Source organism: Enterococcus canintestini (genome assembly GCF_001885735.1).
Lineage (GTDB): Bacteria > Bacillota > Bacilli > Lactobacillales > Enterococcaceae > Enterococcus_C > Enterococcus_C canintestini.
This window is the reverse complement of the sequence record NZ_JXKG01000004.1, coordinates 1-57,443: the sequence shown is the minus strand read 5'-3', so window position 1 is coordinate 57,443 and position 57,443 is coordinate 1. Positions and strand designations below refer to the sequence as shown.

Annotated in this window: 65 protein-coding genes (1 of these 65 running past the window's edge); 6 read left to right on the top strand and 59 right to left on the bottom strand. The window is 38.9% G+C overall.

Annotated features, from left to right (window positions below; translation table 11 throughout):
• Positions 1–405: the 3' portion of a triphosphoribosyl-dephospho-CoA synthase CitG gene (citG, locus tag RU96_RS04025; protein WP_071864250.1), read on the top strand. The gene continues 453 nt to the left of window position 1, outside the view; 405 of the gene's 858 nt are visible here — the last part of the coding sequence; its start codon lies beyond the left edge, outside the window; the stop codon is at positions 403–405.
• On the opposite strand, the gene RU96_RS04020 is transcribed toward citG, so the two are convergent.
• Positions 406–1,116, bottom strand: a complete 711-nt coding sequence (locus RU96_RS04020; protein ID WP_071864249.1) for a response regulator transcription factor — start codon at positions 1,114–1,116, stop codon at positions 406–408.
• A 38-nt stretch (positions 1,117–1,154) separates the two neighbouring features.
• On the opposite strand from RU96_RS04020, the gene RU96_RS04015 reads away from it, so the two are divergent.
• Positions 1,155–2,966 (top strand): sensor histidine kinase, encoded by a 1,812-nt coding sequence (locus tag RU96_RS04015; RefSeq protein ID WP_071864248.1) that lies wholly within the window; start codon positions 1,155–1,157, stop codon positions 2,964–2,966.
• A gap of 107 nt (positions 2,967–3,073) precedes the next feature.
• Here the strand turns inward: RU96_RS04015 and RU96_RS04010 are convergent, their stop codons facing one another.
• The 15 genes from RU96_RS04010 to RU96_RS03940 all read right to left on the bottom strand — a co-directional run bounded on the left by RU96_RS04010 (position 3,074) and on the right by RU96_RS03940 (position 22,851).
• Positions 3,074–3,730, bottom strand: coding sequence for a CPBP family intramembrane glutamic endopeptidase (locus RU96_RS04010; RefSeq protein ID WP_071864247.1), 657 nt, complete (start codon positions 3,728–3,730; stop codon positions 3,074–3,076).
• Between the two features lie 147 nt (positions 3,731–3,877).
• Positions 3,878–5,368, bottom strand: a complete 1,491-nt coding sequence (gene ftsY, locus RU96_RS04005; protein WP_071864246.1) for a signal recognition particle-docking protein FtsY — start codon at positions 5,366–5,368, stop codon at positions 3,878–3,880.
• Positions 5,369–5,400: 32 nt separating this feature from the next.
• Positions 5,401–6,210 carry a Cof-type HAD-IIB family hydrolase gene (locus RU96_RS04000; protein WP_071864245.1) on the bottom strand — a complete coding sequence of 270 codons (810 nt, stop codon included), beginning with the start codon at positions 6,208–6,210 and terminating at the stop codon, positions 5,401–5,403.
• Positions 6,211–6,243: 33 nt separating this feature from the next.
• Entirely contained in the window at positions 6,244–9,825 is a 3,582-nt protein-coding gene (gene smc, locus RU96_RS03995; protein WP_071864244.1) for a chromosome segregation protein SMC, read from the bottom strand.
• A gap of 26 nt (positions 9,826–9,851) precedes the next feature.
• The gene (gene rnc / locus RU96_RS03990) at positions 9,852–10,544 is read right to left on the bottom strand and encodes a ribonuclease III (RefSeq protein WP_071864243.1); all 693 of its coding nucleotides are present in this window, start codon (positions 10,542–10,544) and stop codon (positions 9,852–9,854) included.
• A gap of 212 nt (positions 10,545–10,756) precedes the next feature.
• Positions 10,757–12,544: an oligopeptide ABC transporter substrate-binding protein gene (locus RU96_RS03985; protein ID WP_071864242.1), complete on the bottom strand. Its 1,788-nt coding sequence runs from the start codon at positions 12,542–12,544 to the stop codon at positions 10,757–10,759.
• A gap of 74 nt (positions 12,545–12,618) precedes the next feature.
• A complete protein-coding gene (locus RU96_RS03980) occupies positions 12,619–13,548 on the bottom strand; it encodes an ABC transporter permease (protein ID WP_071864241.1) in 930 nt (309 codons plus the stop codon).
• A 16-nt stretch (positions 13,549–13,564) separates the two neighbouring features.
• Positions 13,565–14,527 carry an oligopeptide ABC transporter permease gene (gene opp4B / locus RU96_RS03975; RefSeq protein ID WP_071864240.1) on the bottom strand — a complete coding sequence of 321 codons (963 nt, stop codon included), beginning with the start codon at positions 14,525–14,527 and terminating at the stop codon, positions 13,565–13,567.
• A gap of 1 nt (position 14,528) precedes the next feature.
• Complete coding sequence (locus tag RU96_RS03970) at positions 14,529–15,473, bottom strand: ABC transporter ATP-binding protein (RefSeq protein WP_071864239.1); 945 nt, start codon at positions 15,471–15,473, stop codon at positions 14,529–14,531.
• On the bottom strand, positions 15,474–16,478 hold the full coding sequence (locus RU96_RS03965) for an ABC transporter ATP-binding protein (RefSeq protein ID WP_071864238.1): 1,005 nt from the start codon (positions 16,476–16,478) through the stop codon (positions 15,474–15,476).
• A 668-nt stretch (positions 16,479–17,146) separates the two neighbouring features.
• Positions 17,147–17,389 carry an acyl carrier protein gene (gene acpP, locus RU96_RS03960; protein ID WP_071864237.1) on the bottom strand — a complete coding sequence of 81 codons (243 nt, stop codon included), beginning with the start codon at positions 17,387–17,389 and terminating at the stop codon, positions 17,147–17,149.
• 113 nt (positions 17,390–17,502) lie between these two features.
• Positions 17,503–18,513, bottom strand: a complete 1,011-nt coding sequence (gene plsX, locus RU96_RS03955) for a phosphate acyltransferase PlsX (protein WP_071864341.1) — start codon at positions 18,511–18,513, stop codon at positions 17,503–17,505.
• 83 nt (positions 18,514–18,596) lie between these two features.
• Complete coding sequence (gene recG, locus RU96_RS03950; RefSeq protein WP_071864236.1) at positions 18,597–20,633, bottom strand: ATP-dependent DNA helicase RecG; 2,037 nt, start codon at positions 20,631–20,633, stop codon at positions 18,597–18,599.
• A 121-nt stretch (positions 20,634–20,754) separates the two neighbouring features.
• Entirely contained in the window at positions 20,755–22,443 is a 1,689-nt protein-coding gene (locus RU96_RS03945; protein ID WP_071864235.1) for a DAK2 domain-containing protein, read from the bottom strand.
• 45 nt (positions 22,444–22,488) lie between these two features.
• Positions 22,489–22,851: an Asp23/Gls24 family envelope stress response protein gene (locus RU96_RS03940; protein ID WP_016173550.1), complete on the bottom strand. Its 363-nt coding sequence runs from the start codon at positions 22,849–22,851 to the stop codon at positions 22,489–22,491.
• A 324-nt stretch (positions 22,852–23,175) separates the two neighbouring features.
• Between RU96_RS03940 and rpmB the strand changes: the two genes are divergently transcribed.
• Both rpmB and RU96_RS03930 read left to right on the top strand, forming a co-directional pair.
• Positions 23,176–23,364: a 50S ribosomal protein L28 gene (gene rpmB / locus RU96_RS03935; protein WP_016173549.1), complete on the top strand. Its 189-nt coding sequence runs from the start codon at positions 23,176–23,178 to the stop codon at positions 23,362–23,364.
• A 495-nt stretch (positions 23,365–23,859) separates the two neighbouring features.
• The gene (locus RU96_RS03930; protein WP_071864234.1) at positions 23,860–26,466 is read left to right on the top strand and encodes a YfhO family protein; all 2,607 of its coding nucleotides are present in this window, start codon (positions 23,860–23,862) and stop codon (positions 26,464–26,466) included.
• A gap of 49 nt (positions 26,467–26,515) precedes the next feature.
• Here RU96_RS03930 and truA read toward each other — a convergent pair whose 3' ends face one another.
• From truA to thiD, 39 genes are all read right to left on the bottom strand, one after another.
• Positions 26,516–27,259, bottom strand: a complete 744-nt coding sequence (gene truA, locus RU96_RS03925) for a tRNA pseudouridine(38-40) synthase TruA (RefSeq protein WP_071864233.1) — start codon at positions 27,257–27,259, stop codon at positions 26,516–26,518.
• 10 nt (positions 27,260–27,269) lie between these two features.
• Complete coding sequence (locus tag RU96_RS03920; RefSeq protein ID WP_071864232.1) at positions 27,270–28,067, bottom strand: energy-coupling factor transporter transmembrane component T family protein; 798 nt, start codon at positions 28,065–28,067, stop codon at positions 27,270–27,272.
• Positions 28,064–28,921, bottom strand: coding sequence for an energy-coupling factor ABC transporter ATP-binding protein (locus RU96_RS03915; RefSeq protein WP_071864231.1), 858 nt, complete (start codon positions 28,919–28,921; stop codon positions 28,064–28,066). The genes RU96_RS03920 and RU96_RS03915 overlap by 4 nt, the downstream gene beginning before the upstream one ends.
• The gene (locus tag RU96_RS03910; RefSeq protein ID WP_071864230.1) at positions 28,897–29,736 is read right to left on the bottom strand and encodes an energy-coupling factor ABC transporter ATP-binding protein; all 840 of its coding nucleotides are present in this window, start codon (positions 29,734–29,736) and stop codon (positions 28,897–28,899) included. Before RU96_RS03910 ends, RU96_RS03915 begins: the two co-directional genes overlap by 25 nt.
• A gap of 353 nt (positions 29,737–30,089) precedes the next feature.
• Positions 30,090–30,470, bottom strand: a complete 381-nt coding sequence (gene rplQ, locus RU96_RS03905; protein WP_071864229.1) for a 50S ribosomal protein L17 — start codon at positions 30,468–30,470, stop codon at positions 30,090–30,092.
• Between the two features lie 32 nt (positions 30,471–30,502).
• Positions 30,503–31,441, bottom strand: coding sequence for a DNA-directed RNA polymerase subunit alpha (locus RU96_RS03900; protein ID WP_071864228.1), 939 nt, complete (start codon positions 31,439–31,441; stop codon positions 30,503–30,505).
• Between the two features lie 82 nt (positions 31,442–31,523).
• Complete coding sequence (gene rpsK / locus RU96_RS03895) at positions 31,524–31,913, bottom strand: 30S ribosomal protein S11 (RefSeq protein WP_016173541.1); 390 nt, start codon at positions 31,911–31,913, stop codon at positions 31,524–31,526.
• 27 nt (positions 31,914–31,940) lie between these two features.
• Positions 31,941–32,306: a 30S ribosomal protein S13 gene (gene rpsM, locus RU96_RS03890; protein ID WP_016173540.1), complete on the bottom strand. Its 366-nt coding sequence runs from the start codon at positions 32,304–32,306 to the stop codon at positions 31,941–31,943.
• A gap of 18 nt (positions 32,307–32,324) precedes the next feature.
• A complete protein-coding gene (gene rpmJ, locus RU96_RS03885; RefSeq protein WP_002288710.1) occupies positions 32,325–32,441 on the bottom strand; it encodes a 50S ribosomal protein L36 in 117 nt (38 codons plus the stop codon).
• A gap of 32 nt (positions 32,442–32,473) precedes the next feature.
• Positions 32,474–32,692: a translation initiation factor IF-1 gene (gene infA / locus RU96_RS03880; RefSeq protein WP_010754744.1), complete on the bottom strand. Its 219-nt coding sequence runs from the start codon at positions 32,690–32,692 to the stop codon at positions 32,474–32,476.
• A gap of 182 nt (positions 32,693–32,874) precedes the next feature.
• Positions 32,875–33,519: an adenylate kinase gene (locus tag RU96_RS03875; protein ID WP_071864227.1), complete on the bottom strand. Its 645-nt coding sequence runs from the start codon at positions 33,517–33,519 to the stop codon at positions 32,875–32,877.
• Positions 33,520–33,584: 65 nt separating this feature from the next.
• Positions 33,585–34,880 carry a preprotein translocase subunit SecY gene (gene secY / locus RU96_RS03870; protein ID WP_071864226.1) on the bottom strand — a complete coding sequence of 432 codons (1,296 nt, stop codon included), beginning with the start codon at positions 34,878–34,880 and terminating at the stop codon, positions 33,585–33,587.
• Positions 34,880–35,320: a 50S ribosomal protein L15 gene (gene rplO / locus RU96_RS03865; RefSeq protein ID WP_071864225.1), complete on the bottom strand. Its 441-nt coding sequence runs from the start codon at positions 35,318–35,320 to the stop codon at positions 34,880–34,882. Before rplO ends, secY begins: the two co-directional genes overlap by 1 nt.
• 38 nt (positions 35,321–35,358) lie before the next feature.
• Entirely contained in the window at positions 35,359–35,538 is a 180-nt protein-coding gene (gene rpmD, locus RU96_RS03860) for a 50S ribosomal protein L30 (RefSeq protein ID WP_071864224.1), read from the bottom strand.
• Between the two features lie 14 nt (positions 35,539–35,552).
• The gene (rpsE, locus tag RU96_RS03855; RefSeq protein WP_016173535.1) at positions 35,553–36,053 is read right to left on the bottom strand and encodes a 30S ribosomal protein S5; all 501 of its coding nucleotides are present in this window, start codon (positions 36,051–36,053) and stop codon (positions 35,553–35,555) included.
• A 20-nt stretch (positions 36,054–36,073) separates the two neighbouring features.
• On the bottom strand, positions 36,074–36,430 hold the full coding sequence (rplR, locus tag RU96_RS03850; protein ID WP_071864223.1) for a 50S ribosomal protein L18: 357 nt from the start codon (positions 36,428–36,430) through the stop codon (positions 36,074–36,076).
• 111 nt (positions 36,431–36,541) lie between these two features.
• Positions 36,542–37,078: a 50S ribosomal protein L6 gene (gene rplF / locus RU96_RS03845; RefSeq protein ID WP_071864222.1), complete on the bottom strand. Its 537-nt coding sequence runs from the start codon at positions 37,076–37,078 to the stop codon at positions 36,542–36,544.
• A gap of 29 nt (positions 37,079–37,107) precedes the next feature.
• Positions 37,108–37,506 (bottom strand): 30S ribosomal protein S8, encoded by a 399-nt coding sequence (gene rpsH, locus RU96_RS03840; RefSeq protein WP_071864221.1) that lies wholly within the window; start codon positions 37,504–37,506, stop codon positions 37,108–37,110.
• 32 nt (positions 37,507–37,538) lie between these two features.
• Entirely contained in the window at positions 37,539–37,724 is a 186-nt protein-coding gene (locus RU96_RS03835) for a type Z 30S ribosomal protein S14 (RefSeq protein WP_016173531.1), read from the bottom strand.
• A gap of 18 nt (positions 37,725–37,742) precedes the next feature.
• Positions 37,743–38,282 carry a 50S ribosomal protein L5 gene (gene rplE, locus RU96_RS03830; RefSeq protein WP_016173530.1) on the bottom strand — a complete coding sequence of 180 codons (540 nt, stop codon included), beginning with the start codon at positions 38,280–38,282 and terminating at the stop codon, positions 37,743–37,745.
• Between the two features lie 23 nt (positions 38,283–38,305).
• A complete protein-coding gene (rplX, locus tag RU96_RS03825; protein ID WP_016173529.1) occupies positions 38,306–38,617 on the bottom strand; it encodes a 50S ribosomal protein L24 in 312 nt (103 codons plus the stop codon).
• Between the two features lie 34 nt (positions 38,618–38,651).
• The gene (gene rplN / locus RU96_RS03820) at positions 38,652–39,020 is read right to left on the bottom strand and encodes a 50S ribosomal protein L14 (RefSeq protein WP_071864220.1); all 369 of its coding nucleotides are present in this window, start codon (positions 39,018–39,020) and stop codon (positions 38,652–38,654) included.
• Positions 39,021–39,071: 51 nt separating this feature from the next.
• Positions 39,072–39,335: a 30S ribosomal protein S17 gene (gene rpsQ / locus RU96_RS03815; protein ID WP_016173527.1), complete on the bottom strand. Its 264-nt coding sequence runs from the start codon at positions 39,333–39,335 to the stop codon at positions 39,072–39,074.
• A gap of 24 nt (positions 39,336–39,359) precedes the next feature.
• The gene (gene rpmC, locus RU96_RS03810) at positions 39,360–39,548 is read right to left on the bottom strand and encodes a 50S ribosomal protein L29 (RefSeq protein ID WP_002288664.1); all 189 of its coding nucleotides are present in this window, start codon (positions 39,546–39,548) and stop codon (positions 39,360–39,362) included.
• The gene (rplP, locus tag RU96_RS03805) at positions 39,538–39,972 is read right to left on the bottom strand and encodes a 50S ribosomal protein L16 (RefSeq protein WP_071864219.1); all 435 of its coding nucleotides are present in this window, start codon (positions 39,970–39,972) and stop codon (positions 39,538–39,540) included. The genes rpmC and rplP overlap by 11 nt, the downstream gene beginning before the upstream one ends.
• Before the next feature lie 2 nt (positions 39,973–39,974).
• On the bottom strand, positions 39,975–40,640 hold the full coding sequence (rpsC, locus tag RU96_RS03800; RefSeq protein ID WP_016173525.1) for a 30S ribosomal protein S3: 666 nt from the start codon (positions 40,638–40,640) through the stop codon (positions 39,975–39,977).
• A 13-nt stretch (positions 40,641–40,653) separates the two neighbouring features.
• Positions 40,654–41,001, bottom strand: coding sequence for a 50S ribosomal protein L22 (rplV, locus tag RU96_RS03795; protein WP_071864218.1), 348 nt, complete (start codon positions 40,999–41,001; stop codon positions 40,654–40,656).
• Between the two features lie 22 nt (positions 41,002–41,023).
• The gene (gene rpsS / locus RU96_RS03790; RefSeq protein WP_071864217.1) at positions 41,024–41,302 is read right to left on the bottom strand and encodes a 30S ribosomal protein S19; all 279 of its coding nucleotides are present in this window, start codon (positions 41,300–41,302) and stop codon (positions 41,024–41,026) included.
• Between the two features lie 42 nt (positions 41,303–41,344).
• Entirely contained in the window at positions 41,345–42,178 is an 834-nt protein-coding gene (rplB, locus tag RU96_RS03785; RefSeq protein WP_071864216.1) for a 50S ribosomal protein L2, read from the bottom strand.
• Between the two features lie 37 nt (positions 42,179–42,215).
• Positions 42,216–42,506: a 50S ribosomal protein L23 gene (locus RU96_RS03780; protein ID WP_016173521.1), complete on the bottom strand. Its 291-nt coding sequence runs from the start codon at positions 42,504–42,506 to the stop codon at positions 42,216–42,218.
• Complete coding sequence (gene rplD, locus RU96_RS03775; RefSeq protein ID WP_071864215.1) at positions 42,506–43,129, bottom strand: 50S ribosomal protein L4; 624 nt, start codon at positions 43,127–43,129, stop codon at positions 42,506–42,508. The genes RU96_RS03780 and rplD overlap by 1 nt, the downstream gene beginning before the upstream one ends.
• A gap of 28 nt (positions 43,130–43,157) precedes the next feature.
• Complete coding sequence (gene rplC, locus RU96_RS03770; RefSeq protein ID WP_016173519.1) at positions 43,158–43,787, bottom strand: 50S ribosomal protein L3; 630 nt, start codon at positions 43,785–43,787, stop codon at positions 43,158–43,160.
• 28 nt (positions 43,788–43,815) lie between these two features.
• Complete coding sequence (gene rpsJ / locus RU96_RS03765; protein ID WP_002290443.1) at positions 43,816–44,124, bottom strand: 30S ribosomal protein S10; 309 nt, start codon at positions 44,122–44,124, stop codon at positions 43,816–43,818.
• 346 nt (positions 44,125–44,470) lie between these two features.
• On the bottom strand, positions 44,471–45,280 hold the full coding sequence (gene phnE / locus RU96_RS03755) for a phosphonate ABC transporter, permease protein PhnE (RefSeq protein WP_071864214.1): 810 nt from the start codon (positions 45,278–45,280) through the stop codon (positions 44,471–44,473).
• 9 nt (positions 45,281–45,289) lie between these two features.
• Entirely contained in the window at positions 45,290–46,090 is an 801-nt protein-coding gene (gene phnE / locus RU96_RS03750) for a phosphonate ABC transporter, permease protein PhnE (protein WP_071864213.1), read from the bottom strand.
• 9 nt (positions 46,091–46,099) lie between these two features.
• Positions 46,100–46,852, bottom strand: coding sequence for a phosphonate ABC transporter ATP-binding protein (phnC, locus tag RU96_RS03745; protein WP_071864212.1), 753 nt, complete (start codon positions 46,850–46,852; stop codon positions 46,100–46,102).
• A 375-nt stretch (positions 46,853–47,227) separates the two neighbouring features.
• Entirely contained in the window at positions 47,228–48,286 is a 1,059-nt protein-coding gene (locus RU96_RS03740) for a phosphate/phosphite/phosphonate ABC transporter substrate-binding protein (RefSeq protein ID WP_071864211.1), read from the bottom strand.
• 400 nt (positions 48,287–48,686) lie between these two features.
• On the bottom strand, positions 48,687–49,235 hold the full coding sequence (locus RU96_RS03735; RefSeq protein ID WP_071864210.1) for an ECF transporter S component: 549 nt from the start codon (positions 49,233–49,235) through the stop codon (positions 48,687–48,689).
• Positions 49,232–50,056: a bifunctional hydroxymethylpyrimidine kinase/phosphomethylpyrimidine kinase gene (thiD, locus tag RU96_RS03730; protein WP_071864340.1), complete on the bottom strand. Its 825-nt coding sequence runs from the start codon at positions 50,054–50,056 to the stop codon at positions 49,232–49,234. The genes RU96_RS03735 and thiD overlap by 4 nt, the downstream gene beginning before the upstream one ends.
• A 174-nt stretch (positions 50,057–50,230) precedes the next feature.
• Between thiD and RU96_RS03725 the strand changes: the two genes are divergently transcribed.
• Together RU96_RS03725 and RU96_RS03720 are read left to right on the top strand one after the other, a co-directional pair.
• Entirely contained in the window at positions 50,231–51,655 is a 1,425-nt protein-coding gene (locus RU96_RS03725; protein ID WP_071864209.1) for an aminotransferase-like domain-containing protein, read from the top strand.
• 29 nt (positions 51,656–51,684) lie between these two features.
• On the top strand, positions 51,685–52,407 hold the full coding sequence (locus RU96_RS03720; RefSeq protein ID WP_071864208.1) for an NADPH-dependent oxidoreductase: 723 nt from the start codon (positions 51,685–51,687) through the stop codon (positions 52,405–52,407).
• 178 nt (positions 52,408–52,585) lie between these two features.
• Here RU96_RS03720 and tuf read toward each other — a convergent pair whose 3' ends face one another.
• The 4 genes from tuf to rpsL all read right to left on the bottom strand — a co-directional run bounded on the left by tuf (position 52,586) and on the right by rpsL (position 57,053).
• Positions 52,586–53,773, bottom strand: a complete 1,188-nt coding sequence (tuf, locus tag RU96_RS03715) for an elongation factor Tu (protein ID WP_071864207.1) — start codon at positions 53,771–53,773, stop codon at positions 52,586–52,588.
• A 151-nt stretch (positions 53,774–53,924) separates the two neighbouring features.
• The gene (fusA, locus tag RU96_RS03710) at positions 53,925–56,009 is read right to left on the bottom strand and encodes an elongation factor G (RefSeq protein ID WP_071864206.1); all 2,085 of its coding nucleotides are present in this window, start codon (positions 56,007–56,009) and stop codon (positions 53,925–53,927) included.
• 100 nt (positions 56,010–56,109) lie between these two features.
• Entirely contained in the window at positions 56,110–56,580 is a 471-nt protein-coding gene (rpsG, locus tag RU96_RS03705; protein ID WP_071864205.1) for a 30S ribosomal protein S7, read from the bottom strand.
• A gap of 59 nt (positions 56,581–56,639) precedes the next feature.
• Positions 56,640–57,053 carry a 30S ribosomal protein S12 gene (rpsL, locus tag RU96_RS03700; RefSeq protein ID WP_003127956.1) on the bottom strand — a complete coding sequence of 138 codons (414 nt, stop codon included), beginning with the start codon at positions 57,051–57,053 and terminating at the stop codon, positions 56,640–56,642.
• Positions 57,054–57,443 lie beyond the last annotated feature (390 nt).

Below are 57,443 nucleotides of genomic sequence, written 5' to 3'. Positions count from 1 at the left end.
AAAAAAGCAACCTTAACTCATGGTGAAAAACTCTATTTATTAAACGGTGCGACTGGTATTCGCGGCCAAGCAGCAGCAGGCTATCCTGCCTTAGCCACTCATTTATTACCTTATTTGCGTCAAAATCGTCAGTTACCCCGAGAAGAATTATTACTGCGGGCCCTCGTCTTTTTAATGAGTGAACTTGAAGATAGTAATATCTTACATCGTGGTGGAGAAGTATCTTTAGTCACACTCCAACGTGAGATGAAACAGCTCCATTTGGCTAACTTAGCACTCCCAGATTTGAAAAATGCGCTGATACAATACGACCAGACGCTGATTTTACGTAATTTAAGTCCCGGGGGCGCAGCTGATTTATTATCTCTTGGTATTTATTTTGCACTCTTAGAAGAATTATTTTAACTATTCTGTCACAAACGTATAACCGATTCCCCACACTGTCTGCAAATATTTTGCGTTTTTGGGATCTGCTTCAATCTTGTTGCGTAAATGATTGATAAAGACCATAATAGTGTTAGGATCGGTTTTTTCTTCATTCCAAACACTTTGATAAATTTGTTCTTTGGAAAAAACTTGATTGGGATTTTCCATAAAAAATTGCATCAATTGTATTTCTTTAGAAGACAATTTCACTGCTACGTCATTTTTGTACAGTTGATAGCGCTTTTTATCATAAGTAAATTCACCCAGTTTTAAAATACTACTGGTTTTCACTTGTTGACCAGTATGTTTTTTAATCACTAAACTGCGGTCTAAAGAAGCCAGCACTTGCGCTTTTAAAATAGCTGGCGAAAAAGGTTTCGTTAAATAAAGATCTGCGCCGGTTTCAAGTCCGGTTACGATATCTTGTTGTTTGGTTTTACCACTTAAAAAAATAATCGGTACCACACTATTTTCATTGCGAATCATTTGAGCTAAATGGTAGCCGTCGTTTTCATATTCTAAACTGATATCCAGTAAAAATAAATCAAATGTTACCCGACTCATGATATCTATCGTCTTTTCAATGGAATCACTCTGATAAATTAAAATACCGGTTGCTTGTAATGATTTCCAAATCAGACGGCGAATTGCTGGATCATCATCAACTACTAAGATCTTTTCACTCCGCATTATGAATTCCTCCAAGTTAAAATGAAAGGCTTTAAAAAATGAAAAAGTTGACTAAAAAAATGAATGCGCTTTTTATTACTGTGATGGTCATTACCTTTTTAGGCATCATTATCACGGCTTTAAGTTATCATAACATACAACAAGAGGCTTTAAAAAAGGGAAAAACACAATTAGAACAGGTCAATGAGGTGAGTACCAAACTAATTGTCGCAGAAGTCGCCAGTAGCGCTAATGACTTAGATAGCTTTATCATCGATACTGTTGATGCCAGCGTCCCCTTACAGTTACCGCAGCAAAATGATCTCTTGTCACAGTTTTTTAAACGCAATAGTGCTTTTGCAGGTATCTTTCTTTTTGATAAAACAGGTCAAGAGCTAGAGCATCATTTTGCCAGTGAAGATGCAACAGTAAATGATGAATTAGCAGATAAAGTAAAACAAGATCCTTTTTTTTCGAATGCTTTAAAAGGTCAAGTAACACAAAATGGAAAAGCTTATTTTATCAATCAGAATTCTTTTTTTAACCTTTATCATCCCATTTATAACGCCAAAAAGGAAAGCGTTGGATTAGTGGTGGTCCCGTTAAACTTAGAGCAATTATTTTTAGCTAAAATTCAACCAACAGATACTGACCAGCGTTATCCGTTAATGAAAAATGAAAAAATGGAAGTTGTCATGCATCCAGCCAAAGAACAGGTTGGGTTAAATATTATTACTGGTCGTCAAAAAAAATTCCCCAATTTGGACTACACGGACTTAGAAAGGCTTGATCGCTACCAAAAGCAACATGAAAAAGGTAGTCTCAGTTATCACTCTTATTGGTGGAATGAATCAAATCTAACTTCTGTTTTAAAACTGAATGCTTTTCAATGGGTTAAAATTGGCGAGGAACGCTTTGTGATTGCAAATACATCTGATTTTTATCAAGATAACGGTTGGATTTTGCACGATTTACTGATTAATTTGGGGTTAGTAGTCATTTTATTAATGGTTGCTTCTTTGTTGGTGCTAATGGCTCGCTTAAATGCAAGACAACAACAGGTGGCAAATGAAAATCAACGCCTAAAAGACAAAAGACAATTGGAAAGTGAAAAACATCAATTGGAAAAAAGGCTATTACAAGAGTCAAAAATGGAGACAATCGGGTTGGTTACCACTGGAATTGTACATGATATGAATAATTTTTTAACACCGCTCCTTGGCAATATCGAATTGCTTATGACAGAATATAAAGATGATCCCGAACTCTTTGAAGATTTAAAAGATATGCACTTTGCCGCTAAAAAAGGGCAACAACTTTCACAACGGATTTTGCATTTTTCAAAAGAACAGGATCAAATAAAAAAAGTTCAATCGCTGACTGCCGCAGTAACAGAAGCGATTGCCGTCATGAAAATTTTAATTCCCCGTTCTGTTACAATTAAAGCAAATATTGAACTTAAAGCAGATGCATTATTCCAACAAGATGACGTCCAAGTATTATTGTATAACTTAATCACCAACGCCTACCAAGCAAGAGCAGATGCTACTATTACCGTTTCTCTTACAACGCCTTCTGCTGCGATGCAGGAAAAAATCGCTAACCAAGCGATTATTTACCAAAATAAAAATTTGGCCATGATTCAAGTCTCAGATAATGGTCCTGGCATAGATCAAAGTATTCAAGATCAAATATTTACTCCTTTTTTAACTACTCGCAAAGAAGAAGGAGGTACTGGCTTAGGACTCTTTGTCGTCTCTTCCATCATTAAACGTAATAGTTGGCTATTAGAAGTAACCAGCTCCCCTGCCGGTACGTGTTTTAGTTTGATTATTCCCATTATAAAAAAAGAAGATACCCTTAACTCATAGCCCAAAAAAGGCCTAAAAGAGTAGCAAGCAGTTTGTGATAGCTAAAAAAAGTTAGACTTTTAGCTATTACCACTAGTCGCGATCCTTTTAGGTCTTTTTTAATTGTATTATTTTAAGGTCAAAAACATGCCCAGAAAGCCTAAACCATTATAAAGCATGTGAACCATCATCGAACAACGTAAATCCTCAGTTTTTTGATAAACACAAGCTAACACGATTCCTAAAGTCATATATAAGATCAGCGCAACCGAAAGCCGCGGTTCATGCATTAATCCAAATAACAATGCCGATGTGAGGACCGCAAAGATTTTAGCGGTTGGTTCTTCTTTATTCCAAAAGTAATTCATAAAAATCCCACGAAAAAGTAATTCTTCAATTATAGGCGCTAAGATAACACCATAAACGGTTATGGTAATCGGATTGACCAAAAAGCTTTGGTTAATTCCCACCTGATTTTCGGTAGTTTCAGATAAAAAATTACCTAAGACAATATTAGCCGCAAACATGCTCACTACACCCAAGAGGACATATTTCCATTTTCCTGTAATTTTTGTTTCTCCAATTTTACGGGGGTTATAAGTCGCTAATTGTTTTTGGTAGCGGGTGATTAGAAAATAAATAAATCCTCCCCCCACTAAAATACTAAGGATAGCCAATAAACCGTCACTAACGCCGGGCAAAAATACTACGGTGGAGACGATATTTTGCAGTAAAATGAAACCGCAATAAAAGAGTAATCGTTTCAATAAACTTGTATTTGTCATATCCTTCCTCCTAATTAAGTGTCTCAGCACTTGTTTATTGTAAATTAAAGATAAAGACGAAATTTTGCACCCATAAAAAGCAAAATTCCGCCTGAATCTGAAACATTCATTTCCAAATGTATTTCTTTAAACTTTGCAAATAGTCACTTAAACGTCTTTGATTAAACCTTTAAATAAGCCCACAATAAATTCATTAGGATCAAAAGGTTCTAAATCATCAATGCCTTCTCCTAAGCCAACTAATTTTACCGGCAAATGCAACTCATTGCGAATAGCTAATACGATCCCGCCTTTTGCCGTTCCATCTAACTTGGTTAAAATTAGACCGGTAACGTCGGTAGTTTCTTTAAACTGTTTGGCTTGAACCATCGCATTTTGACCCGTTGTAGCATCTAAAACTAATAATACTTCATGAGGAGCGGTTGGTGCTTCTCTTTTGATTACCCGTTTGATTTTTTCCAACTCGTTCATCAAATTGACTTTATTTTGTAAGCGGCCAGCCGTATCCACTAATAAGATATCCGCATTTTGTTCTTTGGCTTTGGCCATGGCATCATAAACGACTGCTGCTGGATCACCACCAGCATTTCCTCTGACAACTTCTACACCAGCCCGCTGTCCCCAGACAACCAATTGATCAATTGCACCAGCTCGAAAAGTATCCGCAGCTGCTAGTAACACTTTTTTACCTGCTTGTTTATATTCATATGCAAGTTTACCGATACTCGTTGTTTTTCCCACGCCATTGACTCCAACAAAAAGCATTACCGTTAAGCCATCGGGTTGAATGTTCAGCGTATTAACTTCATCTGTACCGGCTTCATCATATAAATCTACCATTTTTTCAATCATGACATTTTGAACTTCAGCCGGTTTTTTTACGTTTCTTAATTTCACTTCTTGTCTTAAATCATCCGCAATTTTCATCGCCGCTTCAAAACCGACATCCGCTCCGATTAATGTCTCTTCTACTTCTTCAAAAAATTCTTCATCAACGCTACGGAAATTGGCAAATAATTCATTTAAACGTTGACCAAAAGTCTTACGAGATTTTTTTAAACCTTTATCATATTTTGCTTGGACGTTATCAGAAGCAAGTGGTTCTTTAATTTCTTCAACTTGTTTTTCTTCTTCTGATGCTAAATTTGTTGCATCTGGCGCTTTAACAGTTGAAGGCTCTGGCGCTAGTGTTTGGTTATCATCTGTTTGTACTTGTTTTTCAACAGTCGCCTCTGAAATTTGCGTTGATGTTTGATCAGCAGGCGTTTGATCACTGGGTGTTTGATCAGCCGCTTTAGTGACTGATGCTGGTTCTTTTGTCACCGTCGTTTCTTTTTCATCCACTGGCATTTTAGCCAGAGAGTCCACTGCTTCTTTCATCTGTGAATTTTCTGCTTCAGAGTTTTCTACTTCAGAATTTTCTGCGCCAACTGTCTTAATGTCAGCCTTTTGATTTTCTTCCGCAGTTTTTTCTGATGTTATTGGCGCATTTTCAGGCGTCTCTTCAGTCTTAGGAGACACTTGTTCACTTTCATTTTCTGTCGTATCGACTGGTGTTTGTTGCTCTTTTACTTCTTCAGACGTTTTGGTTTCAGTTTCTCCCATCAACGCCTTTTTTATTTTATCGAAAAAGCCCATCGTAAACCTCCTTCTAACAATTTGTATTTCATTTATTGTAACACGTATTTTTCAACTACTTGTGCCACACCATCATCTGTATTACTAGCGGTCACCACATTCGCAGCAGCCTTTACCATAGGAACAGCATTTTCCATCGCGACACCTAAGCCGGCATATTCAATCATTGGTAGATCATTTTCTTCATCCCCAATTGCCATAACTTCAGCAGCAGTAATGTTCAAATGTTGCGCTAACAATTGACAGCCATAAGCTTTCGTGACACCTTTTGGCATAAATTCAAGTAAAACATCGCGGGTTTTAATAATTTCATAGCGTTCATTTAATGCAGCTGGAATTTTTGCCAACTGCTGATCCAAATAACTCTGCTCAAAAGCTACAACTGCCTTATTGTATAATAAATCTTCTGTTAACGCGGCTGTTGTAAATGGCTCAAAATGCAATAATGGGTTTAGTTTTGCATAAATCGACTCATGATTTGGATCAGTTGGTAAAACATAGACAATCTCATCTGAAACAACATCTAAAGGTAACTCTAATGATTCAGCCAATGCGATTAATTCTTTGACATTGGCATAACTTAAAGTGGATTTTGCCATGACTTCACCAGTATCATTTTTTTGAACTAAACCACCATTAAAAGTGATACTATAATCCCCAGCTTCTTTTAATTGCAATTCTTCTAAATAAGGCCGGATTGCCCGCAATGGTCGTCCTGTACATAACACAATTTTAACACCTTGTGCTTTTGCTTTGGCTAATGCTGCTTTATTGCGGGGACTGATTTTCTTATTGTTATCTAACAACGTTCCATCTAAATCGATGGCAATCATCTTAATCAATGAACTAGACTCCTTATCAAAAATTCTAACGCTTTATTTACTTTCGTTTTTAATTTTGCCACCTTCACTAACATCTTCTAGGCGTACTGAAACAATTTTAGAAACACCTGATTCTTGCATCGTCACCCCATATAAGACATCAGCAGCTTCCATCGTTCCTTTACGATGGGTTACCACAATAAATTGGGTGTCGTCTTGGAAACGACTTAAATAGTGACCAAAACGCGTGACGTTTGCTTCATCAAGGGCTGCTTCAACTTCATCCAACACGCAAAAAGGAACCGGTCGCACTTGTATAATGGAAAATAATAATGCAATCGCAGTTAAAGCTCTTTCCCCTCCAGAAAGCAGACTAAGATTTTGCAGTTTTTTACCTGGAGGCTGGGCTTCAATTTCAATCCCTGTATTTAGCAAATCAGTTGGATCGGTTAACATTAATTCCGCTCGACCGCCACCAAACATTTGTGGGAAAACTTCTTTAAACCGTAAGCGGATGGCTTCAAAAATTTCACCAAAACGGATCTTTACTTCTTCATCCATCTCATCCATTGTCTTAAACAACTGATCTTTAGCAGCAAGTAAATCATCTCGCTGACTGGTTAAGAAAGTATAGCGTTCTAATACCTGTTCATATTGTTCAATCGCATTTAAATTCACCGGCCCTAAACGGTCAATATCGCGTTTATAGCGTTGAATTTCATTTTTAGCCTGTTCTGTATCTTCTACTTCATCATATTCTTTGGCAGCTAACTCATAGGTCATACTGTATTCTTCTTGTAAATAAGTTAATAAATTATCCAAATGAATATCCGCACGATTTTTTGCGACTTCTTCTTTCGTTTTTTGCGATAATAATGTTTTTTGTTCCACATTCAATTGCGCAATTTCATCATCTGCTTTTGTGATGATCTGCTGCAAATCACTTCGTTCTTGTCTTTTTTCACTTAATTCTTGTTCCAAATCATTCTTACGCTGATCCAATTGAGTAACTTTTTGTTGCAGCGCTTCTTCTGATAATTCATGATCACCTGAATTAGAATTTAGTGCCGCCATTTGCCGTTCGAGGCTTTCTTTGCGGGTGTTGGTTTCTTGTAAGGCGATGTCGTTGGTTTTAAGAGCCTCTTTTAAGTGGCTGACTTGTTCCAAAGCAACTGCCAATTCTGCTTGTTGTTCAGCGAGTGCGCTACTAGCTGCTTGTCGTTTGGCTTCAATGACATCTTCTTGTTCTGTTAGTTGTTTAATTTCTAAATTAATGCTTTCTCTTTGACTATCTACTTGGGCTTGTTTTGCAGTCAATTCTGCTTTTTGTTCTTCGTAGTCGGTCAAAAATTGCTGTACTTCACGATTTTCATAAGCAAATACTTTTTGTTCTTTTTCTAAACGTTGCAATTCATTCGTAACGTTTTTGATTTGGTTGCCTAATTCTTGTTCTGCTAAGCGAGCACTTTCCCCACTAGTTCGTAATTCTTCTAGGGCAGATGCTTTTTGCGTTTTTCTAGTTTCAATTAATTGAACTTGTTTTTCCGTCGCTTGCAGTCGTGTTTCTAACGTCTGTAATTGAGCAGTTAAATTTTGCAGCTCATTGGTTTGACTAAACAAACTGCCTTGGTTGCCCCGTTTAGTGGCCCCACCAGTCATGGAACCGCCGGCATTCATGACATCCCCTTCAAGGGAGACCACCCGATAACGATATTGGATGTCACGGGCAATTTCATTGGCACTGGTTAGATCTTGGGCGATTAATATCGCTCCAAGTAAATTATCACAAATTGCTTGTAATTCTGGTGCAACCTGGACTAATTCATTTGCAACACCTAAAAAGCCCTGATTTCTAGTAGCCTGATTTACCACAGTTTCACTCAAATGACGTCCTTTTATCGTGGTCATAGGTAAGAAGGTTGCCCGTCCTCCTTGGCGTTGTTTTAAGAAAGTAATCGCCTGTCTAGCATCCCCTTCATTTTCTACCACCACGTGTTGCGCAGCGCCACCTAATGCTGTTTCAATGGCTAAAGTATATTCGGCTGGTACTTGAATCAGCTCGGCTACAGCACCTACAATTCCTGAAAGTTTTTCTTTGTTTTGCAAGACGATTTTAACACCTTGATAAAAACCAGTGTAATTATCTTGAATATCTTGCAGACTCTTTTGTTTGGCCCGTACTTGTTGCACTTGTTGCATCAAGCTATACATTTTCTTTTGTTCTGTTTCAAATTCTTGTTGTAACTTTTGGGCTTGTTGTTGTACTAAAATATAATTTTTCCGCTGTTCTGCCAACGTATTTTCGGCTTCTGTCAATTTTTCTTCTAACTCGTTTTTTTGAACAGACAGTGTTGCCGTTTGTTGATGTAGCTCGCCTTGTTTCGTAATTGTTTTTTGATTTTTAGCATGTTCTTGTAAATATTGACGCTCCAAATACTTTAGCTCATTGCCGATATTCGCATGTTCTTGCATTTTTTCAACGTATTGAGCCCGTAATTCTTCTAAAAGCTCTTTAGTCGATTTTTGCAAACGGGTTAATGTTTCTTTTAACCCACTAACTTCTGTTTCTAATTGTTGCACTTGACCGTTTTTAGTGGAAAGTTCTTGAATAATTTTTTGCTTTTTATCTTCTAGTTGCGTTATCTTTTCATTGTTTTCCGCCAAATTTTCTTCATATTCGGCAAAACTGCGTTGGGTATGCTTGGAGCGTTCCAAAAGCACTTCTCGTTGTCCTTCAGCTTGTTTTAAACTTTCAGTTAGCAAAAGCAACTGCTGATTAGCGGTCTCTAGCCATTGATCCAATTCTTGTCGTTTTTGTCGTTTTAATTGTAATTGGTTTTCAGCAGCGGTCATTTTACTTGTTAAAGCTTGTAGCGCTTTGTTTAATTGTTGCAAATTATGCTCGGCGTCATCCCAAGCGGTTTTTGTCATTTTAATTTCTGTCACTGTCTGCGCAACATCAATTCGCTTCAACGCTTCTTTTAAGCGCAAAAACTCTTTGGCCGCTTGACTTTGTTCTTTTAGCGGTGTCAATTGATCTTCTAATTCATAAACGATATCTTGTACTCGACTTAAATTATCTTCTGTTTCAAATAATTTTTGCTCAGCTTTTTTCTTACGCTGTTTGTATTTTAAAACACCAGCTGCTTCTTCAAAAATACCGCGCCGATCCTCTGGTTTACTCGCAAAAATCGCTTCTACTTTACCTTGGGAAATGATAGAAAAAGACTCTTTGCCAAGGCCTGAGTCCATAAACAAATCTTGAATATCTTTTAAGCGGCAGCTTTGTTTATTGATATAAAAATCACTTTCACCACTCCGACGCAAACGGCGCGTCACACTAATTTCACTATAATCAAGGGGTAAATAATGATCGCTATTATCTAGTACAACTGTCACTTCGGCAATATTTAAGGGCTTGCGAGAATCTGAACCGGCAAAAATAATATCTGGCATTTTGCCTCCTCGCAAACTTTTAGCTGATTGTTCGCCTAAGACCCAACGAATTGCTTCAGTGATATTGCTTTTTCCACTACCGTTAGGCCCTACAACGGCTGTTACGCTATTTTCAAAATCAATTACGGTGCGATCTGCAAAAGATTTGAAGCCTGCGATTTCAATTTTCTTTAAATACACGAAAGCTCCGGGCCCCCTTCTGACTTCTACTCTGCAAGTTTTTCGAGTGCGTTATTTGCTGCCGCTTGCTCGGCTAATTTTTTCGATTTCCCTTGGCCTTTGCCAATTAAGCGCTCATCACAATAGACTTCTGTCCAAAAAATCCGTTCATGGGCCGGACCTTCTTCTTTAACAAGACGGTAGTCGATATGCACATCGCCACCTTTTTGCAAAACTTCTTGCAAACGTGTTTTATAATCCATCTCATGTGAAAAAGCACCGGCTGCTACTTTAGGAAAAATTACCTTTTGAATAAAGCTTTTAACAGTTTCTAAGTCTTGATCCAAATAAAGTGCCCCTAAGAATGCTTCAAAAAGATCACATAAAAGTGAAGGGCGAGTTCTGCCTCCAGAATTTTCTTCCCCTTTACCTAGTTTAATCGCTTTATCAAAGTGACATTCCTTAGCAAAAGCAGCTAAACTTTCTTCCCGCACAATTGAAGCGCGCATTTTCGTTAGTTTGCCTTCAGGTAAGTCGGGATATTGGCGGTACAAATAGCGGGAAACTAACAATTCTAAAACCGCGTCGCCTAAAAATTCTAAGCGCTCATTATCGGCTAAATTCAAATTGCGATGCTCATTGACATAAGATGAATGGGTAAATGCTTGTTCTAATAACGAGACGTTTTTAAAAACAATCCCAAAATTTTCTTTTAACATAGTTTGTAATTGATTATCCATTACTGACAGTCCTTTTTAGGTTGGATTTTGTTTCAATACTCACCTTCTTATTATACTGATTTTCACGCGATTAGGAAATGTTATTCACGATATCTAAATCCTTTTAGCAATATCTTTTAATTCTTTTTTCTTTGGAGCTGGTAAAAAATTCAGCAAAAGTTTCTATCCATAAAAAAAGACCGCGAATACTCGCGGTCTTTTAAATACTTATTTTAACGGTTTTCAGCACTTACGCCGATTGTCGCCCAAGGGTTAGCGTCATATTGACGTTGGATAGTGTAATCTACTACACGGTCACTTACTGGACGCAATACATACATATACATTGTTGGAATTGCAAATGCTTGGTCAAACGCATATTCTTGCCATTCTTTGTACATTTCGACTTGTTTTGCTTCATCTAATGCATCTTCAGAAGACATTTCTTTTAATAGTTTTGTGTTTTCTTCAGATTCAAAACGAGTGAAGTTAAATTGTGCTACTGTACCATACAAACCACTTGGATTTGGATCAAAACCAGTTGACCAACCCGCTTGGTAAACATCAATTTCAGGATCATCAGCACCTAATTTGTCATAGAAACTGTTTACTTCCATCAAACGGCCACCAGTTAATTGTACATCTAAACCAACTTTTTTCCATGATTGGATGTAGTAGTCAGCAATTGATTTGGCAACACCAGAGTTATCACGGAAAGCAAAGTTGATTGTTAATTTCTTACCATCTTTATCTTCACGTAGTCCGTCACCATCAGTATCTTTAAAGCCAGCGTCATCTAATAATTTATTGGCTTTATCTACATCTTGTGTGTAACCTTTAAGATCTTTATCGTGTAAAGTAGCAAATGTTGGTACGATTAAAGAGTTCGCAGGAGTTCTTAATCCAGCAAAGAAACGATCGCCGATAATTTTATTATCTAACGCGTAACCCATTGCTTGACGCAAGCTCTTATCAGCCATTTTAGAATTTTCATCCATTACGACTTTACCTTGGTCAGCATCCCATTTACCCAATTTGAAGCCAAGGTAGTCATAGGCGTTGTCTAATTGACCTAACATTTGGTAACCATCGTTGTCTTTCCAAGAGTCATAAGTGTTAGTTGGCATTTCGATGAACATGTCATATTTTTTAGATTTCATCGCTTCAGCAGCTGCTGCAGTACCAACTTTTGTCATCACAACTTTATCTAATTTTGGTTTTTCACCATAGTAATGTTCGTTTGGTACATATTCAACTGATTGACCAGCAACGATTTTATTAAATTTGTAAGGTCCCATTGTAACAGGTGTTTTACGAACTGGATCTGAACCTTCCATATCTTTAACTGCAATTCCTTCAAACGCATGTTTTGGCATTGCATAGCCTAAGATTGGATCATTCCCACCTTGTAAAATTGAAGGAACAAATGTTTTAAATTTAATTTTGATTTCTTTATCGTTAACTTTTTCAATCCCGCTAATCGTATCTGCTTTGCCGTCATGATACTCTACCATACCTTCAATTTCTTGAATGGCATCGCTATAACGCACACCAGTATACTCTTTGTCACCGATTACTTCATACGGGAAGATCATGTCGTCTGCAGTGACGTCTTTACCGTCGCTCCATTTTACGCCATCTTTAATGGTCATGGTAACTGTTTTATTATCTGGATCCATTTTTACAGTTGAGGCTGGATTGTCTTCTTTAATTTTTAAATCATCATCAACTGTAATCAATGTTTCTTGTGCCGGTTCACTGAAATAGTCATCCAATACAATTTGACTAAAGGCTGGACTGAAAATACCTGTAAAGTCAGTATCTGAAACGACAGCAACTTCTAAAGTGCCCCCATCGATTGCCTTTTTATCATTTTTTGTTGCCATTTCAAAAGATGTTGTTGCTGCTTTGTCGCTTGAACCACTATCATTGCTTGAGCTATTATCTGAGCCACCAGAACCGCAGGCAGCTAACGCGAAAATGCTAAACAATGATACCATACCCATGATTTTTTTATTCATTCCTTTTCCTCCCATACTTGTAATTAAAAATCTAAACTTTATACAAACATCTATAAAAGATGGTTATACCACAATTAGCCTAAGCGTTGTCTTGCATCAGCTGAGCGCTTGAAGGCTTGCCCAACATAGTTAATTGATAACATTAATACTAAAATTAAAATAGAAGCCGGTACCCAAACCCATTGTTTATTAACTAAGACATCAGAATCGGTTGCAAATGAAATCAACGTTCCCAAACTTGGTGTTTCATTTGGTAAACCAAAGCCTAAGAATGTCAATGTCGTTTCAATCCCGATATTACCAGCAAAGTTCATGGTTAAGTTGGTAATAATCAGTGAGCTTAGATTGGGCATGATTTCACGGAACATAATTTTGAAATCACTGGTTCCTAATGTTTTGGAAGCTGAAACATAGTCCCGTCTAACTTCTGATAACGTTTTGGCGCGGAAAAGTCGCGCTTTTGCCGTCCAATAAAAGGCACTCATAATAATAACCAAACTTAAAGCCGTGTAACGCGGAATAATTGTTACTAAGACAATGATGATTAATTGAATCGGTAAAATCATGACAAAATCGACAATACGCATGACGATCATGTCAAAAATACCGCCAAAGTAACCCGACATAATGCCAATACCTACCCCGATAATGGAAGTTGCAATCGTAATTGCAAAACCGATAAAGATGGAGTTTCTCGCCCCAATTACGAGTAGGCCTAATACATCACGGCCCCCATCATCAGAACCTAAAAGCAATTTGTTACCTTCCATCGAAACAGAGCCAGGGGCTAAATAACGATCAATTGGATTCACTGTATTAACCAAGCTTTGATCAAAAAACAGTGATCCGACAAATGCAAAAAGTAATAATAAAACTAAGACAATCAGTGAAAAAAGAGCCAAGCGATCTTTAATAAACTCGCGGGCAATCATCCGAATCCCCATTGGTGGAACCGATACTTTTTCAACTGGTGCTGTTTCGACTGCTGTATTTTTTTCAGACATTCTACTATCCCCCTACCTACTGAATCCGGATCCGAGGATCAACAATACTCATCACGATGTCAGAAATCAATGTCCCGATCAAAGTAGCAATCCCAAAGATCAACGTCAACGCAGTGATGATAGCATAATCCCGTTGTTGGATACTTGAGATGAACAAGTTCCCAATCCCCGGATAGTTAAAGATACGCTCGATTACGACTGAACCGGAAATCAAAGCGACAATTTCATAACCCAATTGTGATGCGATTGGCAATGACGCATTTCGGAAAATGTGGCGTGTAAACACGCGATTGGTCGGAACCCCTTTAGAGCGGGCTGTCCGAACATAATCCATTTGTTTTGCATCGACAACTTCACTACGTAGGTATTGGATTGTAACTGCCGTACCCAGTAATGCTTGTACAATTGCTGGTAATGCCACGTGATATAACTCATCTAAAAAGTACCTGAAAGATCCGGCAGTAGAGTTAATCGAGACACTCCCTGTTGTTGGGAACCAATCAAGACGATACCCAAAAATCAATAACATAATTAATGCTAAAACAAACACAGGAATGGCAAAACTAATAAAGTTATAGGCTACAACAAATTTATCAAACCAAGAGTTTTGATAACGACCTGCAAATAGCCCCATCGGTATCGCAATCAAATACGTCAAGATAACTGTCACGATCGCCAAACGAACTGTATTGCCAATTCGTTGACCAATAACGGTAGTAACTGCGTATTTGTAGTTATAACTCACACCAAAGTCACCTTTTAGAGCATTTCCTACCCAGCGCACATATTGTTGTGGCCATGGATCGTTTAACCCAGCTTGCTCTCTTAATTCTGCGATTCGTGATGGTGAAGTGGTTGGACTAATCAACCCAGTAAAAGGATCCCCAGGCATCATTTTGGCTAACATAAAAATTAAAACACTCAAAATAATAACTTGAGGGATCATTAAAAGCACACGTCGTAAAATTGTTTTCCACATTTTATTTCGCCCCCTCATTCAATAATGCGACAGAATGCGTGTCGGTAATTTTCCGTAAGTCATACACGCGTCCAGTATTGTCGTAATAATCTTTTTGATTCTTGATGTACTCTTCTTCGACGCGGCGGCGATTTTCTTTATGGGCCTCACGATTTGGTACATCAATACGAGGGATAGCGGATAATAAACGTTTGGTGTAAATATGGCGGGGATCATTATAAATATCTTCCCGACTGCCAATTTCAACGAAGCGACCTTTGTACATAATCGCGATGTTGTCACACATGTGTTTTACCACGCCCAAGTCATGGGAAATAAAGAGATAACTTAAATCATATTGCTGTTGGATCCGTTTCATGAAGTTTAATACTTGCGCTTGCACCGATAAGTCCAAAGCAGAAACGGGTTCATCGGCGACAATTAATTTGGGATTTGTGGCAACTGCCCGCGCTACACCCAAACGTTGTCTTTGTCCACCTGAAAATTCATGGGGATACTTATACAACGCATCTTCTGGCATCCCAACGATATCCAATAATTCTTTGACCCGTTTTTTTTCTTCTTGATCACTTAAACGTTCAAAGTTACGCAATGGTTCTGCGATAATATCTAACACCCGTTTTTTCGGATTTAAAGAAGACATGGAGTCTTGGAAAATCATTTGGACGTCTTTGTTATAATTCATTTTCTTACGGGTACTTCTTTTTGTTACATCTTGGCCATTATAAATAATTTCGCCACTCGTAATTTTTTCTAAACCTAAAATGGCTTTACCTGTTGTAGATTTGCCTGAACCTGATTCCCCTACCAGACCATACGTCTTACCTTTTTCGATGACAAAATCAACACCGTCAACGGCATAAACGTGATCTGTCACGCGGTTAAAAAAGCCGCTGCGAATTGGATAGTGGATTTTCAGATCTTTAATCGTAATTAATTCTGACATTTACACTTCTCCTTCGTCTTTAAAATGGAAGTGCTTGTAACAAGTACAACGCACCAAGTGATCTGGTCCAACTTCATGTAAGCTTGGATTTTCTTCGTGATCACTTGCTGGAATCCAAGGAATCCGTGGTGCAAAACGGCAACCTGTCCGTGGCATTTTCACCAAGGTTGGCACAATTCCTTCAATAACGTGTAATTCATTATCGTGGTTATCTTCTTGTGGAATTGAATTTAACAATGAACGGGTATAAGGATGTTGCGGATTGTTAAACAACTCTTCTACCGGCGCTACTTCCACAAATTGTCCCGCATACATTACCGCAACTCGGTCAGCCATTTCAGCTACAACCCCTAAGTCATGGGTAATTAAAATAATGCCGGATTTTGTTTCTTCTTGTAAATCTTTTAATAAGTCCAAAATTTGCGCTTGAATCGTTACATCCAAAGCAGTCGTTGGTTCATCGGCGATTAAAATCGGTGGTTTGGCGGCAATGGCAATTGCGATAATCACCCGTTGACGCATCCCACCAGATAATTCATGGGGATATTGACGTCCGACCCGTTTAGGATTTGGAATACCAACTTGTTCTAATAATTCTATCGCCCGTGCTTGTCGTTGTTCTGCTGTCATATCAGTGTGATAAACCAAACCTTCTTTAATTTGGTCTTCAATTCGCATCAATGGATTTAAAGCTGACAATGGATCTTGGAAGATCATGCCGATATCGTTACCGCGAATTTTGTTATATAAAGTTTCATTTAAATTGGCTAAGTCCAAGTCTTTATAAAGTATCTCACCGGTGATTCGAGTGTTTTGCAAATCATGAAGACCCATGATTGTTGTAGCAAGTGTACTTTTCCCACAGCCAGATTCACCAACAATTGCTAAAATTTCGTTACGTTCTAAAGTAAAAGACACACCGTCCACAGCATCGTAGTATTCGTCTTTGATACGGAAGCCTGTGTGAAGATCTTGAACTTCTAATAATTGATTATCTTGTGACAATCCAATACCCCTCTTTCGCTATGCGGAGATTTTTTAGAAAATGTAAAAAAGCATGGGAGAGATGCTGTCTACTCCCAGTCTCTAATCACTTTCGCTAATATTTCTTAATAATTATATAGAAAGGTGTATCATAATGCAAGTTAAAGAGCTGTGAAAGCAGAATTTTCAGAAAACTCCCAAAATTAATTCTGCTTTCTACTGAATCTGAAGAAAATCTTGCTATTATGCCAATCTTTCATAAAAATTAAAGCATATATTTTTGACACAATTTAGTCAATTTCGATTAAATTACCGTGATAAACCCACTACAAAAATTTTTTTCGGTTGAAAAAAGCACTTCCAATCTTCTTTTCACGCGAAAATTCATGCAAAACAATCCGTTTTTTTGTATTTTTATCCTGCTGAAATTACACGATTAAACAACAACTTATCTCATTCTAAGATAAAAATATTTTTTACTCATTAACGAGTGTAAAAAATATTTTTCTTGCCATTACCGTGTTGTTTCCTCAAAAATTAGTCTCAGACTAGCTAAAAAAAATTTTCTTGTAATTACTAAAAAAACATAATTTATCTTTTATAAGCGTAGATACTAAAAAAGAGTAAAGAAAGTTTACTAAAAACTTTCTTTACTCTTTTAACTGACAAAAGTTACCCCAATAGGCCCCTTATGACAAATGGCTCGCAATATAATCGACTGCACTACCAACTGTTTCGATTTGTTCGGCATCTTCATCAGAAATCTCCGTACCAAATTCATCTTCTAATTCCAAGACAAATTCCATCACGCTAATGGAATCTGCATTTAGGTCGTCTTTGATGCTCATTGTATCCGTAACTTGATCTGCATCCACATTAAAATGGTTTGCAATCACAGCTGCAACTTTTTTAAATACTTCTTCACGCGTCAAATGTATTCACCTCCACGTTTATGACAATATCAAAAGATAGCTATCAAACATTTTAAGTGTTTCTTGATGCTTTGTCTAGCTTTTTTTGGGCGAATTGTTATTTTCACTGGTTTTTATTCCGCTGTTTTTTCAGCTCGCACTTCAAATTGGCTCACAAGCTGTGGGACCATTTCACTTTTTAACATCGTATGAATTTGACGAATTGTATAACTAACTGCTTCAGGACCTGTCGCACCATGAGTCTTTATGACGGGTGCTTTTAATCCAAATAAAACAGCGCCGCCGTATTTGGCATAATCCATTTCATTTTTCAAATTGCGCAAACCATCTTTTAAAAGTAAGGCTCCCATTTTGCCTTTAAAGCCTTCTGCTAAAATGGACTCTTTTAAAAGTGCCATCATATTTAAAGCAGTACCTTCAATTGTTTTTAAAACTGCATTCCCGGTAAAGCCATCTGTCACTACGACATCAGCTGCGCCATTTAACAATTCTCTAGCTTCGACATTACCAATAAAGTTGATACTGTCTTCTTTAGATAAAAGCTCAAAGGCTTTTTTAGTTAGTTCACTGCCTTTTGTTTCTTCTGTCCCATTATTTAACAATCCTACCCGTGGTTTTTTAACACCGCGGACATGTTGGGCATAAAAAGAACCCAAAATACCATATTGTAAAAGGTGTTCTGGTTTATTATCGGCATTGGCACCAAGGTCTAACATGTCAAACCCTTCTGATTTACCTAAGACCGGTAACGTCGACATCAAACCAGGACGTTCAATCCCTTTAATTCGGCCGACAATAAATAATCCAGCGGCGAGTAACGCCCCCGTATTGCCCGCTGAAAAAACGGCATCGGCTTCACCATTTTTTACCGCTTGAGCTGCTAGTACCATTGATGCTTGCTTTTTACGGCGAATCGCTTTTACCGGTTCATCGTCACTATTGATCTTTTCATCGGTGTGAATAATTTTAACGTTTGTTTCATCGGTTACGTATTTTTTTATTTCTACTTCTTTTCCGTATAATTGAAATTCAATGTCAGGAAAATCTTTTTTCGCTAACATTACGCCTTCAACGATTGCTTTGGGGGCGTTATCGCCACCCATCGCATCTACTGCGATTTTCATCATTTCATTAGGCCTCCTAAGCTTAACTAGTGGGCTGCACTAAAAACGATACAGCTTTACGTATGCTACAAAGTATAGCATAATCAATCGAAAAATTGCGCGTCAGTCTGATTTTTTATTGCTTCTTGTAATCCTTTATAAGCAGGTAAGACTTGCCAATTTTTCATTTGCCATACCTTTTGGGCTTCACTCCGGGCAACTTCCAAAATTGTTGCATCGGCGACTAAATCACCGGCGATAAATTGCGGAATTCCTGATTGCCTAAAACCAAAGACTTCCCCGGGTCCCCGTAGTTTCAAATCTTCTTCACTTAAGACAAATCCGTTGTTGGTTTCCGTCATAATTTTCATGCGGGCAGCTCCTGTTTCATTTTTAGGGTCTGCGACTAAAATACAATAAGAAGCCTTAGCTCCCCGACCGACGCGCCCTCTTAATTGATGCAATTGCGCTAAACCAAAGCGTTCGGCATCAATAATCAACATTACAGTCGCATTGGGAACATTGACACCGACTTCGATTACGGTAGTAGAAACAAGAATCTGCATCTGGTTTTCTTTAAACTCTGTCATGATGGCTTCTTTTTCTTGATTTTTCATTTTGCCATGGAGTAAACCAACTTGATACGCCTCACCATAAAAGGCTTGTAAATGTTCATAAACTTCAGTCGCATTTTTTACATCCAGTGTTTCAGATTCTTCAATTAAAGGACAAATAACATACATTTGATGCCCTTGTTGTAGTTCGCGATAAGACCAATCCAATACACTATCCAACTGACCAGGACGTACCCAACGTGTCTCAATTGGAATGCGACCAGCAGGTAATTCATCAATAATTGAAACATCCATTTCACCATAAGCTGTAATAGCCAGCGTTCGTGGAATGGGAGTTGCTGTCATAAACAAGACATCTGGACGCAAGCCTTTTTCTCGTAAGATGCGGCGCTGGTTAACACCAAAGCGATGTTGTTCATCGGTAATAACTAAACCTAAATGTGAAAAGGTGACATCTTCTTGAATTAAAGCATGGGTACCAACTATGACATCAATTTCACCATTGGCTAATTGTTCCAAGATAACTCGCCGCTCTTTTGCTTTTGTTGAACCGGTTAAAAGTGCAGTTGAAACCTCTAACGGATCAAAGAGCTGATTCAAACTTTCCATATGTTGTTGGGCTAAAATTTCTGTTGGGACCATTAACGCTCCTTGAAAACCCGCAGTCATCGTAGCGTATAACGCAATCGCTGCCACAACTGTTTTCCCGCTACCAACATCTCCTTGTAATAAACGCTGCATATGTTGGGGACTTTTTAAATCCGCACAAATTTCATTGGTCACTTTTTTTTGCGCTTGGGTCAATTCAAAAGGCAGGCGCTCAATAAATTCTTTTAACCGTTTGACATCATATTGAATGGATAAACCGTTAATAGCAGCTTTTTCCTTTTGCTTTAAAGCTTGTAATTTCATTTGAAATAAGAAGAATTCTTCAAAAACTACGCGTCGCTTGGCTTGGTGGCTTTCTTCTTTGTCTTTTGGAAAATGCATAGCATACATTGCCTGCTGTCGATTTAGTAAACGATATTTTTCTCTTAAGGGTAGTGGTAAATTTTCTTCAATTTGATTGCCATATAGTTCAAAGGCTTGACGAATTAAGTCAATTAAAGTTTTTTGTTTAATACTTTTATTGACGTGATAAATCGGAGCAAAATCATCGTCGGTACCAGAACCGAGAATTTTCATCCCCGTCATGGCTTTTCGTTTTGCATCCCATTTGCCGTAAACCGCCAACTCTTCCCCTAAAACTACTTTATCTTTTAAGTAAGGCTGATTAAAAAAAGAGACATTAAAAACCACATGATCTTGCATCATCCGAAATTTTAGCATCGATTTTTTATACCCGAAACGATTTACGACCGCAGGAGCAACAACGACGCCTTTTAAGGTAACCTTTTCTTGGTCAGAAAGCTCCGTTAAATCTCGTTCTTTAATATCATCGTAGCGAAACGGATAATACGATAACAAATCTTCTACAGTCAAAATTCCCAGACTCGCTAAATCTTGTGCTCGTTTTGGCCCCACACCTTTTAAATAAGCCACTTCTGTTTTTAATCCAGTCGTCATAATTTCACCTCACTTTACTTAAATTTACGCATTTACTTAAACATTATTTGCTATTAAAAAAAGTGAAACCAGTCTCACACAATGGGAGTAGCTGGTTTCACCGCTAAGTACAACTTTACTTTTATTCCGCAGCAAACAAGTAAGGATATACAGGTTGATTGCCTTCATGAATTTCAACTTCTAAATCTTCATGTTTAGCTAATAACGCTTCTGAGATTTTCTCAGCATCCTTTTCATTCGCTTCATCACCAAAAATAATCGTAATGATTTCTGTATCTGCTGTAATCATTTTTTCTAAGGTTGTCAAAGCAGTCTGCATTTGATCTGCATCTGAAATCACAATCTTCCCGTCGACCATCCCCAAGAAGTCACCTTCATGAATTTCGATACCGTCAATATTAGTATCACGAATAGCGTGGGTTACAGAACCAGAAACAACATCTGCTAAAGCATCTGTCATTGCTTGTTTATTTGTTTGTAAGTCAGTTTGTTCATTAAAGCTCAACATCGCAGTCATCCCTTGTGGAATTGTCCGCGATGGAATCACCGCTACTGGAATTTCCGCAACTTCTGCGGCTTGATCAGCTGCCATAAAGATATTTTTATTATTTGGTAAGACAATCACTTTATCGGCATTCACTTTTTCAATCGCATCTAAAATATCTTGCGTACTTGGATTCATCGTTTGGCCACCAGAGATAACATAATTAGCCCCTAAACTACGGAACAATTCTGCTACACCTTCACCTGCGGCAATCGCAATTACAGCGTAAGGGACCCGCGGTAAATTAGCAGGTTCTGTGGCAAATTCTTCTACTTGGTGATCATGTTCTAAAATAGTTTCATGTTGCAGACGCATATTGTCCACTTTTACTTTAACTAACGCACCAAATTTTTGACCGTAGTTCATCACTTCACCTGGATGCTCGGTGTGAACGTGGACTTTGATGATTTCATCATCGTTTACAACTAATAATGAATCGCCTAAACCGTCTAAATAATTACGGAAAGTTTCATAATCAAATTCACTATCAACAGTTGGGCCTTCGCCAATATTTACCATAATTTCAGTACAGTAACCAAATTTAATATCTTCAGTTGCTAACTGACCTTGCACGCTACGATGATGTTCTGCATTGACCATTTCATCCATCGCCGCTGGAGTCGGTTCAAATGTTTCATCGGCTTGATATTCACCGGTCAAAACAGCTAAAAAGCCTTCATAAACAAACAATAGTCCTTGACCGCCACTATCTACTACACCAACTTCTTTTAAAACAGGTAATAAATCAGGCGTTTTGGCTAAGGCACGTTTGCCACCTTTTACAACTGCTTTTAAAACTTCGATACAGTCATCTGTTTCAGCTGCTTTTTTTTCACCATATTCAGCTGCAATACGAGCGACTGTTAAAATTGTTCCTTCAACAGGCTTCATAACTGCTTTATAAGCTGTTTCCACGCCATGAGTAAAAGCTTGTGCTAAATCAGTCGCCTTTAACGTTTTAACATCCGGAATTTGTTTAGAAAATCCGCGGAATAATTGTGATAAGATTACGCCAGAATTACCCCGGGCGCCCATTAATAATCCTTTTGCTAAAACGTTGGCTAATTCCCCAACATTTTCTGATGCTGAATCAGAAACAGCTTTCGCACCACTGGTCATGGACATATTCATGTTGGTTCCGGTATCGCCATCTGGCACCGGAAAAACGTTCAACGAGTTGACATACTCTGCATTGACTTGCAGACGACTAGCACCAGCCTGGACCATTTCCTGGAATTGACTTGCGCTTATTTCCGTTACTTTCACTGATAATCCTCCTTAGAATCGATCCCTCAAAAGCTGATCTGCTGCCTAATCTGGCAGTACACGTACACCTTGAACGAAAACATTAACAGAATTAGCTGTTACGCCTAACATTGTTTCCAAATTGTACTTCACTTTTTCTTGTACATTGCGAGAAACTTCCGAAATTTTCGTTCCATAACTAACGATGGTGTAAACATCCACCGCAACGCCATTTTCTTCTTGCCGCACGATAACGCCACGGGAATAATTTTCTTTACGTAAAATTTCATTGATATTGTCTTTGATTTGACTTTTGCTGGCCATGCCAACAATGCCAAATACGTCAGTAGCTGCACCACCGACCACTGTGGCAATCACTTCGTTTGTAATTTCGATTGTGCCAGATGCAGTATTAATTTTTACAGCCATAAAAATAAGCCCCCTTAATTTAAGCTTTACAAAAATGTGTTCTTTTGCATTTCTTTACTTCATTGGAATATAACAAAAGATGGCGCTAAGTGCCCCATTTTCTTCTATAGTATTTTATCATAGCTACCCTTTAAATAAAAGAAAGAGCTAACGGCAATAAAAACTTTCACTAAGCCTGCAACGTTGTTTAATTTACATGTTTTAAGGGGAAAAGTCAATATTTGCTGGTAAATTTAGCTTGCATATTTGTCTTATTTATGGTAAATTCAGTTAGTATGAGCCCTAATATGCGCTCCATATCAAGGCAAAGGAGGAACTAGTCACATGGCAAAAGTTTGCTATTTTACAGGTCGTAAAACATCAAGTGCAAATAACCGCTCCCATGCGATGAACGCTACAAAACGTACAGTTAAACCTAACTTACAAAAAGTGCGCGTTTTAATCGATGGTAAACCTAAAAAAGTTTGGGTATCAGCTCGTGCTTTGAAATCAGGAAAAGTTGAGCGCGTTTAATTGACACTAGATTACAATACACCGTCTACAATAACGTAGACGGTTTTTTTGTTTTCTTATTTTATCTTTTTTCACAAAATTGTATATTTTTCATACAATTTGACTATTTTCTTTTATATTGTTATTGAATAATTACATATTTTTCTTTTATAGTTTTGTACATTTTCCTTTAAACCAAAAAAAGACTGGCAAAGCGCCAGTCTTTTTTAATATGTGCCAATATTAGTAAAATAATACTGAGACGAATTATGTTTTTTTAATATCCTAAAAATACTGCATTTTTTGTAGAGTGTCAATACGATTTACTAGTAAAAGGGGGAATATACCAATTCACATATTTTCAAATAACATCCACTAATCACCTCAACCGATTGCAGTCACACTTCCTATTATTTAAAAGTAACTTTTCTTTTTTAGTTGTCAGCTTTCAGAATAGAACACTTATGATAAAATAAGAGCAAGTTGTAACTTATTCTATAGAAATTTGGTGACAAAATGCAGCAAGTAAAACTATTTTTAAAAGAAAATCGCCTCTTTATGTTGGCGAGTTTTGGCCTACCTTTTTTAATTCTGGCTTTTATTTATTTAACAATTGGGATTTATCCTGGCAGTAGTCGTAGTATTCTGGCCAGTGATGCTTTTTCCCAGTTCTCTAACTTTCATGCCAGTTTCCGTAATGCAATGTTAGGCAAACAAAGTTTTTTATATTCCTTTAATACCTCTTTGGGACTGAATTATCTTTCTTTAATTTCTTATTATTTAGGGGGACTTTTCACTCCACTGGTCTTGTTTTTTCCTAATCAGCTCATGCCTGATGCATTATACTTTTTAACTTTACTAAAAGTTGCCAGCGCTGGCCTAGCCTTCTGGTTTTACGCCAAACACACTTTTAAGATTGATAAATGGGCGCAAGTGGCACTTTCTGTCTGTTATGCGCTAATGTCTTTTATCGTTGCTCATTCTGAGATTATTATGTGGATTGACGCCCTTGTTTATTTACCTTTAATTATTTGGGGCATCGACCGGCTTTTATTATTCCAAAAACCGCGGTTACTGTTTTTTAGCTACTTACTTTTATTTATTTCAAGCTTTTACATGGGCTTTATGATCGGTATCTTCTCTGTTTTATACTTTGGCGTGCGTCTGATTGAAAATTTCAAAACTAACAAAAAAAGAATTCTCCCTTATGCCATAACTTCCCTTTTGGCCGGTGGCGCTTCAATGATTATTATTTTGCCGGCAGTTTTGGATTTACGCACTAACGGCGAAGAACTAACACAAATCACTCAGCTAAAAACCGAAGCCACCAATTTTTTAGATATTATCATGAAAAATATGATTGGCGTTTACGATACAACCAAGTATGGTAGTATTCCCTTTATTTATATTGGCTTATTGCCACTAACCTTTTGTTTGTTCTATTTCTTTGCAAAAGGGGTGGCCCGTAAAGAAAAACTGTTGTTTGCCGCTTTATTCGCTATTTTAATTGCGAGTTTTTATTTCGTTCCTTTAAATCTGTTCTGGCAAGGCATGCATGCGCCTAATATGTTTTTGTTCCGCTATGCGTATCTATTTTCTTTTTTAGTTATCATGTTAGCCGGTTATGGTTGGGAACAATACCAACCTAAACAGTGGCCAAAACTTGTAGCACTCTTTATTGCGATGATGCTGATTTTTTGTTTAGCGATGGGACTAAGAGGCGACAATGAATACACGTATGTTAAATTCGGTTCTTTTATTTTAACGATTTGTTTTTTACTGTTATATATTTTAGTCTTTACTTTTACCGCAAAAGACAGTTTTACCAAAAAGACTGCGCGCATTTTACTACTTGCTGTCATTTGTTGTGAAGCAGCAGTCAATACTAACGGCATGGTACGTGGTATTTTAAATGACTGGAATTACGCTTCTCGAAGCCTTTATACCCAGCCTTATCCTGCGATTAAAAATCTAGTTGACCAAACTAAAAGTAGTAATCAGAGCTTTTACCGCTTAGAAAACTTAGATCCTGTCTCCAGTAACGACAGCTTTAATTATGGCTATAGTGGCATTAGTATGTTTTCTTCCATTAGAAATCGCCATTCCTCTAGTTATTTAGATCAGTTAGGTTTTCGTTCAAGAGGCACCAATTTAAATATTCGTTACGCTAATAATACGTTATTGATGGATGGCTTTACTGGGATTAAATACAATTTAACTAAAACACCGTTAAACAAATTTGGCTTTAAAGAAATCGCCAAAAAAGAAGATTATCACTTGTATGAAAATGAATATGCGCTGCCTTTAGCTTTCTTAGCTGACCCTAGCGCTCAAGCAATCATTCAGCCGCCTAATGATAATCTAACTAGCCAAACCAATTTAATGAATGGTTTAAGCGGGGAAAATTTCCGCTATTTTGATTTTTTACCTTTAGCTTTAGTTAAAACAGCAAATGCGACAGTCTCAGATACGGGTAACTTCTTACGCCTAACCGAAGAAAAAGCTAATTTAGCTAAAGATATTACCTGGAGTGTGACTGTACCAGCTCATAAACAAGCCTATTTAAGTCTTTATCCACAAGATTTCGCAGAATTAGAAAGTTCCACTGTTACGATTTTGTTAAACGGGCAACAACGCAAAACGCAAATTAATATTAGCGGCCAGTATTACGATTTGGGGTATTACGATAAAGAAACCACGATTACTTTTACGGCTAGTTTTTATGGTACCAAATCAATCGGCTTCCAAAATCCCCAAGTTGTAACCCTGGATACGGATGCTTACAAACAAGCTATGGATGCTTTAAAAACACAAGGAGTTGCTTTAAAAACAGGCAACCGGAGTGCCACGGGTACTTTTACTGCACCAAAAGATCAACTACTTGTGACTACAATTCCTTTTGATCGAGGTTGGCAAGTAAAAATTGACGGTAAAAAAGTTCCCGTCACCGCTTTTCAAGATGCTTTTGTTAGTGTAAAAGTCTCAAAAGGCAAGCACCAAATTACGCTTAGCTACTTACCACCAGGTTTTACTATTGGTGTAGCTTTGTTTATCATTTGTCTGCTTTTGTTTTATTGCTTTGATCGCTTTTATCAAAAGCAAATTCATCAAACCCAAAATTAAAAAATCGTTGCGCTAAATATCGATTAAGACATTTAGTGCAACGATTTTTTTATTCGTATTTCACTTCTACCAAATACAAGCCTTCTGGATGAGCTGTCGGTCCAGCTAAATTCCGATCTTTGGCTTTAATAATCTTCGAGATCGCATCTGGTTCCATCCGGCCATTGCCGATTTTTAAAAGTGTTCCGACCATAATCCGAATCATCTTGTATAAGAAGCCATCGCCAGTAAACGTAAAGGTCAATTCATCCCCTAAATCATTAACTGTCATTTTAGCGACGCGAATGGTGCGGACTTTATCTTCGACAGAACTGCCCGCAGCACAAAAAGAAGTAAAATCATGCGTACCTAAAAAGGCCGGCAATGCCGCTTCTATTCTGGCTAAATCTAAAGGATAAGGATAGTAGCTGGCATAAAAACGCCGAAAAGGACTACGGGGCTTGCCAATATCTACTTTAAATTGATAAGTTTTTTCTTTGACCAAGTACCGAACGTGAAAATCATCGGCGACAATTTCCACACTTTTACAGGCAATATCTTGAGGAGTTTGGGTATCTAGGGCAAAGCGCATTTTTTCTAAAGGCCGCTCATTAGGAAAATCAAAATGAATGACTTGTCCTAATGCATGTACCCCAGCATCTGTTCGCCCTGACCCTTGTACTTCAACAAAATTACCATTGTTCATCTTCGTTAATGTTTTTTCTAATTCTGCTTGAACTGTGCGACCAGACACTTGCCGTTGAAAGCCGTGAAAGTTCGTTCCATCATAAGCAATAATAGCTTTATAGCGCAATTTTATTTCCTCAATTCCGAATTAAAATCAATAAGACTGTCACGATTGCAAAGACTACAATTACCATCGTGTCGCGCCAGTGCCAATCTAATTTACGATATTTCGTCCGCCCTTCACCGCCGGTATATCCTCTGGCTTCCATCGCAGTAGCTAAATCTTCAGCTCGATTAAAACTCGAAACAAATAATGGAATTAATAGCGGAATGATAGCTTTCATTTTTTGAACTAAACTACCTTCACCAAAATCAACACCACGAGCACGTTGGGCGTTCATAATCTTTTCTGTTTCATCCATTAATGTTGGCACAAATCGCAAGGCAATAGATAACATCAAACTTACTTCATGCACCGGAAAATGCACGACGTTTAAAGGTCGTAAAATATATTCAATCGCATCAGATAGCTCTAAAGGCGCTGTAGTAAGTGTCAAAAGAGTCGACATAAAGATGATTAAAATAAAGCGGCAGAAAATAAAAGCCCCATTCATTAAACCATAATCTGTCACGGTAAAGACCCACCAATGCCACATCACATTACCACCAGTGGTAAACAATACTTGTAGCAAGACAGTAAATAAAATCAACCAAATTAACGGTTTAACACCACGAATAAAAAAGGAAATTTTTACTTTGGAAAGTAAGATGCAACCTAAAGTAAACAGTGCCAAAAAGGCATAGCTTTGCCAATTATTCGCAAAAAAGATTACAGCGATAAAATAAAAACTGGCAATTAATTTCGCCCGCGGATCCAAACGGTGAATGAGAGAATCCCCTGGAATATAACGTCCAAAAATTAGTTTGTTCATCATTTGCCGCCACCTCCAGCTAAAAGCATATCCGCTAATTCTTCGGCAGTAATCGGTAAACGATCAAAATGCAAACCTTTTTCTTGCAGTCGCAAAGCAAATTCGGTTGCCATCGGTACACCAATTTGTTTTTCCTGCACCCATTTGACATCTTGAAAGACGTCTACTGGACGGCCTGATTTTACTAATGCGCCTTTTTCTAAGACGTAAACATAATCAGCAAAGTTCGCCACATCATCCATTAAATGCGTAACTAAGACAATCGCAATGTTTTTTTCCTGATGCAAACGTAAAAACATATCCATCATATCTTTACGGCCTTTTGGATCAAGGCCTGCTGTCGGTTCATCTAAAACTAAAACTTCAGGTTCCATCGCTAAAACGCCTGCGATAGCTACCCGTCGCATTTGTCCACCGGATAAGTCAAAAGGTGAACGCTCCATATAAGAGGCATCTAAGCCGACTAGGTTAAGATATTCTTCTGCTAAAGCTTGGGCTGCTTCTTCTGTGACACCAAAATTCTTGGGACCAAAGGCGATATCTTTTGCTACTGTTTCTTCAAATAACTGCGCTTCAGGAAACTGAAAGACAATGCCGACTTTTTTGCGAATCGGTTTTAAATTCTTATTGTCTGTCGTTGCGTCAATTTTGCGTTCACCAATGGTTACTATGCCACTAGTGGGTTTTAGTAGTGCATTTAAATGTTGGAGTAATGTGGACTTGCCACTACCTGTATGTCCAACAATGGCCGTATATGAACCAGCCGGAATTTCAAGGTCAATATCATATAATGCTCTTTGTTCAAAAGGCGTGCCCGGTTGATAGGTAAATCCTACTTGTTCAAAACGGATATCCATAACCACTCCACCATCCCTTCTTCAGTCAAGTATTCTTCAGGTACTGCTACGCCTCGTTCTTTTAACGCTGCTTTTAATTTTTCTGGAAAAGGTAAATCCAAGCCTAATTCAATTAACTTTTCACCAGCTGAAAAAATTTCTGCCGGAGTACCTTCTTTTACTAATTTTCCTTCTTGCATCACTAAAATGCGATTGGCATTCGCTGCTTCATCAATATCGTGGGTAATCGATAATACCGTCAAATTATTTTGATCTTTAATTTTTTTGATTGTGGCAATAACTTCTTCACGACCTTCTGGATCTAACATACTCGTCGCTTCATCCAAAATAATAATATCTGGCCGTAACGCCACCACCCCTGCGATAGCTACCCGTTGTTTTTGACCACCGGATAAACGCGCGGGTTCTCTTTGTTTAAAAGCGCTCATGCGGACTTGTTCTAACGCGTCTTCCACGCGAACTAACATCTCCTCACGGGGAATACCTTGATTTTCTAGTCCAAAAGCGACGTCATCTTCAACAGTCGAACCAACGAACTGATTATCAGGATTTTGAAAGACCATGCCCACCATCTTACGGATGTCCCAGACATTTTCTTCGTTTAATAAATTCCCGCCAACCTTGACTGTTCCAGCTTGTGGTAATAATAAGCCGTTAATCGTTTTGGCTAACGTTGATTTACCAGAACCGTTGTGACCGACGATTGCCACCCACTCGCCTTTTTTTATCTGAAAGGAAACACCATCTAACGCATTACGTTCAGCTTCTGGATCGTAGCTGAATTTTATATCAACAAGTTCAATAATATCTTCCATGACGACTCCTGTCTTTCATTCGTAGTCTTTATACAAAAATAAACTCTTACTAGTAAAAAAAGCTGGTTTAGACCGCTTTTCTTACTAAATTTAGCAGAAAATAAGGGCAAATACAAATGGTTATGACTGAATGTCTCCTAAACAATCTTTTCCATTACTAAATTTTTTAAAAATTATTTAGGAGGCATTCGGTTTTAATGTCTTGACAGTAAATTTTGGGTAAAAAAAAAGCACTTTATGATGAGTGCCTGCCCCTTAGTAAAACTAAGGGGCGGCGCTGAGCTAGACTCGGAATTTACTTCCAACATCATAACACTCTAAAGGACATCGATAAAGTGATGAAAAGTGTGATATTAAACAAGTTCTAGGATAACCATTGGTGCTGCATCGCCGCGTCTTGGTTCTGTCTTCAAGATGCGAGTGTAGCCACCTTGGCGTTCTGCATAACGAGGTGCGATATCGCTAAATAGCTTTTGTAAAGCTGATTCAATCACGATTTCGTCGTTTTCTTCCCGTACACTTGCTACTTCGTTACGTACGAAGGCAGCAGCTTGACGACGGGCATGCAAATCGCCACGTTTACCTAAAGTGATCATTTTTTCAGCAGTTGAACGAACTTCTTTAGCACGAGCTTCAGTCGTTACGATACGTTCGTTGATCAATAAATCAGTTGTTAAATCACGCAACATCGCTTTACGTTGGCTAGATGTGCGTCCTAATTTGCGGTAACTCACGTGGAATTCCCTCCTTTTTGATTCTGCGACTATTAGTCGTCTTTACGTAATCCTAAACCAAGATCGTGTAATTTGGCTTTCACTTCTTCAAGTGATTTACGGCCTAAATTACGTACTTTGATCATTTCTGGTTCAGATTTATTTGTTAATTCTTGTACTGTATTAATTCCAGCACGTTTCAGACAGTTATATGAACGAACAGATAAGTCTAATTCTTCGATTGTCATTTCTAACATTTTTTCTTTTTGTGTTTCTTCTTTTTCAATCATGATTTCAGCATTTTTTGCTTCATCAGTTAGATTCACAAAAATATCCAAATGTTCAGTCATGATTTTCGCAGCTAAACTCATTGCTTCCATCGGCATGATAGAACCATCAGTCCAAATTTCCATCGTCAATTTATCAAAATCGTCACGACGGCCAACCCGTGTGTTTTCTACTTGGTAGTTAACACGATTCACTGGTGTGTAAATTGAATCAACTGGAATAACGCCAATTGGCATATCTTCCCGTTTGTTTTCATCAGCTTGCACGTAACCACGACCAGGTCGAACAGTCAAGCGGGCATGAAAAGTTGCCCCTTCAGAAACGCTACAAATATACATATCTTTGTTTAAAATTTCTACATCACTGTCAACGATAATGTCACCAGCAGTAACAGTCGCTGGACCGGTAATGTCGATTTCAAGGGTTTTTTCTTCTTGCGTGTACATTTTAAGAGCAAGACCTTTGATATTCAAAATGATTTGTGCGACATCTTCGCGCACACCTTTAACGGTGGAGAATTCGTGTAAGACGCCATCGATTTGAATACTTGTGATCGCTGCCCCAGGCAATGAAGATAATAAAATACGACGTAGGGAATTGCCTAAAGTAGTCCCATAACCTCGTTCTAGAGGCTCAACGATGAACTTGCCATAATCTTTTTCTTCATCAATTTTTGCAACTCTTGGTTTTTCGAATTCAATCATTCTTATCTTTTACCCCTTTCAAAACGAAAAGTGTCTTGTTCAATGACGTAAAAATGTAGAAACTCAAATTGAGCAGCACTCATTAAACACGACGGCGTTTTGGAGGGCGGCATCCATTATGAGGAACTGGAGTCACGTCACGGATTGCAGTCACTTCTAGACCTGCTGCTTGTAATGAACGAATTGCTGCTTCACGTCCAGAACCAGGGCCTTTAACAGTTACATCAACTGTTCTTAATCCATGTTCCATTGCTGCTTTTGAAGCAGTTTCAGCTGCCATTTGAGCGGCAAAAGGTGTTGATTTTTTGCTACCTTTAAAACCTAAAGCACCAGCAGATGACCATGCTAACGCGTTACCATGAGTATCTGTGATCATTACGATTGTATTGTTGAATGTTGAATGGATATGTGCAATACCGGTTTCAATATTCTTTTTGACACGGCGTTTACGATTCACTTTTTTTGCTACCATGAAGTTTTAACCTCCTTCACTAGATTATTATTTTTTCTTACCTGCAACTGTTTTAGAAGGTCCTTTACGAGTGCGGGCATTGTTTTTAGTGTTTTGACCACGAACTGGCAAACCACGACGATGACGGATACCACGGTATGAACCGATTTCCATCAAACGTTTGATGTTTAAGTTGACTTCACGACGAAGATCACCTTCAACTTTTAATGTATCAACTGCTGCACGAATAGCATCTGTTTGTTCATTCGTTAAATCACGAACACGAACATCTTCAGATACGCCAGCTTCAGCTAACACTTTTTTCGCAGTAGTGTTTCCGATACCATAGATGTAAGTTAAAGAAACTACTACGCGTTTATCACGAGGAATATCTACTCCTGCAATACGTGCCATATTTTGTTACACCTCCGATTATCCTTGACGTTGTTTATGTTTTGGATTTGCTGGGCAAATCACCATAACGCGTCCTTTACGACGAATTACTTTACAATGTTCACACATTGGTTTTACTGATGGTCTTACTTTCATGATAATACCTCCTTGAAGTTTACGGAGTACAATTATTTAAAACGGTATGTGATCCGACCGCGTGATAAATCATAAGGCGATAATTCTACCGTCACTTTATCACCGGGCAGGATACGGATGTAGTGCATACGGATCTTACCTGATACCGTAGCGAGCACTTGGTGTCCGTTTTCCAATTCCACTTTAAACATTGCATTCGGCAAAGTTTCGACGACTGTACCTTCGATTTCGATAACATCTTCTTTTGCCACGCACAGTACCTCCTTGTACTTGTTTCGCTTTACACGATAAAATGGCGGAAACTGGCGTTCCCACCTGAGATTCTCAAAACTTGCCTTTAATTAACGCTAAAGGCGGACTGACATATTCTATCATAATATATCACACTTAGCAAGAGAAAGTTTCTTTGCAAGTCGGTAGCTGTTTGCGCGTGTTACCCGATGATCTTTTGCACGTCGGCAAAGACTGCATCGATATCACGATCTCCATCAATCGACTGCAATAAACCTTGATCTTTGTAGTAACTTAAGATCGGTTCACTGCTTTTAATGTTGACAGCTAGACGATTCTTGACTGTTTCAGGCTTGTCATCTTCTCGTTGATAAAACTCGTGGCCCCCACAACGATCACAAGTGCCTTCAACTTTAGTTGGGTTGAAGATTTTGTGATAAGTTGCACCGCAATTGCGACACATATAGCGACCCGCAAGACGTTCAACTAAGATTTCTGACGGAACATGGATTTCAACGACAGCATCTAATTTTTTGCCAAGTTCTTTTAGCATTTGATCCAATGCTTTTGCTTGATCTAACGTTCTAGGAAAACCATCTAACAAGAAACCCTTGTCAGTATCTGGTTCAGCTAGACGCTCTTTTACGATACCATTGGTAACTTCGTCAGGCACTAATTCGCCTTTATCCATATAAGCTTTTGCTTCCAGGCCGAGAGCTGTTTCATTGGCCATAGCCGCCCGAAACATGTCACCTGTTGAAATGTGCGGAATTTGATATGCGTCAACGATTCGTTCAGCTTGCGTACCTTTTCCTGCACCAGGTAATCCCATTAATACAAGGTTCATACTAACTCCTCCTGTAAGTTTATGGTGGGGGTGTTGAGGAAAAACCTCAACACTTCACCTTCACTCTAATTGATAAAACCAGTATATTTCCGTTTCAGCATTAACCCTTCTAACTGTTTAGCAGTTTCTAAGGCAACACCGATTACGATCAATAGACTTGTCCCACCCAAACCAATTGATTGTGGCAAGTTCCAGACCATTTGCGCAATAATTGGTAATAACGCAACTAAACCTAAGAACACAGCCCCAACTGCGCTTAAACGCATCAATAAGCGAGAGACATAATCTTCAGTACCTTTACCAGGTCGGACCGATGGAATATAACTTCCTTGCTTTTGTAAGTTTTCCGCTAATTTCTCAGGGTTAACTTGCACGAAAGCGTAAAAGAACGTGAATGCTACAATCAATAACGTATAAATCGTTGCACCAGGCACCGTGTTATAGTTAAAGATTTGCATCATTACATCATACCAACCTTCACCACGATACGAGCCACTTAAAGCTTGTAAAATAGCGTTCGGGGTAGCAATGAAAGAACTGGCGAAAATAACTGGAATAACGCCGGCAGCGTTCACTTTAAGCGGTAAATAACTGCTTGTTGGTGCGCCAGCTACGCGTTTTGTATATTGGATCGGAATTTTACGTTCGGCTTGTTGGACAAAAGTGACCAACGTGATAATAACTAAAACAGCTATTACCAATGCCACCATAAACAGTGCCGATTTCCAAATTTCACTTGATTCGATATTAATGAAATAATCTTCCACTAATTGTTTAATCGCATCAGGTAAACGCGAGATAATACCAGCAAAGATGATCATAGAAACCCCATTGCCGACGCCTTTTTCCGTGATTTGTTCCCCTAACCACGTTACAAACATTGTACCTGCGGTTAAGATTAAACCAATCACGACAAAAGTCATCACATCTGGGTTATCCACAAAGCCAAGCTGAGTCCAAGAATTAAATCCAGCAGTAATCCCGACAGATTGAACAAAGGCTAATACCAATGTCAAAATACGAGTCGCTTGATTTAATTTACGTCGGCCTACTTCCCCTTGTTTGGACCATTCAACGAACTTAGGCACGATATCCATTTGCAACAATTGAATAACAATTGAAGCAGTAATATAAGGTGACACACCCATTGAAAAGACCGAAAAGTTTTGCATCGCACTACCACTTACCATGTTTAACATGTTTAAAAATGGTAGTTCAGCGATACTTTGTAGGCGACTAGCATCAACACCAGGAACGGTGATATGAGCTCCTAGACGAAAGACGAATAAAGCAAAAACGGTAAAGAAGATCTTTGATCTAATATCTTTAACTTTAAAAGAGTCTTTCAACAGTTTAAACATTAGATCACCTCAATTGACCCACCGTTAGCTGTGATAGCTTCTTCGGCTGTTTTTGAGAATTTAGCTGCTTTCACAGTTAATTTCTTAGTCAATTCACCGTTTCCTAAAACTTTGATTCCAGCTTTTTCGTTTTTCACGATTCCAGCTTCTACTAGAGTAACAGGTGTTACTTCAGTACCGTCTTCAAAGCGATTTAAGACATCTAAATTGATTACTGCGTATTCTTTACGGTTAACGTTAGTAAAACCACGTTTTGGTAAACGACGGAATAATGGTGTTTGACCACCTTCAAAACCTAAACGTACACCGCCACCTGAACGCGCTTTTTGACCTTTTTGTCCGCGACCAGCTGTTTTACCGTTACCAGATGAAGTACCGCGACCGACGCGATTGCGTACTTGGCGTGATCCTTCTGCAGGTTGTAATTCATGAAGTTTCATAGGGTTGGCACCTCCTTAACAAGTTAAACTAAGTTTTCTTAAATTTCTTCAACGTCCACTAAGTGAGAAATAGTATTAACCATGCCTTTGATTGCATCATTAGCAGGTTTTACTACAGTTGTATTCACTTTACCAAGACCCAACGCTTTAACAGTATCACGTTGGTTTTGAGGACGTCCGATAACACTGCGTTTTAAAGTAATTTTTAATTCAGCCATTATTGTTGTCCTCCTTATCCGATAATTTCTTCAACTGATTTGCCACGTAATGCAGCAACTTCTTCAGCACGTTTTAATTGAGATAAACCTTCAACAGTTGCGCGAACAACGTTGATTGGTGTGTTTGAACCTAATGATTTAGAAGTAATATCTGAAACGCCTGCTAATTCTAAGACGGCACGGACAGGTCCACCTGCAGCAACCCCAGAACCTTCAACAGCTGGCTTCATTAAAATGCGGCCACCGCCAAAGACGCCGATAACTTCATGAGGGATAGTTGTTCCCACCATAGGTACTTCAATCAAGTTTTTCTTAGCACTTTCGATCGCTTTACGGATAGCTTCTGGTACTTCTTGGGCTTTACCTGTACCAAAACCTACGTGTCCGTTTTTATCGCCAACTACAACTAAAGCTGCAAAACGCAAACGGCGTCCGCCTTTAACAACTTTTGTTACACGGTTGATCGCAACAACGCGGTCTTCTAATTCCAAATGATTTGGATCGATGTAAGTCATGAATGGTGTTCCTCCTTTTCCTAAAATTCTAGTCCATTTTCGCGAGCAGCTTCAGCTAAAGCTTGCACACGGCCATGGTAAAGGTAACCACCACGGTCAAAGACTACTTCTTTAATACCTTTTGCAGCAGCACGTTCAGCAACTAATTTACCAACGGCTTGCGCTTGTTCTGTTTTAGTTCCACCTGAAATTTCTTTATCCAAGGCAGAGGCACTTGCTAGCGTTACACCCGCTACGTCATCAATAACTTGCGCGTAGATGTTTTTGTTAGAACGGAACACGTTCAAACGTGGGCACTCAGCAGTACCAGAGATTTTGTTACGGACACGGCGATGACGCTTTTGACGTGTCTTGTTTTTGTCTGGTTTTGTAATCACAATTGTCACCTCTTCTATTTGCTGGCCTAAGCCGCGAAAAGTAAATAGCCCTCTTCTAAAAAGGAAGATGTGAAGCCGTAATTTGCATACGGGCTTCGGCTATATCCTTTATTATTTACCAGTTTTACCTTCTTTACGGCGGACATATTCACCAACATAGCGGATACCTTTGCCTTTGTAAGGTTCTGGTGGACGTACGCCACGGATGTTCGCAGCTAATTCGCCAACTACTTCTTTGTTGATTCCTTTAACAATCACTTGAGTGTTTGCAGGAACTTCAATTTCAATACCCGCTGGCGCTTCGATCTCAACTGGGTGAGAGTAGCCAACGTTTAAGACTAATTTTTTGCCTTGTAATTGGGCACGGTAACCAACCCCGATAAGTTCAAGAGCTTTTTGGAAACCTTCAGAAACACCAACGACCATGTTGTTAAAGTTGGCACGAGTTGTTCCGTGGATTGTTTTCATTTCTTTTGTGTCATTTGGACGAGTGAAAGTTACCACGTTTCCTTCGATATTCATAGTAATATCAGAAGAAAAAGTACGTGTAAGTTCACCTTTAGGACCTTTGACTGTAATGTTGTTGCCATCTTGCTTGACTTCTACGCCAGCAGGCAATTCAACGATTTTATTACCGATACGACTCACTTAAAGACACCTCCTTGTAAAAGATTATATTACCATACGTATGCGACAACTTCGCCGCCGACATTTTTTTGACGCGCTTCTTTATCAGTGATTACACCGTCAGAAGTCGAGATAATGGCGATACCTAAACCATTTAATACTTTTGGTACTTCGTCAGCTTTAACGTAAGCACGTAAACCTGGTTTAGAGATACGTTTCAAGTTAGTGATAACACGTTCACCGTTTTTGCCGTATTTCAGGAAGACACGGATCACGCCTTGTTTGTCATCTTCGATATATTCAACATCACGCACGAAACCTTCTTTTTTCAAGATTTCAGCGATGTCACGCTTGATTTTTGATGCAGGCACTTCTAAAGATTCGTGCTTAACCATGTTAGCATTACGAATGCGTGTTAGAAAATCTGCGATTGGATCTGTCATGACCATGGGTTCTTTACCTCCTTTATGCGAGTATTTGTTTACCAGCTAGCTTTCTTCACGCCGGGAATTTGACCTTTATAGGCAAGTTCGCGGAAGCAAATACGGCAAAGTTTAAATTTACGATAAACTGAATGTGGACGTCCGCAACGTTCGCAACGAGTATAAGCTTGTGTTGAATGTTTAGCAGGACGTTGTTGTTTAGCAATCATTGATTTTTTAGCCACGTAGTTCGCCTCCTTTAATTATTTTTGGAATGGCATGCCTAATTGTGTCAGCAATTCACGTGATTCTTCATCAGTGTTGGCTGTTGTCACAATAACGATGTCCATCCCGCGTACTTTGTCGACCAAATCATAATCAACTTCAGGGAAGATTAATTGTTCTTTGATACCTAAAGTGTAGTTACCGCGACCATCGAATGATTTTTTACTTACACCATGGAAGTCACGGACACGTGGTAGTGAAACACTTACCAATTTGTCTAAGAATTCATACATGCGTTCGCCGCGTAAAGTAACTTTCGCGCCGATTGGCATACCTTCACGTAAACGGAAGCCGGCAATAGATTTTTTAGCTTTTGTAATCAATGGTTTTTGACCAGCGATTAAAGTTAATTCTTCTACTGCTTTATCTAAATTTTTCGCATTTGAAACAGCATCACCCACACCCATGTTGATTACAATCTTTTCAACTTTTGGTGCTTGCATCACTGAATTATAATTGAATTTTTCCATTAAAGCTGGAACTACTTCTTTTGAGTATTTTTCTTTCAGGCGGTTCATTTAGTTGCCCCTCCTTCCTTTAATTATTTATCTAGAACTTCACCGGTTTTCTTGGAAACGCGGACTTTTTTACCGTCAACTTCTTTGTAGCCAACCCGAGTAGCTTCACCGTTTGATGGGTCGATGATCATGACATTTGATACATGAATCGGAGCTTCCATTTCAACGATTCCGCCTTGCGGAGCAGCTTGAGAAGGTTTTTGGTGTTTTTTCACGATGTTAACACCTTCGACTACAACTTTATCTTTTTTCGGGAAAGCTTCTAAAACAACGCCTTCTTTGTTTTTATCTTTACCGGTGATAACTTTGACTTTGTCGCCTTTTTTAATAAACATTACTGTTTCGCACCTCCTTTTAAAATAGGTTTTCTTATAATACTTCTGGTGCTAGGGAAACGATCTTCATGAAGTTGTTTTCACGCAATTCACGGGCAACAGGGCCAAAGATCCGAGTTCCACGAGGGCTTTTATCGTCACGGATAATTACCGCAGCATTTTCATCAAATTTAATATAAGAACCGTCAGCACGGCGCGCACCTGATTTAGTGCGGACGATGACCGCTTTGACAACGTCGCCTTTTTTGACAACCCCACCTGGCGTTGCTTGTTTAACTGAAGCAACGATCACGTCTCCGATGTTAGCAGTTTTGCGACCTGAGCCACCTAGGACTTTGATCGTCAAAATTTCACGCGCACCTGAGTTATCAGCAACTTTTAATCGGCTTTCTGATTGGATCACGGTTGTATCCTCCTTTATCGCTTTATTTAACTAACAAGTTTCAAAGTGTAATTAGATAATTACAGCTTTTTCAACGATTTCTACTAGACGGAAACGTTTAGTAGCAGATAATGGACGAGTTTCCATAATTTTCACGATATCGCCAACTTTAGCTTCGTTGTTTTCATCGTGCGCTTTGTATTTCTTAGAATAGTTCATGCGTTTACCGTAGATAGGGTGGTTTTTCTTTGTTTCGACAACAACAGTAATGGTTTTATCCATTTTGTCAGATACCACGCGACCTTGGTAAACTTTACGTTGATTTCTTTCAGTCATACCGCTAATGGCCTCCTTCCACAATTACTTCGCTTGTTCACGCAATACAGTTTTGATGCGTGCAATCGATTTACGTACTTCTTTGATACGTGCAGTGTTTTCTAATTGACCGGTTGCTAATTGGAAACGCAAGTTGAACAATTCTTCTTTCAATTGTTTTTCCTGATCAAGCATTTCGGCAGTGGTTAATTCTCTGATTTCTTTAACCTTCATTCGATTCACCACCCATTTCCTCACGTTTTACGATCTTAGTTTTCACTGGTAATTTGTGAGAAGCAAGACGTAATGCTTCACGAGCAACTTCTTCAGGTACACCGGCGATTTCAAACATGATTTTACCACGTTTAACTGGTGATACCCAGCCTTCAGGTGCCCCTTTACCAGAACCCATCCGGACCCCGATAGCTTTTGCTGTATATGATTTATGAGGGAAAATTTTGATCCATACTTTCCCGCCACGTTTCATATAACGAGTCATTGCAATACGCGCTGCTTCGATTTGGCGGTTAGTAATCCAGTGAGATTCTAAAGCTTGTAAGCCGTATTCACCAAATGCTACTTCTTTACCACCTTTTGCTTCGCCACGCATTTTACCGCGGAACTCACGACGGTGTTTTACACGTTTAGGTACTAACATGTTTATTTCCCTCCTTTCTCAGTGTTTTGAGCGTTCTTTTTCGTTGGCAAGATTTCGCCACGATAGATCCACACTTTAACTCCTAATTTTCCGTAGGTAGTGTTTGCTTCTTCCCATGCGTAGTCGATATCAGCACGCAATGTGTGAAGTGGAACAGTACCTTCTGAGTAGCCTTCGCTACGAGCGATATCAGCGCCGTTTAAACGACCAGATACCATTGTTTTGATTCCTTTAGCACCAGAACGCATTGTGCGTTGGATTGCTTGTTTTTGAGCGCGACGGAACGCAACCCGGTTTTCTAATTGGCGAGCAATTCCTTCGCCCACTAATTTTGCATCTAAATCTGGTTTTTTGATTTCCACGATATTGATGTGGATACGTTTGCCAGTTAAGCTGTTTAATTGTTTACGTAAGTTTTCAACTTCTGAACCACCTTTACCAATAACCATACCTGGTTTAGCAGTGTGGATAGAAACGTTCACGCGGTTAGCAGCACGTTCGATTTCAACAGTAGAAACTGCAGCGTCAGCTAATCTAGTCGCGATAAACTTACGGATTTTCAAATCTTCGTGTAAGAAGTCAGCATACTCTTTTTCAGCATACCATTTTGCATCCCAGTCGCGGATGATGCCTACACGCATTCCAATTGGATGTACTTTTTGACCCACTGATTATCCCTCCTTATTTTTCTGATACGACTACAGTGATATGACTTGTACGTTTGTTGATTGGTGAAGCTGAACCTTTAGCCCGTGGACGGAAACGTTTCATTGTTGGTCCTTCGTTAACAAAGGCTTCGGAAACAACTAAGTTTTCAACATCTAAGTCAAAGTTGTTTTCTGCATTCGCAACTGCTGACATCAAAACTTTTTCGATGATTCCGGCAGCTTTATTTGGTGTGAACTTTAAGATTGCAATTGCTTCAGCAACGCTTTTACCTCTAATTAAATCGATCACTAGACGAGATTTGCGAGGAGATACGCGAATTGTTTTCGCAGTTGCTTTAGCTTTTGTAATTTGTTCTGCCATGATGATATCCTCCCCTCAAATATTAACGTCTTGTTTTCTTATCGTCAGCGGCATGCCCACGATAAGTTCTGGTTGGTGCAAATTCACCTAATTTATGTCCTACCATGTCTTCTTGAATGTAAACTGGGACATGCTTGCGTCCGTCATAGACAGCAATAGTAAATCCGATAAAGTTCGGAAAAATTGTTGAACGACGTGACCAAGTTTTGATGACTTTTTTCTTTTCGGCACCTTGTTGTGCTTCGACCTTTTTCATCAAGTGTTCATCGACGAAAGGTCCCTTCTTTAAACTACGACCCATGGTGAACCTCCTTCCAAAATGTAGACCACATGGTCAAAAAACTTATTTAGCTTTGCGACGACGTACGATAAGTTTGTCTGAAGCAGCTTTTTTGTTACGTGTTTTGTAACCCAATGCAGGTTGACCCCAAGGTGATACTGGAGCTTTACGACCGATTGGTGCTTTACCTTCACCACCACCGTGTGGGTGATCGTTAGGGTTCATTACGCTACCACGAACTGTAGGACGTTTACGCATCCAACGAGAACGACCAGCTTTACCAATGTTAATCAATTCATGTTGTTCATTCCCAACAGAACCGATTGTTGCACGGCAAGTTGCTAAGATCATACGTACTTCGCCTGAGTTTAAACGGATTAAGACATATTTGCCTTCTTTACCTAATACTTGAGCGCTTGTACCAGCAGAACGGATTAATTGTCCGCCTTTACCTGGTTTCATTTCGATGTTGTGGATAACAGTACCAACTGGGATGTTTGCAAGTGGTAATGCATTCCCAACTTTGATATCAGCTTCTGGACCAGAAACTACTGTCATACCTACTTCTAAGCCTTTTGGAGCTAAGATGTAAGCTTTAACACCGTCTGAATAATGTACTAACGCGATGTTAGCAGAACGGTTTGGATCATACTCGATTGTTTTAACTGTAGCAACAACGTTATCTTTGTTACGTTTGAAGTCGATTACGCGGTATTGACGCTTGTGACCGCCGCCTTGGTGACGTACAGTGATACGACCGTTGTTATTACGACCGGCATTGTTTTTCAACGGTGCCAATAATGTTTTCTCTGGAGTGCTTGTTGTAATTTCAGCAAAGTCAGAGCTTGTCATATTACGGCGACCATTTGAGGTAGGTTTGTACTTTTTAATTGCCACGCCTGTTTCCCTCCTATATAGTAGTAGAATTTAATGCTTATTCAGCTTCGAAAATTGTAATTTCTTTTGATTCTTCAGTTAAAGTAACGATCGCTTTACGACGTTTCTTTGTGTATCCTGCATATTTGCCCATGCGTTTGAATTTAGGACGCACGTTCACGATATTAACGTTTTTCACTTTAACACCGTCAAAAGCAGCTTCAACTGCTTGTTTTACTAAAGTTTTGTTCGCTTTTGTGTCCACTTCGAAAGTATATTTCTTATCATCCATGGCAAGCATAGATTTTTCAGTGATCACTGGGCGTTTGATAACGTCTAGTAAGTTCATTATGCAAGCACCTCCTCAATTTGAGTCAGAGCAGCTTGAGTTGCTAACATTTTATCGCTTGAAACTACATCCAATACAGATACGTTGTTAGAAGTAACAACAGATACGTTTGGTAAGTTACGAGCTGATAAAGCAGCAAAGTCGTTGTCTGCTTCAAGTACAACTAATACTTTAGTATCAACTGACAAGTTTGCTAAAACTTGTTTGAATTCTTTTGTTTTTGGTGCGTCAAAGCTTAATGCATCAACTGCAACCAATTTATTTTCAGCAACTTTTTCTGATAAAACAGATTTCATTGCTAAGCGACGAACTTTTTTAGGAAGTTTGTAGCTGTATGAACGTGGAGTTGGTCCAAAGACAACGCCACCGCCACGCCATTGTGGTGAACGGATTGAACCTTGACGAGCACGACCAGTTCCTTTTTGGCGCCATGGTTTACGGCCACCGCCTCGAACTGCGCTACGGTTTTTCACAGCGTGTGTTCCTTGTCGTAATGAAGCGCGTTGCATGATGATTGCATCGTAGACAACACTTTCATTTGGTTCAATTCCGAAGATTTCTTCGTTTAATGTGATTTCGCCATTTTGGCTACCATCTTGTTTAAATAATGCAATATTCGGCATTCCTAAGTTCCTCCTTCCTTAAGTTTACTTATTTTGCTTTCACAGCAGATTTAATAGTAATCAATGATTTCTTCGCGCCAGGAACGTTACCTTTAATTAGGATTACGTTACGTTCAGCATCAACACGAACAACTTCCAAGTTTTGGATTGTTACGCGGTTGCCACCCATGCGGCCTGCTAAACGTTTGCCTTTAAATACTCGGTTAGGTGCTACAGGACCCATTGAACCAGGACGACGGTGATAACGAGAACCGTGAGCCATTGGTCCGCGGCTTTGGCCGTGACGTTTGATTACGCCTTGGAATCCTTTACCTTTAGTTGTACCAGTTACATCGATGATATCGCCAGCTTCGAAAATATCAACTTTGATTTCTGATCCTACTTCTAAGCCCTCTAGCTCAACATCCTTGAATTCGCGAATGAAGCGCTTAGGAGCCGTGTTTGCTTTTGCAACATGACCTTGCGCAGGTTTGTTTGATAAAACTTCACGCATATCTTGGTAACCGACTTGAACTGCTTCATAGCCGTCGTTTTCCACTGTTTTAAGTTGTAATACTACGTTTGGAGTAGCTTCGACAACAGTTACAGGTACTAACTCACCAGATTCAGTGAAGATTTGAGTCATTCCCACTTTTTTCCCTAAGATTCCTTTGGTCATGATTACACCTCCATCTTAATTTGATTAATTATAGTTTGATTTCAATGTTAACGCCGCTTGGCAAGTCTAGCTTCATTAAAGCATCAACTGTCTTCGGTGTTGGATTCACAATGTCGATTAGACGTTTGTGAGTACGCATTTCGAATTGTTCGCGAGAATCTTTGTATTTATGAGTCGCACGAATAATTGTGTACAAGCTGCGTTCTGTTGGTAATGGAATTGGACCTGACACAGAAGCTCCAGTTCTTTTTGCAGTTTCCACGATTTTATCCGCTGATTGATCTAAAATACGATGTTCATACGCTTTTAAACGGATACGAATTTTTTGTTTTGCCATTGTTTTCCCTCCTTCGCCTATTTTGAAAAGTAGACATAGCTCCACGAAAATTTCCGTCACGCTCGTCCATGGCAAAGCGTCCGGGCGTGTCGCAACCTCTCGTTTCGTAGCCGGCAGAATAAAAGCTTATCCTACCAGTGCATTTCACGTTTTTGTAAGCAGCACCTTTATGATTATAGTATATCTCACCTATGATAGCAAGCATTTTTTATTGATTTCACGCACTTTTTGTCTATTTTTCTTTGGAAAGGGTTTCATCTTTTGTAGCTAAAAAGCAGCGACAAAATTTGCCACTGCTTTTAAGATTGTCCTATTTTTTCTAAAAATTTTTGTTACTGACTAATTTTTAGCCGTTAATTAATTTAGCCCGAATTTTATTGGATACAACTTCGACGATTAAAATTAAAACGATTAAACCAATTAAAATCGAACCGACTTGATTCCACTTGTAACCGTTGATGGCAAACATTAATGGTGAGCCAATACCACCGGCACCCACTAAACCTAAAATTGTCGCATCCCGTAAATTCATATCAAAACGATAAATTGTAATGGAAACAAAGTTACTAATTAACTGTGGCAAAATGCCAAACCGAATTTTGTCAAAGGTTGTCGCTCCAATTGAAGTCATCGATTCCAAGACACCTGTATCAATGGTTTCAATCGCATCCACATATAAACGCGAAACCATCCCAATTGAGGTCACAGACATTGTCATCACACCAGCAAAAGGACCTGTTCCAGTTACCCGCACGAACATTAGTCCATAAACTAATGCCGGCACTGTCCGAATAATGACAACTAAAAAGCGCGTAATTACATAAACTGGTTTTGGCATAATACTTGGTGACATTAAAAAGGCAATCGGAATTGAGAAGATTGAACCTAAAATCGTACCTAAAAAACCAATACAAATTGTTTCAAAAAGTAAATAAGCCACGCCAGTGTTGGAAAAGTCAAACAAGAAATTTAAATCCGGCGTTACAATCCCTTTTAAAATATTTAACGCCACTTGGGAACCATCGGTACTGGTTTTATTAATTTTGATGGCAGTTAGTGACCAGATGAACATCCCCACTACAATTAAAGCGATAGTGGCATACTGTACTTTTTTATTGGGCTCTTTTGCCAATTGTTTTTCTACTAATGTATTCATGGCGTCCCCCTATTTTAATTTCTGACGCAAGTATTCACTTAGCATCTCGATCAACGCAACTGTTACAATTAACATCATTAAAATAGAACCTACGCTGGCATAATCACGCCAACCTAGTCGTTCATTTAACAATAAACCTAAACCGCCGGCACCAACATAACCTAAAATTGAAGCATAGCGGACGTTTCCTTCAAAACAGAAAATTGAAGTTGATAAGTAGTTTGGCAAAATTTCTGGCAAAATACTATAACGAAATGCTTGCATTTTAGTTAAGCCAAACGATTCCATCGCTTCAAAAGTGCGCATATCAATGGTTTCAATTTGTTCGTACATGATTTTACCCACATAAGAAATCGTAAAGATAAAGATTGCAATCGTTCCGGCAAACGCGCCTAAACCTAAAATAAATGTCGCAATTAACGCTACTACTAATGTTGGTAAAGTCCGCAAGACACTTAAAATGAATTTGAAGATACCTGCGACAAAACGATTTTTGACAATATTAATAGAAGATAAAACTGCAAAAGGAATCGCTAAAAGTGAGCCAATGATAGAACCTAATAAAGACATTTTAATCGTTTCTAGCAATGGTCCAAAAACGCGATCCATGTACTTCCAGTTAGGCTGAATCATATCGCCGATAATGACGAAGAATTGTTTACTTCTTAAAATTAAAGTACTAAAAGAAAAGTTCGTTACATCTGCTGCCACAAACATAAAGACAACAGTAATAAAAATATAAATAGGCAAAAATGACCGTTTACTTGTCACTTGTTTGCCGTTACTTAAAGTTAATGTCTTTTTAAACAAGCTGACCACCTACGCTTCCACAGGTTGATTTTTGCCGTAAATTTCATCCAAAATACTTTGGTCGACGACATCAGTTGGGCCATCGTAAACGATTTCCCCTTGGCGAATCCCGATAACGCGATCACAGTATTCTAAGGCTAATTCTACGTGGTGAATATTTAGTAAAATAGACACATTCATTTCACGATTAATCCGACGTAAATCTTCCATTACAGATTTTGCCGTTACTGGATCAAGAGAAGCAACTGGTTCATCGGCCAAAATAATCCCTGGTTTGCGCGCTAGTGTTCGTGCTAGAGCTACCCGCTGTTGTTGCCCACCAGAAAGCTGGTCTACCCGTGTGTATGCTTTATCTAAAATCCCCACATTATCCAATGCTTCTAAGGCACGAATTTTATCTTCTTTTGGAAAAATACCAAGAACCCGACGCCATAAAGGCATGTCTGGTACAGAAGAAACCAAAACATTTTTCAAAACTGTTGAGCGTGTAACCAGATTAAATGATTGGAAAATCATCCCAATATTTTTGCGAAATTCACGAATTTCTTTGCCTTTTAATTGGCTCACATTGACATCATTGACTAACAAAGTACCTGAATTAATATCGTGCATGCGGTTAATGCAGCGAATAAGGGTTGATTTTCCGGCACCGGAAAGACCGATAATGGCTACAAATTCACCTTGTTGGATTTCTAAATTAATGTCTTTTAGTGCAACTGTACCGTTAGGATAAACTTTTTGCACATCTTCAAATTTAATCATTGCTGTATCCTTTCACACTGAAGTTTTAATTACTATTGTCGAAAAAATATCCCTTCCCACAATAAGACGAAATTTTAAGCTTACTAACCGTCGTGATACGATATGCGAGGTAAAAGCTTTTACCTCCTAAATTTTAAAATTTCGGCTTATCCTGCAAAGTGTTCAATCATTCATACAAAAAAAGCAAGAGATTGTGACAGAAGCGATCAGCTTCAAGAAATAAGACGGAATTCCCGAAAATTGTTTTTCAAATTTTTGGAAATTCCGTCTTATTTCCGAAAAAGCTGCTTCTGTCAACCGTTTATTCGGAAATAGGTGGTGTGACAAGACTTTTGTCACAACCCCTGTTTTTCTGTTTTTAAAAACTAATTGTGATTATTCACTAATTTTTTTGATTAATTCTTGCGCTTTTTTCTCATCGTCGTAATCAGAAGCTTTGGCTTCTTTGTAACCTTCATGGTTATAAATGCTGATTACTTTTTTACCTTCTTCTGTTTTACCAATTTCAATGAAAGCTTTACTTAAAGCTTTTTTCAAGTCTGCATCCATGTTTGGTGCATTTTTGCTGACGCTGATTGTATCGTTATAAATTGGGTCTGTTACACCGATTACGTTTGTTTCAGACCAGATATCATTTTTACGACCAAATTCTTTTGTCCAAGTGTCGACATAGTCTAAGCGCGCATCTGCGTAAGCCATTACCACGTCAATTTGACCTGCTGCTAAACGGGCAAATGAACTTGCGTATGAATCAGATTGAACTGCATCTTTTAAGTCTAACAATGTTTTATCGTAGTTTTTGTTCATCCATAAGGTTGGGTAAATGTATCCTGCTGAAGATGAAGAGTTAGCCATTGCCCAAGAAGCGCTGTTTAGATCATCCCAAGTTAATTTTTCACCTGCGTTAACTTTTTTAGCTAAAGCTTGGCCTTTTGCTGAAGGTCCTGCAATAATTAAAGCGCGGTAATAAGCCACTTGTTCGTCTGTATTTTTAGTTGGTTTTTCATCGTTCCAAACTTTGGCATCGTCTGAATCAATTGACAAACCTTTTCGTGTTGCAGTTAACAATACATCTGTTCCATCTTCATATAAAACGTATGTCCCACCAGGAATGAAACCAACATCAAGTGTACCAGAAGATAATGATTCACCGACTGCTTCATAGCTTGTACCAACTGAGATGTCGACATTTTCGATGTTATAGCCTTCTTTTTTCATTTGGTCTTTCAAAAGATTTTTCAAAGGTTCTGTAGCAGTTACGATTTCGTCTGCATCCCGTGAAGGTACAAAACCAATCGTTAATTTTTCCAACTTAATGTTACCGTCGGCATCTTTTTCACCTTTGCTATCGTTTGAAGAAGAACTACCACAGCCAGCTAGTAAAAGCATTGCCGCTGCACTGGCCAAACCCACTTTCAAAACTTTTTTAAACATAATATCCTCCCATAATGAATAACTACAGCACAGATTTCACTGCGAACAAATAATAACATAATTTATACCCCTTGAAAAGACGAATATTTCTAAAAAAGGCAGGGAATTTATCTAGTTTTTAGGTAAATAATACTTGAAAGAATTTTTGGGCTCTTAACCTTAAGAAACAAAATTATTTCGCCTTATAATTGAAAATAAAAAACACTTTTCATAATTTTATGCAAAGCTAATAGCCGATTTTTCACTCTTTTTCCCACCCAGAGCCGAACATTATTCTAATAACTATAAAAAATTGTGACAAAAGCAATTTTCTCATACCATTTATTTGCAAAAAAAGAGGCGTGACCAGACTTTTGTCACACCTCCTAACAAACAATCTAGCGCCTATCAGCGCTAATTTTTAAACAAAAGAACGTTTCATCGTGGTCACTAGCGCTTTTTTCAACGGAAAATATACCAACGCCACAATAATCACTGTCAAGGTAACATTAATTAAAGTGGCAGGTAATTTCGTTAACGCACCGGCAAAAGCAGCTTGAAAATCCGCACCGGCAATCAACAACATCACCATGTTTTTAATTTGGGTCATCAAAAGTTTCGCAATCGCAGTTACCACGCCAATGACAACTACTTGCCAAATCGCAGTTGGTTTCTTCTTAAAAATAAGCAGTGCACCATAGGCCGCAGCCCCAACGATAAAACTTTCCAAAATAAAATAAGGCGCTTCTGTAGCGTAACCATTTAATAAATCAAAGATAAAAAAGCCCAATCCGCCAGCAAGAGATCCTTTTAAATAACCTAATAACAAAACAGCCAACAACAAGACGGCATTGCCCAAGTGAACGAACGCTCCTGTTGGTAATGGAATTTTAATGGTAGTACCAATAACAGTCAACGCGGTAAAAAGCGCCACTAAGACCAGCGCTTGAATAGAAGATTTTTTTCTCATTGTGTCACCGCCATTCGATTTTCTGCTTGATTATATGCACCATGCCAAACATGCCCCACATAAGGATTGATTTGTAGACCTTCTTTAATTGCTGCGGCGACAAATTGTTTGGCCATACTGACAGCCCGATTTACCGGCGCTCCTTTTGCAACACCAGCCGTTACAGCAGCCGCAAAGGTACAACCAGCACCGTGATTGTAGTCGGTTTGATACAATTCATTTTCCAAAGTAACAAAATCAGTCCCATCGTAAAACACATCAATCGCTTTATCTTCTTTTAAACGATGTCCCCCTTTTACAATGACATTTTTAGCCCCTTGTTGATAAATTGCCCGCGCAGCTTTTTGCATATCCGCTACACTGGTTAAATCTCCCAATTCTGATAAAATTCCTGCCTCCACTAAATTAGGGGTAGTGATAGTTGCTAGCGGTAATAGATATTTTTTCAAAGCTGCAACCACTTGCGGTTGTAAGATCTGCGCTGTTCCCTTACAAGCAATTACAGGATCTACGACGATATTGGCTACTTTTTTATCAGCTAAAAAATCAACTGTAGCTAAGATATTGGCTTCATTACCCATCATTCCCGTTTTTAAGGCGGCCATTTCTTCACCGGCAAAAGCAGAAATCAATTGTTTGACTAATAAATCAGCCGGCAGTTCTGTAACTTCGTGAGACCAACCTGTTGCAGGGTCCATCGTGACGATGGCAGTAATACTCGCAAAGCCAAAGACACCGTATTCTTCAAAGGTTTTTAAATCTGCTTCTAACCCGGCACCACCGGTAGAATCAGAACCTGCAATCGTTAAAACTTTTTTCATTGAAACACTCCTTTTGGTCCGAATAATTGCAAAAACTCGTTTTAAGTATAAAACTTCCCACCCTTGACGAAAACGACCAATTGGTTTATTTTGAAACCAACCAATCATTTTAGAGCTAATACTACCGATGAAAATCGCTACTATAAAGTGATTTTTTTATTAAAAGGAGCCCCCATGACTTTAAATCGTAAAAGTAAAACACCTTTATTTCAGCAATTAATGGAAATCATTATCGCTGAAATTGAATCAGGTAAACTGGCCCCAGGCGATCGCTTAATGCCTGAACGTAAAATGGCCGCTTTTTATCAAGTTAATCGTTCCACCGTCAATCACGCATTAGAAGAACTTACTAGTCTAGGGTGGCTAATACGCAAACAAGGCAGCGGAACAGAAGTCGCCAAAGGACGCTGGGGGTCGCGCCAGGCGCCTCAATTTCAGTGGCAACATTTACTTACTACCCGTAATCAACCAGACCCTTATATTAAAGAACAAAATAGACTGAAAAAAAATCCTGCGACGCTGGACTTTGCTAGCGGGGAGCTACCACCAGATTTAATTCCTGCTTTTAAATTTCCCGCTTTAACGTGGGATCAAATTATAAAGGAAGAAAAAAATTTAACCGTCACGGGCTATACGCCACTAAAAGATACCATCACAAAAAAACTAGCCCAAAAATTTCATCTTCCTTTAGAAAATCAAGACTTGCTAATTACCGCAGGGTCTACCCAAGCAATCTCTTTAATTTTACAAACACTTTTACAACCCGGAGATGTTATCGCCACTGAGGATCCGTCCTTTTTATTTGCACTCCCTCTCTTTCAATCCCTCGGGTTACGGTTACAAGGAATTGCGACTGACCAAGAAGGGATCATGCCCAAAGAGTTGGAAAAGCAAATTTTGGCAAAAAAAGTGAAACTCTTATACTTAAATCCAACTTTTCAAAATCCAACCAGCCGCTGTCTTTCTTATGAACGACGGATAAAAATTATTGAAATCTGTCGCAAATATTATGTTCCCATCATTGAAGATGATATATTCGGCGAGCTGAATTTTTCTACCCCAATCCCAAAGCTAAAAGAAATTGCACCGGAGCAAGTACTTTATTTGGGCTCACTATCCAAAATTTTTGGATCAAGCATCAAAATCGGGTGGCTACTGGCCCCCACAAATTTAATTCAGACTTTAGCCAACACAAAAAAAATATTGGACAGTGAAACCAATTTATTTAGTCAAATAGTGGCCAATTTTGCTTTAAATAATCCGGAGTACGATGAGGAGCACACTCAATTACTCCATAATCTCAAAATGAGAAGTGACTTGTTATGCCAAACCTTTGCCCCTTTTAAAGCTGACTGGCAGTTTACAGAAATTAAAGGGGGACTTTATTATTGGTTCACTTGGCAACATCAAAATTTAAGCAGAAAAGATTGGCAGCTTTTTTTAAAGGAAAATTTACTCGTAGCCCCTTCTTTTTTCTTTAGTAATGATACAATGTCAATGAGAATAAATTACACCAGTTTGACCCCAAGTAAAGCGACTGCTTTAGCAGAAAAAATCGCAGGAATTACGCAAACGCTCCTGACACAGCCTACGCTTTAAAGCCGTCATCTGGGTAAAAGGAGGAAAAAATGAACGACGTGATTGCACTATTAAAAAACCACCGTACTTATCGAAATTTCGCTGAAAATTACGAGCTGACAGATGAAGAATTAGAGGCGATTTTATCCGCCAGTAGACAGGCTCCTTCTTGGATGAACGGCCAAGCCTACTCCATTATTGTAGTAAAAGATAAAGCACTGCGGGAAAAACTAGTGGCAATAAACCCAACTAACCCCCACATGCTTCACAGTTCCGTCTTTTTACTTTTTGTAGCTGATTTAAAACGAACGCAAATGGTAGCACAAAAAGAACAGGTTGCTTATGAAATTACAGATAGTTTGAACCCTTTGATTATTGCCACAACAGATGCCAGCTTAGCATTACAAAATGCCGTCATCGCCACTGAAGCTCTAGGATTAGGAAGTGTCATTGTGGGAAGTGTACGCAATCAAATTGAAGCAGTCAGTGAACTTTTTAATCTACCTGATTATGTTTATCCCGTCGCCGGACTTAGTATCGGTAAGCCGACTGTCGAAATGCAGATTAAACCCCGTTTACCTAAACAAGCCGTTATTCATTATGATACCTATAAAGAATATGATTACCAACTAATTGAAGACTACGACAAAACGATGAAAAAATTCGGTGAAGCACGGGAAACAAAACTTTGGACGAAAAAATTCGCAGATTACTACAGCGTTAGCAGCGATAAAAGTTTTAACGATTACCTAAAAAAACAAAAACTACTTTAGCCCTAACCAACGCACCTCTTGATTTCAAGCGTCTTTAGCCTAATATGTAATACAAAAAAATACCGCCACAATTACTAAAGCTTTTAATTAAGCGGCTCTAGTAATTGTGCGGTGTTTTTTATTGCTAAAAAAGAGGTTGTAACAGTTACCTGTTACAACCTCTAATTAAGTTCAAGAATTATTTTTCGATTGCAGTAACAACGCCTGAACCAACAGTACGTCCGCCTTCACGGATTGAGAAACGAGTACCGTCTTCGATCGCGATTGGGTGGATTAATTCAACGTCCATAGTTACGTTATCGCCAGGCATAACCATTTCAGTACCTTCTGGTAATTCAACAACGCCTGTTACGTCAGTTGTACGGAAGTAGAATTGTGGGCGGTAGTTAGTAAAGAATGGAGTGTGACGTCCACCTTCTTCTTTAGTTAAAACGTAAACTTCTGCTGAGAATTTTGTATGTGGAGTGATTGAACCTGGTTTTGATAATACTTGACCACGTTGGATATCTTCACGAGCCACACCACGTAATAATGCACCAATGTTGTCGCCAGCTTCAGCGTAATCCAACAATTTACGGAACATTTCAACACCTGTTACAGTAGTTTTAGCTGTTTCTTCAGCGATACCTACGATTTCAACTTCGTCACCAACGCGAACTTGTCCACGTTCAACACGACCAGTTGCAACAGTACCACGACCAGTGATTGAGAATACGTCTTCGACTGGCATCATGAATGGTTTGTCAGTATCACGAACTGGAGTTGGGATGTATTCGTCAACTGCAGCCATTAATTCTAAGATTTTTTCTTCGTATGAAGCGTCGCCTTCTAAAGCTTTCAAAGCTGAACCTGCGATAACTGGAGTGTCGTCGCCTGGGAAGTCGTATTCTGACAATAAGTCACGAACTTCCATTTCAACTAATTCTAATAATTCTTCGTCGTCTACCATGTCCATTTTGTTCAAGAATACGACGATGTAAGGAACACCAACGTTACGTGACAATAGGATGTGTTCACGAGTTTGAGGCATAGGACCATCAGCAGCAGATACTACTAAGATCGCGCCGTCCATTTGAGCAGCACCAGTGATCATGTTTTTAACGTAGTCCGCGTGTCCTGGGCAGTCAACGTGAGCGTAGTGACGGTTTTCAGTTTCATACTCAACGTGAGCAGTTGAAATTGTGATACCGCGTTCGCGTTCTTCAGGTGCACCATCAATTTGATCGTAAGCAGAAGCTTGTGCTAGACCTTTTTTAGATAATACAGTTGTAATTGCAGCTGTAAGAGTAGTTTTACCATGGTCAACGTGTCCGATAGTACCGATGTTTACATGGGGTTTAGAACGGTCAAATTTTTCTTTTGCCATTTTAAAATGTTCCTCCTAAAAATACGTAATAGTTTTTATTTTTTGATAGGTAAACTGCCGCGTACGGCAGTTTGCCCTTATCATCGTTAACATTGTACACGAATTTTTTAAAAAAATATAGCTCTTTTAAAAAAATCCTAATCATCAAAAATTATTCAGCTTTACCGCCGTTTTTCTTGATAATTTCTTCTTGAATAGATTTTGGTACATCTTCATAGTGATCAAATACCATCATGAAAGTACCGCGACCTTGTGTAGCTGAACGCAATGTTGTTGCGTAACCAAACATTTCTGCTAACGGAACGATAGCATTAACGATTTGAGAGTTACCGTGTGCTTCCATACCTTCAACACGTCCACGACGAGCAGTTACGTGACCCATAATATCACCTAAGTAATCTTCTGGAACAGTAATTGTAACTTTCATCATTGGTTCTAAGATTGCAGGTTTTGCTTTTTTGGCTGCAGCGCGCAATGCCATAGAAGCAGCAACACGGAAGGCAGTTTCACTTGAATCGACATCATGGTAAGAACCGTCGTAAAGTTTTGCTTTAATATCTACTAATGGATAACCGGCTAAGACACCATTTTCCATTGCATCTACTAAACCTTTTTCAACTGCTGGGATGTATTCACGAGGAACCACACCACCGACGATGGCGTTTTCGAATTCGAAACCGGCACCTTCTTCGTTTGGCGTAAATTCAATCCATACGTGACCGTATTGACCTTTACCACCAGACTGACGTACAAACTTACCTTCTGCTTCAGTAGCAGCACGGAAAGTTTCACGATAAGAAACTTGAGGAGCACCAACGTTCGCTTCAACTTTAAATTCACGACGCATACGGTCAACTAAGACGTCTAAGTGCAATTCACCCATCCCTGAGATAACTGTTTCACCAGTTTCAACGTTTGTTTCAACGCGGAATGATGGATCTTCTTCTGCAAGTTTTTGTAATGCAATCCCCATTTTATCTTGGTCAGCTTTTGATTTAGGCTCAACAGCGACTTGGATAACTGGGTCAGGGAATTCAATTGATTCTAAGATTACTGGAGAATCTAAGGCACAAAGAGTGTCCCCTGTTGTTGTATCTTTCAAGCCAACCGCAGCAGCGATATCACCGGAATAAACGCGGTCGATTTCGTTACGTGTGTTCGCGTGCATTTGTAAGATACGTCCGATTCGTTCTTTTTTATCTTTAGAAGCGTTCAATACATATGAACCACTTTCCAAGATACCAGAATAAACACGGAAGAAAGTTAAACGACCTACGAATGGGTCAGTCATAACTTTAAATGCTAATGAAGCAAAAGGTGCTTCGTCGTCAGCTGGACGAGTTGTTTCTTCGTCAGTTTTAGGATCGATCCCTTTGATTGCTTCTACATCTAATGGTGAAGGCAAGTAGTCAAGAACTGCATCCAACATTAATTGAACCCCTTTGTTTTTGAAGGCTGAACCAGCCATTACAGGGAAGAATTCAACGTTGATTGTTGCTTGACGGATACCAGCTTTTAATTCAGCTTCAGTAATTTCTTCGCCATCTAGGTATTTCATCATTAAATCTTCATCAGTTTCAGCTACTGCTTCGACTAATTTTTCGCGCCATTCTTGCGCTTGTTCTAGGTATTCTTCAGGAATTTCAGTTTCTTGAATTTCTGTACCTAAGTCGTTTGTGTAGATTTCAGCTTTCATTGTCACAAGGTCAATGATACCTGTGAAATCTTCTTCTGAACCAATTGGTAATTGGATTGGATGCGCATTTGCGCCCAAACGATCATGTAAAGTAGAAACTGAGTACAAGAAGTCTGCACCAATTTTATCCATTTTGTTACAGAATACAACACGTGGTACGCGGTATTCTGTAGCTTGACGCCAAACTGTTTCAGTTTGTGGTTCAACCCCTGATTGAGAGTCAAGGACGGTAACAGCACCATCTAATACACGCAATGAACGTTGTACTTCAATTGTGAAGTCTACGTGTCCTGGTGTGTCGATGATGTTGACACGGTAACCTTTCCACTGAGCAGTTGTCGCAGCAGAAGTGATAGTGATACCACGTTCTTGTTCTTGTTCCATCCAGTCCATTTGTGAAGCACCTTCGTGGGTTTCACCAATTTTATGGATTTTACCTGTATAATAAAGGATACGTTCAGTCGTAGTAGTTTTACCTGCATCGACGTGAGCCATGATACCAATATTACGAGTTTTTTCTAACGAAAATTCTCTAGCCATTTCTTGCTTGTGCTCCTCTCTTTAAAAAGCGGCAAAAGAAATCTTTTGCTCGCTTATTTGTAACAATCGAATTGTCTTTTTTGCAAGAACAAAAAAGATCTTACCAACGATAGTGGGCAAAAGCACGGTTGGCTTCAGCCATTTTGTGTGTGTCTTCACGTTTTTTCACAGAAGCACCAGTGTTGTTAGCTGCATCCATGATTTCTTTTGCAAGACGTTCTTCCATTGTGTGTTCTCCACGCAAACGTGCGTAGTTTACAACCCAACGTAAGCCTAAAGTTGTACGACGTTCAGGACGAACTTCAACTGGGACTTGGTAGTTAGAACCACCGACACGGCGAGCTTTAACTTCTAAGACAGGCATGATATTTTTCATTGCTTGTTCAAAGACTTCTAATGGATCATTACCAGTAGATTCTTTAATAATGTCAAAAGCATTATAGATAATATTTGCAGCAATCCCGCGTTTGCCATCAACCATAACACGGTTGATTAAACGGGTTACTAATTTTGAGTTATACATAGGATCTGGTAAAACATCGCGTTTTGCAACTGGACCTTTACGAGGCATCCGTAACTCCTCCTTTACGTAGTCATTTTGTATTGTGTTTATATAGTCTGTAAACTAGATTAAGCTTTAGGACGTTTTGTACCGTATTTAGAACGAGATTGTTTACGGTCGTTAACGCCAGCTGTATCTAATGCACCACGAACGATATGGTAACGTACCCCAGGTAAGTCTTTTACACGTCCACCACGTAATAAAACAACGCTGTGTTCTTGTAAGTTGTGGCCGATACCTGGGATATAAGCTGTTACTTCGATCAAGTTAGACAAACGAACACGGGCATATTTACGCAAAGCTGAGTTCGGTTTTTTTGGTGTCATTGTACCCACACGAGTGGCAACCCCACGTTTTTGCGGAGAGTTCACATTCGTTTGAGCTTTTTTGAAACTGTTATATCCTTTGTTCAATGCTGGTGAATTTGATTTTTCAACCTTGGATTTACGAGGTTTACGTACTAATTGGTTAATTGTAGGCATCCCTTGTTTTCCTCCTTCCTTGATTCGCCTTTTCTAGCTCCACACATCCAGGTGGTTCTTTTTCGGCGATAAAAAATAATGCAGCTTTGTGCATAATCGTCAGTTGTACTTTTCTTACAGTCAGCACGTCTGTTTTAAGAGACCTGTAGACAAAGCACCTTTGTTAGAATAGCATGATTGAAATAACGTGTCAACAAAAACCCCAATATTTTTTGCAGTCATTATAGTTTTTATAAAGCTTCGTCTTTAATCAATAGTCCTGTGCCAAAATATCATTTTTGTTCCCACACCTAAAGAAAAGACATTATAGTTTTTTTAACTGTAAAAGAAAGGCAAGAAGGCTATCATTTCTTAAAAAAAAGCTTTAAACCTGAATAATTCATACTTTGA

What these genes read in the sequence shown, in the direction of transcription:
- secY (WP_071864226.1), bottom strand. Translation starts at nt 34,880, where the DNA reads ATGTTTAAACTGTTGAAAGACTCTTTTAAAGTTAAAGATATTAGATCA.
- phnC (WP_071864212.1), bottom strand. Translation starts at nt 46,852, where the DNA reads ATGATTAAATTTGAAGATGTGCAAAAAGTTTATCCTAACGGTACAGTT.
- rplD (WP_071864215.1), bottom strand. Translation starts at nt 43,129, where the DNA reads ATGCCGAATATTGCATTATTTAAACAAGATGGTAGCCAAAATGGCGAA.
- rplE (WP_016173530.1), bottom strand. Translation starts at nt 38,282, where the DNA reads ATGAACCGCCTGAAAGAAAAATACTCAAAAGAAGTAGTTCCAGCTTTA.
- RU96_RS03900 (WP_071864228.1), bottom strand. Translation starts at nt 31,441, where the DNA reads ATGATTGAATTCGAAAAACCAAGAGTTGCAAAAATTGATGAAGAAAAA.
- rpmB (WP_016173549.1), top strand. Translation starts at nt 23,176, where the DNA reads ATGGCAAAAGTTTGCTATTTTACAGGTCGTAAAACATCAAGTGCAAAT.
- rpsJ (WP_002290443.1), bottom strand. Translation starts at nt 44,124, where the DNA reads ATGGCAAAACAAAAAATTCGTATCCGTTTAAAAGCGTATGAACATCGT.
- RU96_RS03915 (WP_071864231.1), bottom strand. Translation starts at nt 28,921, where the DNA reads ATGGATATCCGTTTTGAACAAGTAGGATTTACCTATCAACCGGGCACG.
- rpsK (WP_016173541.1), bottom strand. Translation starts at nt 31,913, where the DNA reads ATGGTAGCAAAAAAAGTGAATCGTAAACGCCGTGTCAAAAAGAATATT.
- rplV (WP_071864218.1), bottom strand. Translation starts at nt 41,001, where the DNA reads ATGGCAGAACAAATTACAAAAGCTAAAGCAACTGCGAAAACAATTCGC.
- rpmC (WP_002288664.1), bottom strand. Translation starts at nt 39,548, where the DNA reads ATGAAGGTTAAAGAAATCAGAGAATTAACCACTGCCGAAATGCTTGAT.
- rpsM (WP_016173540.1), bottom strand. Translation starts at nt 32,306, where the DNA reads ATGGCACGTATTGCAGGAGTAGATATTCCTCGTGATAAACGCGTAGTA.
- RU96_RS03970 (WP_071864239.1), bottom strand. Translation starts at nt 15,473, where the DNA reads ATGTCAGAATTAATTACGATTAAAGATCTGAAAATCCACTATCCAATT.
- RU96_RS04020 (WP_071864249.1), bottom strand. Translation starts at nt 1,116, where the DNA reads ATGCGGAGTGAAAAGATCTTAGTAGTTGATGATGATCCAGCAATTCGC.
- RU96_RS03930 (WP_071864234.1), top strand. Translation starts at nt 23,860, where the DNA reads ATGCAGCAAGTAAAACTATTTTTAAAAGAAAATCGCCTCTTTATGTTG.
- rpmJ (WP_002288710.1), bottom strand. Translation starts at nt 32,441, where the DNA reads ATGAAAGTAAGACCATCAGTAAAACCAATGTGTGAACATTGTAAAGTA.
- recG (WP_071864236.1), bottom strand. Translation starts at nt 20,633, where the DNA reads ATGACGACTGGATTAAAAACAGAAGTGGCTTATTTAAAAGGTGTGGGG.
- rpsS (WP_071864217.1), bottom strand. Translation starts at nt 41,302, where the DNA reads ATGGGTCGTAGTTTAAAGAAGGGACCTTTCGTCGATGAACACTTGATG.
- tuf (WP_071864207.1), bottom strand. Translation starts at nt 53,773, where the DNA reads ATGGCAAAAGAAAAATTTGACCGTTCTAAACCCCATGTAAACATCGGT.
- rpsH (WP_071864221.1), bottom strand. Translation starts at nt 37,506, where the DNA reads ATGGTCATGACAGATCCAATCGCAGATTTTCTAACACGCATTCGTAAT.
- RU96_RS03875 (WP_071864227.1), bottom strand. Translation starts at nt 33,519, where the DNA reads ATGAACCTTGTATTAATGGGATTACCTGGTGCAGGAAAAGGTACGCAA.
- rpsQ (WP_016173527.1), bottom strand. Translation starts at nt 39,335, where the DNA reads ATGACTGAAAGAAATCAACGTAAAGTTTACCAAGGTCGCGTGGTATCT.
- RU96_RS03940 (WP_016173550.1), bottom strand. Translation starts at nt 22,851, where the DNA reads ATGGCTGTAAAAATTAATACTGCATCTGGCACAATCGAAATTACAAAC.
- rnc (WP_071864243.1), bottom strand. Translation starts at nt 10,544, where the DNA reads ATGGATAATCAATTACAAACTATGTTAAAAGAAAATTTTGGGATTGTT.
- RU96_RS03920 (WP_071864232.1), bottom strand. Translation starts at nt 28,067, where the DNA reads ATGATGAACAAACTAATTTTTGGACGTTATATTCCAGGGGATTCTCTC.
- RU96_RS03910 (WP_071864230.1), bottom strand. Translation starts at nt 29,736, where the DNA reads ATGGAAGATATTATTGAACTTGTTGATATAAAATTCAGCTACGATCCA.
- rplO (WP_071864225.1), bottom strand. Translation starts at nt 35,320, where the DNA reads ATGAAACTTCATGAATTACAACCTGCAGAAGGATCACGCCAAGTACGC.
- RU96_RS03780 (WP_016173521.1), bottom strand. Translation starts at nt 42,506, where the DNA reads ATGAACTTACTAGACGTTATCAAACGCCCAGTGATCACTGAAAAATCT.
- ftsY (WP_071864246.1), bottom strand. Translation starts at nt 5,368, where the DNA reads ATGGGCTTTTTCGATAAAATAAAAAAGGCGTTGATGGGAGAAACTGAA.
- rplX (WP_016173529.1), bottom strand. Translation starts at nt 38,617, where the DNA reads ATGTTTATTAAAAAAGGCGACAAAGTCAAAGTTATCACCGGTAAAGAT.
- RU96_RS04010 (WP_071864247.1), bottom strand. Translation starts at nt 3,730, where the DNA reads ATGACAAATACAAGTTTATTGAAACGATTACTCTTTTATTGCGGTTTC.
- rplP (WP_071864219.1), bottom strand. Translation starts at nt 39,972, where the DNA reads ATGTTAGTACCTAAACGTGTAAAACACCGTCGTGAGTTCCGCGGTAAA.
- rpsL (WP_003127956.1), bottom strand. Translation starts at nt 57,053, where the DNA reads ATGCCTACAATTAACCAATTAGTACGTAAACCTCGTAAATCCAAGGTT.
- phnE (WP_071864214.1), bottom strand. Translation starts at nt 45,280, where the DNA reads ATGAATACATTAGTAGAAAAACAATTGGCAAAAGAGCCCAATAAAAAA.
- RU96_RS04015 (WP_071864248.1), top strand. Translation starts at nt 1,155, where the DNA reads ATGAAAAAGTTGACTAAAAAAATGAATGCGCTTTTTATTACTGTGATG.
- RU96_RS03720 (WP_071864208.1), top strand. Translation starts at nt 51,685, where the DNA reads ATGAACGACGTGATTGCACTATTAAAAAACCACCGTACTTATCGAAAT.
- RU96_RS03725 (WP_071864209.1), top strand. Translation starts at nt 50,231, where the DNA reads ATGACTTTAAATCGTAAAAGTAAAACACCTTTATTTCAGCAATTAATG.
- fusA (WP_071864206.1), bottom strand. Translation starts at nt 56,009, where the DNA reads ATGGCTAGAGAATTTTCGTTAGAAAAAACTCGTAATATTGGTATCATG.
- opp4B (WP_071864240.1), bottom strand. Translation starts at nt 14,527, where the DNA reads ATGTGGAAAACAATTTTACGACGTGTGCTTTTAATGATCCCTCAAGTT.
- rpmD (WP_071864224.1), bottom strand. Translation starts at nt 35,538, where the DNA reads ATGGCTGAATTAAAAATTACTTTAAAACGCAGTGTTATCGGACGTCCT.
- rplC (WP_016173519.1), bottom strand. Translation starts at nt 43,787, where the DNA reads ATGACCAAAGGAATCTTAGGGAAAAAAGTGGGAATGACTCAAATCTTC.
- rpsE (WP_016173535.1), bottom strand. Translation starts at nt 36,053, where the DNA reads ATGACTTACATCGATCCAAATCATTTGGAATTAGAAGACCGCGTTGTT.
- plsX (WP_071864341.1), bottom strand. Translation starts at nt 18,513, where the DNA reads ATGAAAATCGCAGTAGATGCGATGGGTGGCGATAACGCCCCCAAAGCA.
- RU96_RS03740 (WP_071864211.1), bottom strand. Translation starts at nt 48,286, where the DNA reads ATGTTTAAAAAAGTTTTGAAAGTGGGTTTGGCCAGTGCAGCGGCAATG.
- rpsG (WP_071864205.1), bottom strand. Translation starts at nt 56,580, where the DNA reads ATGCCTCGTAAAGGTCCAGTTGCAAAACGCGATGTTTTACCAGATCCT.
- RU96_RS03980 (WP_071864241.1), bottom strand. Translation starts at nt 13,548, where the DNA reads ATGTCTGAAAAAAATACAGCAGTCGAAACAGCACCAGTTGAAAAAGTA.
- RU96_RS03735 (WP_071864210.1), bottom strand. Translation starts at nt 49,235, where the DNA reads ATGAGAAAAAAATCTTCTATTCAAGCGCTGGTCTTAGTGGCGCTTTTT.
- RU96_RS03985 (WP_071864242.1), bottom strand. Translation starts at nt 12,544, where the DNA reads ATGAATAAAAAAATCATGGGTATGGTATCATTGTTTAGCATTTTCGCG.
- thiD (WP_071864340.1), bottom strand. Translation starts at nt 50,056, where the DNA reads ATGAAAAAAGTTTTAACGATTGCAGGTTCTGATTCTACCGGTGGTGCC.